General features: G+C 37.7%; 79 protein-coding genes, 1 tRNA gene and 1 pseudogene (1 of these 81 running past the window's edge). 32 read left to right on the top strand and 49 right to left on the bottom strand.

Going from position 1 to position 51440, the window contains the following annotated elements:
- On the bottom strand, window positions 1-733 hold the 5' portion of the coding sequence (locus B0186_RS04295) for a phage protein (protein WP_078218160.1). Its footprint begins 101 nt before the window's first position; only the first 733 of its 834 coding nucleotides appear in the window; it begins with the start codon at window positions 731-733; the stop codon falls past the left edge of the window.
- 76 nt (window positions 734-809) lie between these two features.
- On the opposite strand from B0186_RS04295, the gene B0186_RS04290 reads away from it, so the two are divergent.
- Complete coding sequence (locus B0186_RS04290) at window positions 810-1088, top strand: type II toxin-antitoxin system RelE/ParE family toxin (RefSeq protein ID WP_078218159.1); 279 nt, start codon at window positions 810-812, stop codon at window positions 1086-1088.
- A gap of 9 nt (window positions 1089-1097) precedes the next feature.
- On the top strand, window positions 1098-1403 hold the full coding sequence (locus B0186_RS04285; protein WP_078218158.1) for a HigA family addiction module antitoxin: 306 nt from the start codon (window positions 1098-1100) through the stop codon (window positions 1401-1403).
- Here B0186_RS04285 and B0186_RS04280 read toward each other — a convergent pair.
- Both B0186_RS04280 and B0186_RS12195 read right to left on the bottom strand, forming a co-directional pair.
- Window positions 1400-1723 (bottom strand): phage baseplate plug family protein, encoded by a 324-nt coding sequence (locus tag B0186_RS04280; RefSeq protein WP_235817172.1) that lies wholly within the window; start codon window positions 1721-1723, stop codon window positions 1400-1402. The two genes, B0186_RS04285 and B0186_RS04280, sit on opposite strands and share 4 nt — an antisense overlap.
- Window positions 1724-1770: 47 nt before the next feature.
- Window positions 1771-1983, bottom strand: coding sequence for an NINE protein (locus tag B0186_RS12195; RefSeq protein WP_078218157.1), 213 nt, complete (start codon window positions 1981-1983; stop codon window positions 1771-1773).
- A gap of 99 nt (window positions 1984-2082) precedes the next feature.
- Here B0186_RS12195 and uxuA point away from each other — a divergent pair, with 99 nt between their 5' ends.
- On the top strand, window positions 2083-3267 hold the full coding sequence (gene uxuA, locus B0186_RS04270; protein ID WP_078218156.1) for a mannonate dehydratase: 1185 nt from the start codon (window positions 2083-2085) through the stop codon (window positions 3265-3267).
- Window positions 3268-3306: 39 nt separating this feature from the next.
- Here uxuA and napF read toward each other — a convergent pair whose 3' ends face one another.
- From napF to B0186_RS04235, 7 genes are all read right to left on the bottom strand, one after another.
- Window positions 3307-3864 (bottom strand): ferredoxin-type protein NapF, encoded by a 558-nt coding sequence (gene napF / locus B0186_RS04265; protein ID WP_078218155.1) that lies wholly within the window; start codon window positions 3862-3864, stop codon window positions 3307-3309.
- An 8-nt stretch (window positions 3865-3872) separates the two neighbouring features.
- Complete coding sequence (dmsD, locus tag B0186_RS04260; RefSeq protein WP_078218154.1) at window positions 3873-4478, bottom strand: Tat proofreading chaperone DmsD; 606 nt, start codon at window positions 4476-4478, stop codon at window positions 3873-3875.
- 68 nt (window positions 4479-4546) lie between these two features.
- Window positions 4547-5395 (bottom strand): DmsC/YnfH family molybdoenzyme membrane anchor subunit, encoded by an 849-nt coding sequence (locus B0186_RS04255; RefSeq protein ID WP_078218153.1) that lies wholly within the window; start codon window positions 5393-5395, stop codon window positions 4547-4549.
- A 1-nt stretch (window position 5396) separates the two neighbouring features.
- Window positions 5397-6014 carry a DMSO/selenate family reductase complex B subunit gene (locus B0186_RS04250; protein WP_078218152.1) on the bottom strand — a complete coding sequence of 206 codons (618 nt, stop codon included), beginning with the start codon at window positions 6012-6014 and terminating at the stop codon, window positions 5397-5399.
- Between the two features lie 10 nt (window positions 6015-6024).
- Window positions 6025-8451 (bottom strand): DMSO/selenate family reductase complex A subunit, encoded by a 2427-nt coding sequence (locus B0186_RS04245; RefSeq protein ID WP_078218151.1) that lies wholly within the window; start codon window positions 8449-8451, stop codon window positions 6025-6027.
- A 686-nt stretch (window positions 8452-9137) separates the two neighbouring features.
- Window positions 9138-9437: an addiction module antidote protein gene (locus tag B0186_RS04240; protein WP_012341122.1), complete on the bottom strand. Its 300-nt coding sequence runs from the start codon at window positions 9435-9437 to the stop codon at window positions 9138-9140.
- Window positions 9430-9753 (bottom strand): type II toxin-antitoxin system RelE/ParE family toxin, encoded by a 324-nt coding sequence (locus B0186_RS04235; RefSeq protein WP_078218150.1) that lies wholly within the window; start codon window positions 9751-9753, stop codon window positions 9430-9432. The genes B0186_RS04240 and B0186_RS04235 overlap by 8 nt, the downstream gene beginning before the upstream one ends.
- A 562-nt stretch (window positions 9754-10315) precedes the next feature.
- On the opposite strand from B0186_RS04235, the gene B0186_RS04230 reads away from it, so the two are divergent.
- From B0186_RS04230 to B0186_RS04215, 5 genes are all read left to right on the top strand, one after another.
- The gene (locus B0186_RS04230) at window positions 10316-10498 is read left to right on the top strand and encodes a ribbon-helix-helix protein, CopG family (RefSeq protein ID WP_078218149.1); all 183 of its coding nucleotides are present in this window, start codon (window positions 10316-10318) and stop codon (window positions 10496-10498) included.
- A gap of 296 nt (window positions 10499-10794) precedes the next feature.
- Window positions 10795-10941 carry a hypothetical protein gene (locus B0186_RS11630; protein WP_158077957.1) on the top strand — a complete coding sequence of 49 codons (147 nt, stop codon included), beginning with the start codon at window positions 10795-10797 and terminating at the stop codon, window positions 10939-10941.
- A 3-nt stretch (window positions 10942-10944) separates the two neighbouring features.
- Window positions 10945-11148 carry a nucleoside triphosphate pyrophosphohydrolase family protein gene (locus tag B0186_RS04225; RefSeq protein ID WP_078218148.1) on the top strand — a complete coding sequence of 68 codons (204 nt, stop codon included), beginning with the start codon at window positions 10945-10947 and terminating at the stop codon, window positions 11146-11148.
- A gap of 171 nt (window positions 11149-11319) precedes the next feature.
- Window positions 11320-11598, top strand: coding sequence for a type II toxin-antitoxin system RelE/ParE family toxin (locus B0186_RS04220; protein ID WP_078218147.1), 279 nt, complete (start codon window positions 11320-11322; stop codon window positions 11596-11598).
- Between the two features lie 10 nt (window positions 11599-11608).
- Complete coding sequence (locus tag B0186_RS04215) at window positions 11609-11905, top strand: HigA family addiction module antitoxin (protein ID WP_172459654.1); 297 nt, start codon at window positions 11609-11611, stop codon at window positions 11903-11905.
- Here B0186_RS04215 and B0186_RS04210 read toward each other — a convergent pair.
- From B0186_RS04210 to B0186_RS04200, 3 genes are read right to left on the bottom strand one after another with little or no spacing between them, the layout of a single operon-like run.
- Window positions 11902-12414, bottom strand: coding sequence for a phage neck terminator protein (locus B0186_RS04210; protein ID WP_235817171.1), 513 nt, complete (start codon window positions 12412-12414; stop codon window positions 11902-11904). The genes B0186_RS04215 and B0186_RS04210 overlap by 4 nt on opposite strands.
- Window positions 12338-12673: a hypothetical protein gene (locus B0186_RS04205; protein ID WP_078218146.1), complete on the bottom strand. Its 336-nt coding sequence runs from the start codon at window positions 12671-12673 to the stop codon at window positions 12338-12340. The genes B0186_RS04210 and B0186_RS04205 overlap by 77 nt, the downstream gene beginning before the upstream one ends.
- The gene (locus B0186_RS04200) at window positions 12670-13116 is read right to left on the bottom strand and encodes a hypothetical protein (RefSeq protein WP_078218145.1); all 447 of its coding nucleotides are present in this window, start codon (window positions 13114-13116) and stop codon (window positions 12670-12672) included. Before B0186_RS04200 ends, B0186_RS04205 begins: the two co-directional genes overlap by 4 nt.
- Window positions 13117-13186: 70 nt before the next feature.
- On the opposite strand from B0186_RS04200, the gene B0186_RS04195 reads away from it, so the two are divergent.
- Window positions 13187-13465, top strand: a complete 279-nt coding sequence (locus B0186_RS04195) for a type II toxin-antitoxin system RelE/ParE family toxin (protein WP_078218144.1) — start codon at window positions 13187-13189, stop codon at window positions 13463-13465.
- Window positions 13466-13473: 8 nt separating this feature from the next.
- Window positions 13474-13773, top strand: coding sequence for a HigA family addiction module antitoxin (locus B0186_RS04190; RefSeq protein WP_078218143.1), 300 nt, complete (start codon window positions 13474-13476; stop codon window positions 13771-13773).
- Here the strand turns inward: B0186_RS04190 and B0186_RS04185 are convergent.
- From B0186_RS04185 to B0186_RS04095, 20 genes are all read right to left on the bottom strand, one after another.
- Window positions 13770-14126, bottom strand: coding sequence for a DUF4054 domain-containing protein (locus B0186_RS04185; protein WP_078218142.1), 357 nt, complete (start codon window positions 14124-14126; stop codon window positions 13770-13772). The two genes, B0186_RS04190 and B0186_RS04185, sit on opposite strands and share 4 nt — an antisense overlap.
- Window positions 14127-14136: 10 nt before the next feature.
- Window positions 14137-15042, bottom strand: a complete 906-nt coding sequence (locus B0186_RS04180; protein ID WP_078218141.1) for a major capsid family protein — start codon at window positions 15040-15042, stop codon at window positions 14137-14139.
- Between the two features lie 19 nt (window positions 15043-15061).
- The gene (locus tag B0186_RS04175) at window positions 15062-15514 is read right to left on the bottom strand and encodes a structural cement protein Gp24 (protein ID WP_078218140.1); all 453 of its coding nucleotides are present in this window, start codon (window positions 15512-15514) and stop codon (window positions 15062-15064) included.
- Window positions 15514-16608, bottom strand: a complete 1095-nt coding sequence (locus tag B0186_RS04170; protein WP_078218139.1) for a DUF2213 domain-containing protein — start codon at window positions 16606-16608, stop codon at window positions 15514-15516. The genes B0186_RS04175 and B0186_RS04170 overlap by 1 nt, the downstream gene beginning before the upstream one ends.
- A 181-nt stretch (window positions 16609-16789) precedes the next feature.
- Entirely contained in the window at window positions 16790-17050 is a 261-nt protein-coding gene (locus B0186_RS04165) for a colicin immunity domain-containing protein (RefSeq protein ID WP_158077956.1), read from the bottom strand.
- A gap of 51 nt (window positions 17051-17101) precedes the next feature.
- Window positions 17102-17548, bottom strand: coding sequence for a hypothetical protein (locus B0186_RS11625; protein WP_078218137.1), 447 nt, complete (start codon window positions 17546-17548; stop codon window positions 17102-17104).
- Between the two features lie 22 nt (window positions 17549-17570).
- Window positions 17571-17777 (bottom strand): DUF7675 family protein, encoded by a 207-nt coding sequence (locus B0186_RS04155; protein WP_078218136.1) that lies wholly within the window; start codon window positions 17775-17777, stop codon window positions 17571-17573.
- A 102-nt stretch (window positions 17778-17879) separates the two neighbouring features.
- Complete coding sequence (locus B0186_RS04150) at window positions 17880-18299, bottom strand: HD domain-containing protein (RefSeq protein WP_078218135.1); 420 nt, start codon at window positions 18297-18299, stop codon at window positions 17880-17882.
- A gap of 25 nt (window positions 18300-18324) precedes the next feature.
- Window positions 18325-18528 (bottom strand): DUF7675 family protein, encoded by a 204-nt coding sequence (locus B0186_RS04145; RefSeq protein ID WP_078218134.1) that lies wholly within the window; start codon window positions 18526-18528, stop codon window positions 18325-18327.
- Window positions 18525-20078 (bottom strand): phage head morphogenesis protein, encoded by a 1554-nt coding sequence (locus B0186_RS04140; RefSeq protein ID WP_174893307.1) that lies wholly within the window; start codon window positions 20076-20078, stop codon window positions 18525-18527. Before B0186_RS04140 ends, B0186_RS04145 begins: the two co-directional genes overlap by 4 nt.
- Window positions 19996-21321: an anti-CBASS protein Acb1 family protein gene (locus tag B0186_RS04135; protein WP_078218132.1), complete on the bottom strand. Its 1326-nt coding sequence runs from the start codon at window positions 21319-21321 to the stop codon at window positions 19996-19998. The genes B0186_RS04140 and B0186_RS04135 overlap by 83 nt, the downstream gene beginning before the upstream one ends.
- Before the next feature lie 3 nt (window positions 21322-21324).
- A complete protein-coding gene (gene terL, locus B0186_RS04130; RefSeq protein ID WP_235817170.1) occupies window positions 21325-22779 on the bottom strand; it encodes a phage terminase large subunit in 1455 nt (484 codons plus the stop codon).
- Window positions 22733-23242 (bottom strand): terminase small subunit-like protein, encoded by a 510-nt coding sequence (locus B0186_RS04125; RefSeq protein ID WP_078218131.1) that lies wholly within the window; start codon window positions 23240-23242, stop codon window positions 22733-22735. Before B0186_RS04125 ends, terL begins: the two co-directional genes overlap by 47 nt.
- 15 nt (window positions 23243-23257) lie before the next feature.
- A complete protein-coding gene (locus B0186_RS11775; protein WP_169832917.1) occupies window positions 23258-23413 on the bottom strand; it encodes a hypothetical protein in 156 nt (51 codons plus the stop codon).
- Between the two features lie 78 nt (window positions 23414-23491).
- On the bottom strand, window positions 23492-23695 hold the full coding sequence (gene lysC / locus B0186_RS04120; RefSeq protein ID WP_078218130.1) for an Rz1-like lysis system protein LysC: 204 nt from the start codon (window positions 23693-23695) through the stop codon (window positions 23492-23494).
- Window positions 23679-24038, bottom strand: coding sequence for a DUF2570 family protein (locus B0186_RS04115; protein WP_078218129.1), 360 nt, complete (start codon window positions 24036-24038; stop codon window positions 23679-23681). Before B0186_RS04115 ends, lysC begins: the two co-directional genes overlap by 17 nt.
- 64 nt (window positions 24039-24102) lie before the next feature.
- Window positions 24103-24645, bottom strand: a complete 543-nt coding sequence (locus B0186_RS04110; RefSeq protein WP_078218128.1) for a lysozyme — start codon at window positions 24643-24645, stop codon at window positions 24103-24105.
- On the bottom strand, window positions 24620-24919 hold the full coding sequence (locus B0186_RS04105; protein ID WP_328587425.1) for a hypothetical protein: 300 nt from the start codon (window positions 24917-24919) through the stop codon (window positions 24620-24622). The genes B0186_RS04110 and B0186_RS04105 overlap by 26 nt, the downstream gene beginning before the upstream one ends.
- Window positions 24920-25062: 143 nt before the next feature.
- A complete protein-coding gene (locus B0186_RS04100) occupies window positions 25063-25524 on the bottom strand; it encodes an antiterminator Q family protein (protein WP_078218127.1) in 462 nt (153 codons plus the stop codon).
- On the bottom strand, window positions 25514-26101 hold the full coding sequence (locus B0186_RS04095; protein ID WP_078218126.1) for a recombination protein NinG: 588 nt from the start codon (window positions 26099-26101) through the stop codon (window positions 25514-25516). The genes B0186_RS04100 and B0186_RS04095 overlap by 11 nt, the downstream gene beginning before the upstream one ends.
- Window positions 26102-26255: 154 nt before the next feature.
- Between B0186_RS04095 and B0186_RS04090 the strand changes: the two genes are divergently transcribed.
- Window positions 26256-26438 (top strand): type II toxin-antitoxin system HicA family toxin, encoded by a 183-nt coding sequence (locus tag B0186_RS04090; protein ID WP_078218125.1) that lies wholly within the window; start codon window positions 26256-26258, stop codon window positions 26436-26438.
- Window positions 26439-26466: 28 nt separating this feature from the next.
- Complete coding sequence (locus tag B0186_RS04085; RefSeq protein WP_078218124.1) at window positions 26467-26922, top strand: type II toxin-antitoxin system HicB family antitoxin; 456 nt, start codon at window positions 26467-26469, stop codon at window positions 26920-26922.
- A 72-nt stretch (window positions 26923-26994) separates the two neighbouring features.
- Here the strand turns inward: B0186_RS04085 and B0186_RS04080 are convergent, their stop codons facing one another.
- The 7 genes from B0186_RS04080 to B0186_RS11615 are packed head-to-tail and all read right to left on the bottom strand — an operon-like array spanning window position 26995 to window position 30825.
- Window positions 26995-27420, bottom strand: coding sequence for a recombination protein NinB (locus B0186_RS04080; RefSeq protein WP_078218123.1), 426 nt, complete (start codon window positions 27418-27420; stop codon window positions 26995-26997).
- Window positions 27410-27670, bottom strand: coding sequence for a hypothetical protein (locus B0186_RS04075; protein ID WP_115252446.1), 261 nt, complete (start codon window positions 27668-27670; stop codon window positions 27410-27412). Before B0186_RS04075 ends, B0186_RS04080 begins: the two co-directional genes overlap by 11 nt.
- Window positions 27663-27818: a hypothetical protein gene (locus B0186_RS11620; protein ID WP_158077955.1), complete on the bottom strand. Its 156-nt coding sequence runs from the start codon at window positions 27816-27818 to the stop codon at window positions 27663-27665. Before B0186_RS11620 ends, B0186_RS04075 begins: the two co-directional genes overlap by 8 nt.
- The gene (locus tag B0186_RS04070; protein ID WP_078218121.1) at window positions 27815-28345 is read right to left on the bottom strand and encodes a phage N-6-adenine-methyltransferase; all 531 of its coding nucleotides are present in this window, start codon (window positions 28343-28345) and stop codon (window positions 27815-27817) included. The genes B0186_RS11620 and B0186_RS04070 overlap by 4 nt, the downstream gene beginning before the upstream one ends.
- Complete coding sequence (locus B0186_RS04065) at window positions 28345-29778, bottom strand: replicative DNA helicase (RefSeq protein WP_078218120.1); 1434 nt, start codon at window positions 29776-29778, stop codon at window positions 28345-28347. The genes B0186_RS04070 and B0186_RS04065 overlap by 1 nt, the downstream gene beginning before the upstream one ends.
- Complete coding sequence (locus B0186_RS04060; protein ID WP_078218119.1) at window positions 29778-30683, bottom strand: DNA replication protein; 906 nt, start codon at window positions 30681-30683, stop codon at window positions 29778-29780. The genes B0186_RS04065 and B0186_RS04060 overlap by 1 nt, the downstream gene beginning before the upstream one ends.
- Window positions 30670-30825: a hypothetical protein gene (locus B0186_RS11615; protein WP_158077954.1), complete on the bottom strand. Its 156-nt coding sequence runs from the start codon at window positions 30823-30825 to the stop codon at window positions 30670-30672. The genes B0186_RS04060 and B0186_RS11615 overlap by 14 nt, the downstream gene beginning before the upstream one ends.
- A 90-nt stretch (window positions 30826-30915) precedes the next feature.
- Between B0186_RS11615 and B0186_RS04055 the strand changes: the two genes are divergently transcribed.
- Window positions 30916-31323 carry a hypothetical protein gene (locus B0186_RS04055; protein WP_078218118.1) on the top strand — a complete coding sequence of 136 codons (408 nt, stop codon included), beginning with the start codon at window positions 30916-30918 and terminating at the stop codon, window positions 31321-31323.
- Between the two features lie 34 nt (window positions 31324-31357).
- On the opposite strand, the gene B0186_RS04050 is transcribed toward B0186_RS04055, so the two are convergent.
- Complete coding sequence (locus B0186_RS04050; protein ID WP_078218117.1) at window positions 31358-31810, bottom strand: phage regulatory CII family protein; 453 nt, start codon at window positions 31808-31810, stop codon at window positions 31358-31360.
- Between the two features lie 48 nt (window positions 31811-31858).
- Window positions 31859-32065, bottom strand: a complete 207-nt coding sequence (locus tag B0186_RS04045) for a helix-turn-helix transcriptional regulator (protein WP_078218116.1) — start codon at window positions 32063-32065, stop codon at window positions 31859-31861.
- 130 nt (window positions 32066-32195) lie between these two features.
- On the opposite strand from B0186_RS04045, the gene B0186_RS04040 reads away from it, so the two are divergent.
- The 3 genes from B0186_RS04040 (at window position 32196) to B0186_RS04030 (ending at window position 34569) form a co-directional block, all read left to right on the top strand.
- The gene (locus B0186_RS04040; protein ID WP_078218115.1) at window positions 32196-32855 is read left to right on the top strand and encodes a LexA family protein; all 660 of its coding nucleotides are present in this window, start codon (window positions 32196-32198) and stop codon (window positions 32853-32855) included.
- Between the two features lie 75 nt (window positions 32856-32930).
- Entirely contained in the window at window positions 32931-33449 is a 519-nt protein-coding gene (locus B0186_RS04035) for a DUF4365 domain-containing protein (protein WP_078218114.1), read from the top strand.
- Window positions 33433-34569 carry a hypothetical protein gene (locus tag B0186_RS04030; protein ID WP_078218113.1) on the top strand — a complete coding sequence of 379 codons (1137 nt, stop codon included), beginning with the start codon at window positions 33433-33435 and terminating at the stop codon, window positions 34567-34569. The genes B0186_RS04035 and B0186_RS04030 overlap by 17 nt, the downstream gene beginning before the upstream one ends.
- Window positions 34570-34664: 95 nt before the next feature.
- On the opposite strand, the gene B0186_RS04025 is transcribed toward B0186_RS04030, so the two are convergent.
- Together B0186_RS04025 and B0186_RS04020 are read right to left on the bottom strand one after the other, a co-directional pair.
- Window positions 34665-34955, bottom strand: coding sequence for a HigA family addiction module antitoxin (locus B0186_RS04025; protein WP_078218112.1), 291 nt, complete (start codon window positions 34953-34955; stop codon window positions 34665-34667).
- 9 nt (window positions 34956-34964) lie between these two features.
- The gene (locus B0186_RS04020) at window positions 34965-35240 is read right to left on the bottom strand and encodes a type II toxin-antitoxin system RelE/ParE family toxin (protein ID WP_078218111.1); all 276 of its coding nucleotides are present in this window, start codon (window positions 35238-35240) and stop codon (window positions 34965-34967) included.
- 263 nt (window positions 35241-35503) lie between these two features.
- Between B0186_RS04020 and B0186_RS04015 the strand changes: the two genes are divergently transcribed.
- The 3 genes from B0186_RS04015 (at window position 35504) to B0186_RS04005 (ending at window position 36526) form a co-directional block, all read left to right on the top strand.
- On the top strand, window positions 35504-35752 hold the full coding sequence (locus B0186_RS04015) for a hypothetical protein (RefSeq protein WP_078218110.1): 249 nt from the start codon (window positions 35504-35506) through the stop codon (window positions 35750-35752).
- Window positions 35753-36032: 280 nt separating this feature from the next.
- Window positions 36033-36302, top strand: a complete 270-nt coding sequence (locus B0186_RS04010) for a hypothetical protein (protein ID WP_078218109.1) — start codon at window positions 36033-36035, stop codon at window positions 36300-36302.
- A gap of 32 nt (window positions 36303-36334) precedes the next feature.
- Window positions 36335-36526 carry a hypothetical protein gene (locus tag B0186_RS04005; RefSeq protein ID WP_078218108.1) on the top strand — a complete coding sequence of 64 codons (192 nt, stop codon included), beginning with the start codon at window positions 36335-36337 and terminating at the stop codon, window positions 36524-36526.
- Here the strand turns inward: B0186_RS04005 and B0186_RS04000 are convergent.
- Window positions 36513-36710: a hypothetical protein gene (locus B0186_RS04000; protein ID WP_078218107.1), complete on the bottom strand. Its 198-nt coding sequence runs from the start codon at window positions 36708-36710 to the stop codon at window positions 36513-36515. The genes B0186_RS04005 and B0186_RS04000 overlap by 14 nt on opposite strands.
- A 289-nt stretch (window positions 36711-36999) precedes the next feature.
- Window positions 37000-37917, bottom strand: a complete 918-nt coding sequence (locus B0186_RS03995; RefSeq protein WP_078218106.1) for a hypothetical protein — start codon at window positions 37915-37917, stop codon at window positions 37000-37002.
- 228 nt (window positions 37918-38145) lie between these two features.
- On the opposite strand from B0186_RS03995, the gene B0186_RS03990 reads away from it, so the two are divergent.
- From B0186_RS03990 to B0186_RS03945, 10 genes are all read left to right on the top strand, one after another.
- Window positions 38146-38451 carry a hypothetical protein gene (locus B0186_RS03990; protein WP_078218105.1) on the top strand — a complete coding sequence of 102 codons (306 nt, stop codon included), beginning with the start codon at window positions 38146-38148 and terminating at the stop codon, window positions 38449-38451.
- Window positions 38451-38699, top strand: a complete 249-nt coding sequence (locus B0186_RS03985) for a type II toxin-antitoxin system HicA family toxin (RefSeq protein WP_078218104.1) — start codon at window positions 38451-38453, stop codon at window positions 38697-38699. The genes B0186_RS03990 and B0186_RS03985 overlap by 1 nt, the downstream gene beginning before the upstream one ends.
- Window positions 38700-39053: 354 nt before the next feature.
- Window positions 39054-39683 carry a P22AR C-terminal domain-containing protein gene (locus B0186_RS03980; protein WP_078218103.1) on the top strand — a complete coding sequence of 210 codons (630 nt, stop codon included), beginning with the start codon at window positions 39054-39056 and terminating at the stop codon, window positions 39681-39683.
- A 52-nt stretch (window positions 39684-39735) separates the two neighbouring features.
- The gene (locus B0186_RS03975; protein ID WP_078218102.1) at window positions 39736-40377 is read left to right on the top strand and encodes a hypothetical protein; all 642 of its coding nucleotides are present in this window, start codon (window positions 39736-39738) and stop codon (window positions 40375-40377) included.
- 233 nt (window positions 40378-40610) lie between these two features.
- Window positions 40611-41156, top strand: coding sequence for a hypothetical protein (locus tag B0186_RS03970; RefSeq protein WP_078218101.1), 546 nt, complete (start codon window positions 40611-40613; stop codon window positions 41154-41156).
- The gene (locus tag B0186_RS11975; protein ID WP_235817169.1) at window positions 41143-41427 is read left to right on the top strand and encodes a hypothetical protein; all 285 of its coding nucleotides are present in this window, start codon (window positions 41143-41145) and stop codon (window positions 41425-41427) included. Before B0186_RS03970 ends, B0186_RS11975 begins: the two co-directional genes overlap by 14 nt.
- A gap of 161 nt (window positions 41428-41588) precedes the next feature.
- Window positions 41589-41831, top strand: a complete 243-nt coding sequence (locus B0186_RS03960) for a DUF551 domain-containing protein (RefSeq protein WP_158077953.1) — start codon at window positions 41589-41591, stop codon at window positions 41829-41831.
- Window positions 41832-41880: 49 nt separating this feature from the next.
- Window positions 41881-42192 (top strand): hypothetical protein, encoded by a 312-nt coding sequence (locus B0186_RS03955; protein ID WP_078218099.1) that lies wholly within the window; start codon window positions 41881-41883, stop codon window positions 42190-42192.
- Window positions 42193-42251: 59 nt separating this feature from the next.
- The gene (locus tag B0186_RS03950) at window positions 42252-42584 is read left to right on the top strand and encodes a helix-turn-helix domain-containing protein (protein ID WP_235817168.1); all 333 of its coding nucleotides are present in this window, start codon (window positions 42252-42254) and stop codon (window positions 42582-42584) included.
- Window positions 42485-43564 (top strand): tyrosine-type recombinase/integrase, encoded by a 1080-nt coding sequence (locus B0186_RS03945; RefSeq protein WP_268875276.1) that lies wholly within the window; start codon window positions 42485-42487, stop codon window positions 43562-43564. The genes B0186_RS03950 and B0186_RS03945 overlap by 100 nt, the downstream gene beginning before the upstream one ends.
- A gap of 23 nt (window positions 43565-43587) precedes the next feature.
- On the opposite strand, the gene B0186_RS03940 is transcribed toward B0186_RS03945, so the two are convergent.
- Together B0186_RS03940 and rne are read right to left on the bottom strand one after the other, a co-directional pair.
- A tRNA-Ser gene (locus tag B0186_RS03940) sits at window positions 43588-43677 on the bottom strand.
- A gap of 155 nt (window positions 43678-43832) precedes the next feature.
- A pseudogene (gene rne, locus B0186_RS03935) lies at window positions 43833-46667 on the bottom strand (ribonuclease E).
- A gap of 422 nt (window positions 46668-47089) precedes the next feature.
- Here rne and rluC point away from each other — a divergent pair.
- Window positions 47090-48061 (top strand): 23S rRNA pseudouridine(955/2504/2580) synthase RluC, encoded by a 972-nt coding sequence (gene rluC / locus B0186_RS03930; protein WP_078218097.1) that lies wholly within the window; start codon window positions 47090-47092, stop codon window positions 48059-48061.
- Window positions 48058-48555, top strand: a complete 498-nt coding sequence (locus tag B0186_RS03925; protein ID WP_078218096.1) for a hypothetical protein — start codon at window positions 48058-48060, stop codon at window positions 48553-48555. The genes rluC and B0186_RS03925 overlap by 4 nt, the downstream gene beginning before the upstream one ends.
- Before the next feature lie 34 nt (window positions 48556-48589).
- On the opposite strand, the gene arcA is transcribed toward B0186_RS03925, so the two are convergent.
- Window positions 48590-49303 (bottom strand): two-component system response regulator ArcA, encoded by a 714-nt coding sequence (gene arcA / locus B0186_RS03920; RefSeq protein ID WP_078218095.1) that lies wholly within the window; start codon window positions 49301-49303, stop codon window positions 48590-48592.
- Window positions 49304-49514: 211 nt separating this feature from the next.
- On the opposite strand from arcA, the gene B0186_RS03915 reads away from it, so the two are divergent.
- Window positions 49515-51233: a protein-disulfide reductase DsbD gene (locus B0186_RS03915; RefSeq protein WP_078218094.1), complete on the top strand. Its 1719-nt coding sequence runs from the start codon at window positions 49515-49517 to the stop codon at window positions 51231-51233.
- The last annotated feature ends 207 nt before the right edge of the window (window positions 51234-51440 follow it).

Here is a 51440-nt window from a genome sequence, read left to right as displayed (position 1 = left end):
CGATTTTGTACTGTCCGTTAAAGTAGTCCAAAATTGACCGCACTTCGACTAATCCGCCAATTTGTAAGGCGGGATTAAGCAGACAACTTAATTCTAAGCCGTCATCGGTTTGTTCAGGCGAATTGATCATGCCTGTTTCTTGCGATAATAAAACCACCTCATCACCTAATACTTTATCACGAGGTAAAAAGACTAAATTACCATCTTGGATTGACCAATCAGCGTTATTATTCTTGGCTATTTTGCTGATAATTTCTCTGCTATCGCCATTTAATACTCGCCCTCTCGGTAATTTACGTTTATTAGGCACATCAATAGTTCCAGCCTGAACCGTTGGCATCGTTTGTTGTAAGGATTTAATAATATCCTCATCTGTCGCACCTGATTTAAGCGTGGTTTGTGCCATAGATTGCGTATAGGCTTGATGTCCGTCTGAACACTCTAAGAACAAAATAAAATCAAGATTATCTCGCTTAACTTTGACCTTAGTGATTTCGCCTAGATAAATTTGCCGTAAAGTTTGATAACCCACAGATAAGGCAATTTTTTTAAAGGATTGGCTTAATAGTTGGTTGATATGATTGCGGTTTAAACTCCAGATCTGAAATGTAGCTGGATTAGGTTTGTCATTAATAGTTTTGTCAATTTCAAAAGCCACTCTTAGACTATCAATAATCAAGGTTTCGCTATCGTTACTTATGGCAACTTGCCATTGTCGTCCAAATTGTTTCATAAACTCTTACCTAAAATTAACTTGCTTTTTGTAGTGCATAACACTACAATAAATTATTATTATCTGAGGGCGATTTATGATTATTTCGTTTAAACATAAAGGGCTAGAAAAGTTTTATTTAACGGGCAGTAAAGCAGGCATTCAAGCTAATCATGCCGCGAAACTTAGTAGAATTTTAGCTAGATTAGAAGTAGCAAAAATACCTCAAGATATGAATATTCCAGGCTGGAATCTTCATTCATTAACAGGCAATCTTGCTCAGCATTGGAGCGTAAAAGTCAACGGAAATTGGCGTGTTACTTTCAAACTAGAAAATGGCCACACTGAAATTGTCGATTATCAAGATTATCATTAGGAGAATATCATGACTATGTTTAACCCTCCTCATCCAGCAGAAATTCTCAGAGAAGATATTTTGCCAGAATTGGGATTAACAGTTACAGAAGCAGCTAAACAGCTTGGGGTTAACCGTGTTACCTTATCTCGCCTATTAAGCGGAAAATCTGCAATTAGTGCTGATATGGCATTGAGATTGCACGCATGGTTAGGCGAAAATAGTCCAACACCTGAAAGCTGGTTGCATCAGCAAGCTAATTATGATTTATGGATTGCTTCTCAAAAACAGCAATTTAAGATCACGCCTACGCAATCATTGAATTATTCTTGCTAAATTTTCTCACCAATATACAAAAAACATCTTGATCCTAAATCGTTCAAACTCATAGGATCAAGATTTGCTCCGCTTTCATCACTTAGCCATAAAAAATAAGGCTGCGTAGTGCGTTCAAGCAATTTAACACCACAAACCAAGGCTAACCCTTGGCAAATTTGTTTTTGGTTGATTGGCTCAAAAACGTCCATGGTCCAACAATTTCCAATGCTATTAAATCGCAAGGTAATTCTGATCTTGCGGTTTAAAAATTCAATAGTTTGTTCCTGAAAAGGCGCATTTGTGATAGGGATTTGATGTAGTTCCATATTTTTACCCATAAAAAACCCCACGAATATCGTAGGGTCTTAGATACTAAGTTCGATGTTTATTTTATTTTCTGTAAGAGTTCACTGCTAGATATTTTAGAGTAATTATTTTCCTGTACTTTTTTGTAAACAAAATACATATCAGCCAACCACCATATAATACTGATAGGTAAAATTGGAAGGCATAGCAATTTAATCAATCCCTTTCTCCTATCTTTGATTAAAAATCTATCTATACCTAACCAGCCAAAAAAGAGAGAAATATATATCATCCCCACAGCATGTTTAAGCCCTAAGTTGGATACCTGTTCAATATGAATCCTATTGTTGCAGGTATCTAAAGATACTTATCAACAATTAGGAGAATAATTATGCAACAAACATGGCGTTGGTATGGACCAAAAGATCCAGTGTCCCTATCTGATATTCGTCAGGCAGGTGCAACTGGGATCGTAACAGCACTTCATCATATTCCAAATGGTCAAATTTGGTCAGAAGAAGAAATTGAAAAACGTAAAACAGAAATTGAACAGGCTGGATTAGTTTGGTCAGTGGTTGAAAGCGTCCCTGTTCATGAAGAAATAAAAACTCAAACAGGACAATTCCAGCAATGGATTGATAACTATAAGCAAACACTACGTAATTTAGCAAAGTACGGTATAAAAACTGTATGTTATAACTTCATGCCTGTATTAGATTGGACTCGTACAGATTTGGCATACCAAATGCCAGACGGAGCTAAAGCATTACATTTCGATCATATTGCGTTTGCCGCTTTTGAATTACATATTCTCAAACGTCCAAATGCAAAAGAACTCTATTCTCAAGAAGAACTTGCACAGGCTAAATCTTATTTTGAACAAATGACAGAAGCTGATATTCAACAGCTAACTCGTAATATTATTGCTGGTTTACCTGGTACAGAGGAAGGTTATACTTTAGATGAATTCCAACATCAGTTAGATAGATATAAAGATATTACAAGCGAAAAATTCCGTACACACTTAGCCTATTTCCTTAATCAAATCATTCCTGTTGCTCAAGAAGTTGGTATTAAGATGGCGATTCACCCTGATGATCCACCTCGCCCAATTTTAGGTTTACCACGCATCGTATCTACGATTGAAGATATGCAATGGATGACCGAAGTAGAACCTTTGCCTGCCAATGGATTTACCATGTGTACTGGCTCTTATGGTGTTCGCCCTGATAATGATCTAGTTAAAATGACGGAAACATTTGCTGAACGAATTTACTTTATTCATTTACGTTCAACTCAACGTGAACAGAATCCATTAAGCTTCCATGAAGCTGCACATTTGGAAGGAAATGTGAATATGTTCAATGTTGTGAAAGCATTATTAACAGAAGAAGCCCGCCGTAAGCAACTAGGGGACGATGAGCAAATTCCAATGCGTCCAGATCATGGCCATCAAATGCTAGACAATTTGCATAAAAAAACTAATCCAGGATATTCTGCTATTGGACGATTAAAAGGTCTTGCGGAATTAAGAGGGTTAGAGTTTGCTCTAAAGAAAATTTATTTTACTAATTAAGCAAAATAAAGCTTTATTTCTTTAAAATGAAAAGAGTTACTAAGTATTCCTACTAGTAACTCTTTTTATATACAAATTAATCGCACCAATAAAGCAACTAACTTTACACTCACCGCATCCATTGCAAGTATCCAAGATTATGGGAGAATAATACTCAAATGAAATGGCATTTTGCGGACATTTATCTTGACAAACAGAGCAATGCTGCCCTTTTCTCATTACGCATTGTTGATTAAAAGAAGGGCGTAATTCTGTATCCGCAGAGAACGCTTTATGGAGTGCGTGGGTGGGGCAGTTTTCAGCACATTTTCCACAGAAATCGCAAGAAGAAAAATCAATATCCAATACAGGCTTATTTTCTTTTAGTTGAATCAATCCGTAAGGGCATATGGCCACACAAGCACCACAACCATTACATATGTCTAAAAAAAGAGATTCTTTAACTGAAAAAGGAGGGCGAGCCTCACATCTATGTACCAACGTTTCTGGTTTTACGCTACGAAATAAACTAAGGAATAATCCTCGTCTTGAGATAGTATTATGAGATAAATAAGCCTTGTAATAACGCTCATTTTTATTGGAATATTGTTTAGCCATATACTTAACTAGCGATAAAAATGCACCTTAGGAACATCTAAATGAAACCTGCTCTTCCAGTCTTCTAATGTTATTCTGGTTAATAAACCAATCCCTTTATAAAAATCCGACTCACTCCCAGCAATTAGAAGATCTAAATACCGAGAGGACCAAATCAGAAAATGTTGCTGTAAAAACTCTGGCAATAATGTAGGATTATTTTCAGCAAGATAGGCGCTTAGCATTAACATTATACCAATATGGTCTTCTGGCTCATCTTGTTTAGAAATAAACTCAATTCTATTTTTATCTAGGAACTCTCTTAGTTTAAGTAGAGAGTCACCAAAAATCACAGCCTCAGGATCCAAATATACTGATCCCCAAGGCGGGGCAATCAAACTATTTGGTCCGATAAAAAGGGTTTGATATTCTACATCTAAATTACTGCTACGCATCCCCTCTTTAATATTTTGTAATAAATTCTTAGGAAGCACTACTTGCCACTCTTGCTCCCATTCTGATTGTTGGAAAAAAGGAAAAATATTACTCAATTCAGGGGAGAAAGGTTCAAAATAAAACAATGCGCCGAGTAACCTGCCTGAAGTAGAGACCCAATTTAAATGTTTTTGATTCATAGAGTCCTCCAATAACTAACCGCTCTTTTTTTGGCTAAGAGCGGTTAGTTTTTATAAAACATAGAAACTTAACTCCCGACAGCCATTCCTGATGTCATATGTAAAGCATAGAACAATACTCTACCAATCATTTCTGCAATAATAATAAAACATCCGACCATTACTTTGACAAACAATGATCTTGGATAATAAACAAGGTAAAACATCAAACTCACTGCAATTCCAAGTAATAGCATCCTGACGGCAGTTAAAATTGCGAAATCAGGCACTAGAGCCCTTGCTTGTTGCACTGAAGTTTTAATACTACTTAGTTCAAAACCTTGATAGACAGAAACAACCGCAGCAAATAAAAGTGAAACAGCCACAATGACTGGAATCCGGCGAATTATATTTACATCAGAACGCTCAACAAGGAGTAGCACATAACCTAAACTGAGTCCTCCTAAAATCACTGTGAGGTAAAAATTCCACGTAGTAAAGATATTATTCCAAGTTGGAACAGTAGAAATATGATAAACATTATTCATCATATACATAAATATTATTCCCACTATGGAAGTGGAGACTAACCAAATATCGCTTAGCATTTTCTGTAGTTTTCCAGAAATAGCTAATAGCCAATAACTCCCCGCAAGAGCAAAGAATAATGCCCCAGAAGCAATTTCATTACTAAGCATGGAACTTCCAATACGATTAAGAGAATTAAGTGCCCTAAATGGGGAACCCAAATGCATAATTGATGAGAAAAAACCAACACCTAATAATACCAATAAACCAAATATGATTTTATGAATGTAAACTCGATAGTATTTATCTTGAGTAATAAACAAAACTACACTGCATAACAAGAAAGCCCCCACAACAGATTGTGCCAATACAGTAAATATAACTAAAGGTAATTCATGTAACCCATTCATTTTAGACCTCCCTTGGATTGGCTAAAAAGCCTGTAGTATCGCCGCTGGGGCGTGCATTCTTATTGATTTTGACTACTAAATTAGGCGAGGTTAATTCGGCTGAAGGTAAAGGTGCAATAGAAGCTTGATTGCCATATTTTGAGCGCAATACATCAATTGGCGCGAAATCTAACGCTCGTAAAGGGCAAGCATCTACACAAATAGGTTTCACTCCTCCTTTCACACGAGAATAGCACCCATCACACTTGGTCATATGTCCTTTGACTACATCATATTGTGGAGCTTCATATGGACATGCCATATGACAATAACGGCAACCTATACAAACTTCTTCATTTACAATAACAAATCCATCTTCATTTTTATGCATAGCCCCTGTCGGACATACTTTTACACAAGCAGGATCATCACAATGATTACAAGAAATAGACATATAATAAGTAAAAACATCTTGATTCCAGCAACCTTTTGCATCTTGTTGCCAGCTTCCTCCTGCATATTCATAGATACGACGGAAATTTACATCTGTACCTAAATCTTTGTAATCCTTACAGGCCAATTCACAAGTTTTGCAGCCTGTACAACGATCTGAATCAAAATAAAAACCAAATTGTTCCATAATTCCCCCCTTAGATTTTCTCAACCTGAACTAAATTAGAATGTTGCGGATTACCTTTTGCTAACGGTGAGGGACGATGTGTTGTTAATACATTCACACAACCTGAATGATCAATCCCTTTATTGTCTGGTGCATACCAAGCACCTTCACTTAATGCTACAACTCCTGGAATAATACGTGGCGTAACTTTAGCATTAATATGAACTTCACCACGATCATTAAACACACGAATCATATCTCCATTTTTAATTCCACGTATTTGAGCATCAATTGGATTTATCCATACTTCTTGTGGGTTTGCTGATTTAATGACATCTACATTTCCGTAAGTGGAGTGGGTTCGTGCTTTATAATGGAAACCTGTCATTTGTAACGGATATTTTTCCATTAATTTATCACCATAATGTTCAAAGCTATCCACATGAATTGGAAGAGGATGAATTACCTCATCTTTTTGTAAAATCCAAGTCTTCGCAATCTCAGCTAAGCGAGATGAATAAATTTCAATTTTACCTGAAGGAGTCTTTAATGGATTAGCTTCAGGATTTTCTCTAAATGATTTGTATGCTACATAAAAACTATTTGGATCCACTTTTTTGAAAATGCCTTGTTGCCTAAATTCTTCAAACGTTGGTAATTCTGGAAGTTTCTCCCTCGATAATTGATAAATATAGCGTAGCCATTCCTCTTGGGTTCGCCCTTCTGTAAATTGCTCTTTTACTCCCATCTTTTCCGAAAGAGCTGTTAACATATCGTAGATATTGCGACACTCAAATGATGGTTTCACAACTTGGTCAGCAAAAATGACATAGTTCATACTCGCAGTAAAAGCATCCATACAAAAATCCATTTGTTCAGATGCTGTACAATCAGGTAAAAGAATATCACTATACTTCGCAGTAGAAGTCATATGATTATCAATTGTGATTATTAACTCGCATTGTTGCTCATTTTGCAGAATTTCATGCGTTCGATTAATATCTGAGTGTTGGTTAATCAAGCAGTTACTTGCATAGTTCCAAATAACTTTGATAGGTGCTGTCAGCTTATCAACTCCTCGTATGCCATCCGTCAAGGATGTCATCTCATGCGCACGAAAAATAGCATCAGTCCATAAAAACATTGGAATACTTGCTTTAACAGGATTAGTCAACGTTGGCATACGGACAAATGGCACTGCATATGTACTTTCCCTTGCGCCTGTATTACCGCCATTAATACCGACATTACCTGTCAAAATAGGCAACATTGCGATTGCACGGGAGATCATTTCCCCATTACTGCGACGTTGTGGGCCCCACCCTTGAGAAATAAATGCTGGCTTCGTTCCTGCAATTTCACGAGCAATTCTAATAATTTTATTTTCTGGAATGCCTGTGATTTTGGCGGCCCATTCTGGGGTTTTAGCAATACCATCATCCCCCTGACCTAAAATATAGGCCTTGTAATGACCATTTTTCGGAGCTCCTTCTGGCAAAGTCTTTTCATCATAACCAACACAATACTTATCCAAGAACGCTTGATCTACTAAATCCTCGGTAATCATCACATATGCCATTGCTGAAACTAGAGCCGCATCCGTTCCTGGACGAATTGGAATCCATTCATCTTCACGACCAGCTGCGGTATCTGTATAACGGGGATCTATAATAATCATTTTTGCATTGGATTTTTGTCGAGCTTGCTCAATACAATAAGTTAACCCGCCACCACTCATGCGGGTTTCTGCTGGATTATTACCAAACAGTACAACTAATTTACTATTTTCAATATCTGACATCCCATTTCCTGATGCCCAACCACCACCGTAGGTATAGTCTAGACCTACAGCAATTTGCGCAGTACTATAATCACCATAGTGATTTAAGTAACCGCCAAGGCAATTCATAAAGCGTGCAAGCATTGTTGAACCTGGTGGCCAAGACTTTGTCATTGTTCCGCCCAATGTTCCCGTTCCATAATTTAGATAAATAGACTCATTACCATACTGTTTAATATTTTTACTTAGCGATGTGGCAATTTCGTTTAATGCCTCCTCCCAAGTAATACGTTTAAATTTCCCTTCACCACGTTTACCTACTCGTTTCATTGGATATTTTAAACGATCTGGGTTATATACTCGGCGACGCATTGAGCGCCCACGCAAACAAGCACGAACTTGATGATCAAGATTATATGTTTCTGTCCCTGTATTATCGGTTTCTACATAAATAATTTTATTATCTTTAACATGCATTCTAAGAGAACAGCGGCTACCGCAGTTAACAGTACAAGCACTCCACACTACTTTTTCTGTTGATGTATTTACGGAAGATAGTTCCGTTGCTTTTAGCTTAAATGGTAGGGATATATTCGTTGCAGTAGCAACTGCTCCTAGAGCAGTTGTTTTTAATAAAGAGCGTCTGGTGATAAAAGAATTAACAATACTTTGTTCCATCTCATCCTCCGAAATAAGTTACCCATAAATCGCAATCTATTATACCTTAAATAAAGTCAAAACGTAATGAGATAGAGCAAATTAAGGGCGCATATATAAAGGAAAAATAAACAGTATCAAGCAATTGTAATTATTATTATTTTAAAAATGGAAAAATTTCATAACATAATAAGAAAGCCTTCAAGGCTATAACATAAAAGCCAGTTAATTAACTTAACTGGCTTATAAATTTCACCGCACTTTTATGCTGACAAAACTAAATTTCCGCCAACTCCAACTGCTTCGTTTCTTGTAAACGCCATAGTGCTAAACAAGAAATAAGTGAGATGGTGGCGAGAGGGTTCATCTGCTTCTAGGGTTCAAGCCTTATACAATAAGGGTTCTTGTTTTTAAAACTGTCTTTTAGGGATCATTTGGTATTCTGCTTTTTGTTATGGGTAAATATTTGATCAGATAAGCAGAATAAAAAAGTGAAAAATTTTCATAGAAAACGGCAATAATACAAATTTTATTTATAAAAATATTTATACATGAAATTAAATTAGGAAAAATAGGAATTTTTTTAATGAATATGTTAAAAATCAATAACTTAATAAAATTGAGCGTTCCTATTTTTTCCTATTTTTTAGGAATTTTGTTCCTATTTTTATCCTAAAAAATAGGAATGGCACAGAAAAAAACGGCATTTAAGCCGTTTTTACCGTAGGAATGAGATCAATATTTAAAGCATTTAAGATTTTACGCACAGTTTCAAATCTCGGCTTATTGCTTGAAAGAGTTTGATACAGGCTTTCACGAGCAATCCCAGCTTTTTTCGCAATATCATTCATGCCTTTTGCTCTAGCCACAGTATTAAGCGCTTGAATAAATTCTTCATCATTGCCATTCTTTAATGTCTCCGCAAGATATAAAGCGATCAACTCATCGTTTTCTAAAAATTCTGCAGCATCAAAATCAGTCACTTCTATATTGTTTTGTTCACTCATTTTCATCATCTCCTAATTGTTTAAATTTTTCTAATATCACTTGGACGTCACTTATATCCTGTTGCTGAGTTTTTTTATCTCCACCGTTTGTTAGCAAATAGATAATATCCCCAATTTTTGCGTAATAAATTCTATACCCCTTGCCAGTATCTATCCGCATTTCATAAATTCCGCCAGTATTTGCCAATAGCTTATGATCGCCAAAGTTCCCATTTTTTGCTCTTTCAATCCGCTTAATCACCATAATCCTAGCAATAGAATCTTTTATATTCTTCAACCATTGATTAAAAATTGATGTCTGTTTTATTGAGTACATTAATGTCTCCTTATGAACATGTTTATTGTAATGTTTTCATTACAAAAGGCAAGCAGACTTATCTCATGATTTATAAAAATATTTATACATGAAATTAAATTAGGAAAAATAGGAAAAATAGGAATTTTTTTAATGAATATGTTAAAAATCAATAACTTAAAAAAGTTGAGTATTCCTATTTTTTCCTATTTTGTTCCTATTTTTTAGGAATTTTGTTCCTATTTTTATCCTAAAAATAGGAATGGCACAGGAAAAAACACAAAAAAAACCGCACCCAAAAAGTGCGGTATTTTTTCAGAAAATACTTGCATTAACATTAGCTAACTAATATAATAAGGACATCTAGCAAGGGGCTAGAAACAAGAAACCCCAGCTTGGAGAAACTGGGGCAACTTAGGAAATAGAAGATGAATCCATGGTCAATCATCATTCTAATCATCCTATTAGTAATAAGCCAATCGGCTTATTAGGATGACGTAAGTCCTAGCGGGTGCGACCGCTAGGCAGTTCCTAAACTATACAACTTCAACTTTTAAAAATCAAGCAAAGACAGGAGAAAAACATGGCAACCACAAACGCCGAACGAGTTGCAAAATCTGATGCAAAGCGAGGGATTAAACTTAAAGCCTTTAAACTCCCGCTAGAAGTGATACAAGAGATAGAACAAATAAGCCAACAAATGGGCATACCACAAAACCAACTTATTATCCAAGCGCTAGAATGTTTTAAACAAGCTAACAAATAGAAAAACCGCACCCAAAAAGTGCGGTATTTTTTTCAGAAAATACTTGCTTTTATTATATAAAGATATGTAATAAAAACATCTAGCAAGGGCTAGAAACAAGAACGCCCCGACTTGTTCAGTTACGGGGCATTAAATGGAGCTAGGATATGCTAATCAAAATCATCATCCTAGTTGTCTTAATAAGCATAAACCGCCAAGCCCCCGTATTGCGCAACATCAAATTAATTTCATAAAAGCCCTATTATATCTCCACTACAACATCAAAACCCTACAACAAGCCCGCAACGCCCTACGCAATGGCAAGCGCAAGAGAATACTACGGAACAGCAGGGCGAGAATGGATCGCCTTTCTGGCAAAAAATGCAGAGCTCGCAAAAGAAAGCTATAAAATCATCCGCAAAAAATGGGCAGATCTTGCCGACAACATGAGCGGCCAAGTGTAACGAGTGGCTACTGATCGTTTTGGGGATTGTTTTGTGGTGATGGTTATTTTGAGTAATCAACTTGATGTTGGTGACTATGTTGATTTTGATGTAGATGACATAATCCAAGAATATTTAGATGGTAAATATTCTCATACCAATGTGACAGAGCAATTACTGGAAAGTGTTCATTCTTTAGGTGGGCAGCCGATTTTGGTACGGTATTAAGTTGCACATTGACAACATTGGAAATGGATAATGCCATTTGCTTGTCTCCTGTTTGGATAATAAAAAACCGCACTTGATCGCTCAAAGTGCGGTGGGTTTTGGTGTGTAAAATAATAGTTTACATTTAGTGATTTCGCTGTATAGTATTACTATACAAAAGGGTAAGCCATTATGATCATTTCATTTAAGCACAAAGGTTTAGAACAGTTCTTTAAAACTGGATCAACAGCAGGTATTCAAGCCAAACACGCAGATAGACTTAACATTATTCTGACTGCCCTCAATGCGGCGACTGCGGCTCAAGATTTAAATCGTTCGGGTTGGAACTTACATCGTCTCAAAGGAGAACTTGTCGAACATTGGAGTGTAAAAGTTAATGGAAATTGGCGAATTACCTTTCGATTTGAAAACGGCAACGCTGAAATCGTCAATTATCAGGATTATCACTAGGAGAAACTCAATGAAAATGTACAATCCAGCTCACCCTGGCAAAGTATTAAAAGAATTTATCGCTGACTTTACTATCACTGAAATCGCACAACGTCTTGGTATAACTCGTGTAATGCTTTCTCGCATCATCAACGGAAAAGCTCCAATTACGCCTGATATGGCAATTCGTTTAAGTCAATTACTCGAAACAAGTTCTGCGTTTTGGCTAAACCTACAAGCTCAATACGACATTTGGCAACTTGAACAACAACCACGTTTTGAAGTTAAGCCCTTGTTCACGTCAAAGCCTGTCGCCGATATTCGCTAATCCGTTTTGTCAATTTCCGCCAAAATTGAACCGCTCACTTTCACTTTATCCATGCGATTAAGCGGTGTTTCGATAATATGATGATGGGAGATGATGCAATCAAATTGCCCTCGCTCTTGGTAATCCGCACCCACTGTTGCGGTAAGATTGCGAACATCAGAAAATCTGACAATATGGGCTTGCATTGCTTTTAATGCGTCAATCATTGCAGAGCTTTGCAATAGATTTTTGAGCTTAGTTGCCACTCTCACACCATTATTCCCGTAGCAAGAAATGCTCACTGTACTCAGTAAACTACTGATGATGGTTTCTGTTTCTTTTTTGCCCTCAAATTTACGTTGCGATTGTCCAATTTCTTGTTGGCTCATCATATCTACCGTAATAAAAGCAGAGAGTTTATTTTCAGGCAACCAACCGCCAATCACAGCTTCATCAGGTAATTGTAAAGCCTTGGCTATCGCTCTTCGCAGTTGGGAGATGTCGAACTCCAATTTGGTGGCTGTATCCATAATCGCTCCAGTTAGCTAAGATTTTAATACAGTAGTCTATGCCTTTGTATTGCACTAAATCACCACGCTCAAGGGGTTCATTGGTGAATAATTTTAGCGAAGGTAAATAACGCTCACTTTCCGGCAAAAGCAACACATCACTAGGGTTTGTGGGAATCACAATGGCTGTCATTGAAAGGATTTGACTTTGTCGTCTCACTTCAATTTGTTGTTTAAAACGACTATTACGTAGTCGTCCAGATTGGTTGATTAGGTTCATTTGATAACTCCTGTAATAGATTGACGTAACCGCCCTGTGTCAATGAGTGGTTTGCTCGATCCTTTTCGTTTAATCGTGCTTGGTGCATTAGCCACCCAGTCGCCTTTCACTATATTTTCTTGCACATCGCCTTGTGCCACCAAGGCAATCTTTTGCATTAATTGCACATAATCTTCGCCATTATTAATCCCTTCAGCAAAAAGAGCGGTGTATTTTTGTTGATTTTCTGCAAGGGTCTGACGTAAGAATGGACGGCTTGGGATATGTTGATTGCCGAACTCTAAAACCGCAGCTAAACTCGCTAGATTAAACTGCTCAGCACCTTCAACGTTGCGATTTTCTGACGCAGGAATACCTACATACACATCTTTGGCATTTAAGCCTTCAAGTTGTTTGATTAACTTCTCAAGATGATTGAAATTGCTAATAAACTCCACACTCATTTTAATTTTACTTGCTCTTATTAACGCAAAGCGTTATTATAAACATAACGCAAGCCGTTATGGGTTAAAGATGATCACCAAATTCAAATGTCAAGACACACAAAAACTTTTTCAAGGACAACGTGTTGCACGATTTATACAAATTGAGCGTGTTGCCTTGCGAAAACTACAACAACTCAATGCAGCAACGGATTTAGCCTTTTTACGCATTCCACCCGGTAACCGTTTAGAAATGCTGAAAGGTGACCGAGAAGGTCAATATAGCATTCGCATTAATGACCAATGGCGCATTTGTTTTGTTTGGCAAAACGGACACGCTCATAGCGTTGAAATTGTTGATTACCACTAGGAGAATATATGGAAAAACGAGAAGTCCCACTTTCACACCCTGGGGAAATTTTACTAGAAGAATGGCTTAAGCCACTTAATATCAGTCAATATGCTTTAGCAAAAGCAATTGATGTTCCACCTCGTCGCATTAATGAAATTGTCAAAGGTAAACGTTCAATTACGCCAGATACGGCTTTGCGCCTTGCTACTTTCTTTGGTACGGATGCACAGAGCTGGATTAACTTGCAAAGTCATTACGATTTGAGACTGACAAGTGAGCAAATTTCGCCACAACTTAATGCAATTTCTCCTTTTGTGTTTGCCTAAGCCACCATTACCCCAACCCCAACTAACCGCTTAAGGCGGAGATATTCCTGTCCGTAAGCGGTGGTTTGGTAATCTAAATTGGCATCTGGCATAGGGGCGACATAACTTACCGATAATTCACCCGCACTTTCAGAGGCAAGTGGGCGAGTTGCGTTGCCACCTGTTGCATTGCTTTCTTCTCGTAGCTTGAGTAAATGTGCAGTTAATGCCATTACGCCACGCTGATAGAATTTTCCCCAGCGTTTCTCGCTAATTTCAGTTTGTGCGTCCAATAAAAAAAGCTCGATAATTTCTTCATCGAGCTTTTCAAATTCGGGATAACGTACCAGAAAATCCAGCCTTAACTGCGACATATTTTACTCCTTAATAATCTACGTAGAGTGCGGCTTGTGGCTCTTTGAAGTTGACGCCACCAAATACCATGGTTAAACCTGATTGATAAGTTACCAAGTCTTTTTTGCCTGCACCAATCACTGTTGGCGATTTTGGTACATTCATTTCAACGTAGTTTTTATCATTACTGTAAATCAAGGCTCGGGTTTTGCTTGCTTTGGCAATTTTTGCGAAGTTAGATGGCAAGGCTTGGATTTTAATATCTTTGCCAGCAGCACCTTTGAGTTTTTCTTCTAGCCATTCAAGGGCGGATTTATCCGAATTTGGACGTTCTAACAACGCCAAGTGGGCTTTATCTGCACTGTCAATCGCAAAGGTATCAGGCACCGCAATGCGGTAGGTTTTTTCTACTGAGCGTAAGAAGATTTCTTCAAAGAATTTAACGGCTTCCGCATAATCCATTGCACTAATAGCTTTTTTGACTTTAGGCTCAAATACTTCAATGCCATCCGCATTTAACAAACCTTTTAAGCGAGTATCTAAGGCGTGACCTAAGAATGCTACTTTTTGCAAGGTTTGATGGGCGTTTTGGTTAAGGGCGTAAAGTTTTTCAGTATTAACTTGAACACCTAATACCGCCGCTTTTTTCAGTTCAAAATCGTGCCATTCAACCAATTTCATCCAAGTGACTAATGGCACTTTTTTGTGGTTGAAAGTTACACCAACCTGATCGAACACGCTAGTATTCATTGAGATTAAGCCGCTGTCTAAGTCCCCCGTAATATCTGCACTGAAACTTAAAATTTCATCGGCAAGTTCGCTCCCTTGTGAATTGATATGCACAAACTGCGGGAACACAATATCAGGGTATTTTGTGTGGTCGATGCCTGATTGCACCTCGGTCAATGCCGAACGTAAAATATTAATATGTGGCATATTATTTTATTCCTTTTGGTTATAAACGAGTGATTTCTGCAATGTTGCCCGCTACGGTAATCACAATGTAGTCGGTTTCAATGCAGTTGGTTGCGTCTTTGGCTTTTTGGATAGTACCCACTTCTTTAGAAGCGTTTGCTACAGCGACCACGTGAACTTTATCGCCACGTTTGAGGTCATCTACACCTTTAGCAATATCTACCCAAATGCTATCAGCAGTGCCAATGTGCATCACATCACAAAGCTGACCTTGTGGTGTTTCGTCTTTGATGATGTTACGCACCACCACACCAGCAAGGGTATCGGTTTTAGCTGATAAGGCTTTTACGCCTTTTTCAGATAACGCTACAAAGCGTCCTGCCACTAATGCAGTTTTGCCTTCGTTCATATAAGCGATGGCTTTCGAGTTAGCTAATCCGCCTTTGCCAATGTTGCCAGCGGTTGCTACTGCGGTATTAATTGCAAATGCCATTATTTTGCTCCTTGGTTGTAAGAGTTGAAATCAAAGCGTGGTGCAGGTTTTGCATCACCAATTAACACACGCCCTAGGTTTTGGTCTGCGAGTTTTTTCGCTGTGGCTTTCGCTGCCACATAAGCGCCTGCCATTTCCGCATCAGAAAGAGCTTTTGCTTCGTCTTCGCTAAAAATGCCTGTCGAAACTACCGCACTTTGCTGAATTTCACGTACCGTTGCTTTATCGGCAAAAGTAACATCAGCAAAATGTACCTTGGCATCTGCCAATAATGCGGTGCGTTTGTTTTCTTCTTCTGTGGATTTTTGAGCATCTTGCAACTGTTTAATTTGTGCTTTCAGTTGCTCGTTTTCTTGCACTAATGCAGCATCATTCACTTTGGTTTTCTCCTTTGTTTTTTTCTCTTCGTCCTCGTCTTTTTCAACGGGTTTTTCAGGTTTGGTTTCAGGTTTAGAGGGCTGTTTTTCGCCTTCTTCTTTCTTTTCTTCCTCTTCTACCTTTTGCTTTTGCTCATCTGATAACTTAATACCAAATACACTAAGCAAGGCATCAAGGAATTTCACGCTTTTACTCATAATGGATTTATCCTCATCGGCGAATTTAACAGTTGGCCCACATCGCCCTTTCGCCACAATAGCGACATGGTTGCCTATCATAGGCGACATTTCAAAATCAGCATCTTGAACTGTTGTGGTAACAATATCGCAATCATAACCACAGGAAAGCTCCTCAATGCCTTCATCTTGAATTAACTTAATGGCGTTGTCGTCATATACCCAAGCCTCAGCGGCTAAGGTATCTCCCACCCGTTTTACATTTCGCACCACGCCTACGGATAAATCTTTCCAGTTTTTTGCATTTACCCCTTGTTCTGGGTGTCCAATGGTTAAAGGCACACCCTCAAAACTGGCTAAAGTGCGGTCTGAAAAGAGAGAGTTTTCCGTACGAGCAACTTTTTTTACTGTGCTGTCTTGCAAGCCTAATTCGCTTGCGTGGTAGTCAAATACGCCCACTTTAGAAATGGTTGCTGGCACCACCAAATAGCCGTCTTTTGTTACCGCTCTTTGACTTGAGCCTTTGTCTGTGAATTGCATATTTTCTCCAATAAAAAACCTAGCTAAGAGCTAGGTTTGTAAAAATTGCTTTAGATTAAGAAATAATCTATACTATAAGCATAGCCATAAGTCGATAGGGCATAGGGACGTTTCGGACGTATGCGGATGCAAATTTTTAAGATTGGGAATTACGCACTATGTGAGATTTATGGCTTTGAATTTAATCAACTAGTTTTAATTCTCTTAGATGCTCAGCAATCTCTTTTCTTAACTGGACTTCATCAATTTCACCATTATGCAGATAAATTCCGTTAGGGTTGTAACACTCAGTGGCATAATAAATACTAATTTCTTTATTCTGCTCATCTTGCGTCGCCCCCTTGGTTCCACCATTCCATTTATCTAAATACAGTTCTTGGAATTCATTTACAGATATTTTCTTATTATGGAAATCTATGGCTAATTTTAATAGCTCAGTCATTATCCTAATCTCCCATTTTTGAGGTAATTTTTCCATTGGGGGTTGTGAACATTAATCCATTTGCATCATTTGCTCATAAGCATTACGCTTGCTCTCTCGCAAGGATTGTATTTCTGACTTCGTCAGGTGTTTTACGTGAGTTGAGGATAAATCGTGCTTCCAATAGTCATCTAAATATAATTTAGCTTTTTTTATAATCTCTTGTTGTTCATTTTCATTTATCTCATCATCAATAAACTCAAAAAGATAATTCAGCTCATCAAGAAAATTTAATACCTGAGCATCGTCTTGATACTTGCTGATTAATTTATATATCCAATCAATAAATAGCGATGTCAAAATGTAAAAAGAATGCTGCTCAGGATAAATAAACATTTCTTTTTCATAAAATGCTCTCTTTTCCTGAATATTATGCGGTAAATATTGAAATACACTCAATAAATCTTGTTCAGTTTTTATCTGAGTGAATATTTCTATAGCTTTAACAAATTCTTTCATTTTTAAGGTAACTCTTCCATTCTTATCCCTTTAATTCAGCTAAAGCCCCTCTCTCAATATCAAAAATTGCCTTTTGTTCAGGTGTTAGTTTATGTGGGTAATCTGTCCAAAAGTTAAATTTAGTTTTTTTATCGAAGGAGAAAACAAGAGGTCCAATTTCATCATCTCCATATTTCCACCAGATTTGCTCCCCTTCTTCTCTATGCCAATATACTTGATTATTTTGCATATCCTGTAGATCCTTTTTTCTGCTTATTTGTTGCGGTGTTTATATAACCTAAAATAGCTCTCATATCAGCTTTTACAGATTTGAAGCTACCCACTTGGTTGGCTAGGTTTGTAAAAATTGTTTGGCTTGTTGATATTTTATTTGTCGAGCTAAATCTTTTTCTGTCATTTTTGGCAAGCGACTTAAGTCCATATTATGCGTTAAATCTGCAATTTTAACTTTTCTCGCAATATCATTAGATTTTACTCTTAATAAATAATCTTGATAAACCTCGTTTTTTCGCTTAGTTATTGCATCAACAGCAGTTGCAATGATTTCCCCAAATAAAAATGAAATATCATCTAATGAAGTCTCGGTATCTTCTACACTATCATGTAACCAAGCTGTTGCAATTACTTCATCACTTTGGTCAGCAACTAAATTCGCAACAAATTGCAAGTGGTTAATATAAGGTTGCCCAGCTTTATCAAACTGGTTTGCGTGAGCTTTATAAGCAAATTGCTTAGCTTTAATAGATAACATCAATACACCTTAATGAAACTGACATTCATCGATTTTCTAACCCCTGTGCAAAATAGGAATTTTCTTTATCAAAAATCATTTTTTGTTCTGCTGTGAGCTTATGTGGATAGTCTGTCCAAAGATTAAATTCCTCTTTCTTATCAAAAGAGAAAATCATTTCCCCAATAACATCAGTATCTCGCTTCCACCAAACTTTGTCGGTTTCTTCGTGCTTTTCCCAAAAAATCATTTTGCACCACCTAAATTACCTTTTTTCTGCTTATTTGTTGCAGTGTTTAAATAACCTAAAATAGCTCTCATATCCGTTTTTATAGACTTAAAGCTATCTACTTCTGCAAGTTCCACTCTGGATTTGAAACCATATTTATCAGGTCTTATACTACATCCAAATCGTTTTTGCAAACCCTTAACAACAGTTCCATATTCTTTTGCGAAGGATTTCCAACCATTACCTTTTGTTAATTGCATCTCAAGATATTCTAGCCCATTTTCAGTCTTACGAACAATAGCAGCGTGCTTACCAGCACCTAAGATATATTCTTTCCCTAAAACAAGTTCTTTTTCAAGGAGAGTTGCGACATCTTTTGCCTCTCTAACAACCTCAAAAACCGCAGATTTGACCCCTTGAGTAGTAACAAGTTTTCTAAAATTCAATGCATTAGAAAAGAATGAACGACTTTCACCATCTCTATAATCGGTAACATCTAACCCTAATCTATTACCAATATAAGCTAACGCAAGAGAAGCACAAGAACCTTTTGTTTCATCTCCACCTGCTAGTTTTTGAATAATTTCCGAGCCTGATAGCTGTTTTTTTAGCAGTTGAACAGGTTTTACTTCCACTTTTCGCTCTTTTAATCCCGCCATCAACCCTTTTGTGCTATCAGCAATAGATGGAGATTTTTCTAATACTTGTTGTTCCATTGAGGATAGCATATCCCACTTACCAACCTGTTTATTCTCTCGCTCTGCCTTTTCATCCAACACCGGTATCTGCACACACCGACAGTTAATTTCATGCCCTGGATGTCCTGTTTCAGGCGGATCGTCATAACTAAAAATCTTGCCGTCATTTTCTGCGTGACTGGTTCTCACTCGCTCATCGCCTGATGTACTCCAACGGTATTTCTTAATACCAACATCTTGATAGCGAACTTGGGTGAGGGTAGCGTTGAGTTTTGATGACTGATCACGAGCAATTAATCTTGCTCTGCTTTCCGTTACATTGCCAATTTGTCTAATTTCTTTAGCTAAATCCGCATTGAGCTTACCCGTCATAACTGATTGGGTTACTGCGGTTTGCACTTTGTCTAAATACTGATTGCTAATGGATTTAATTAGCTGTGTGTTAGCTGTGGTGAGCAAATTTACCTTTTCCAGTAGGGCAGGGCTATTGCCTAGAAAACCTTGCAAATCTACGCCTGTTTGACGCTGTAAATTCGCAGTAACTTCTCGTGTGTTTTGTTGATTACCACGTTTTACAAACTCTTGAGCAAGATTTTCAGCCGTTAAAGAGCGGTCATTTTCCGCTAATTTTTTGACAACGGCTAAAAATCGTTGAGTGTCAAAAACCTTGAAACCATTGTCGCTATCCATTAAAAAAGGGGATTGCGGTTGTTGCAATGCCCCTTCTACTTGCTTTCTTAATGCCCCGACTAAACCGAGCAACTGGCGACTATACCAAAATTCCGTCTGTTTACTCGTTTTGTTCGGTTTGAACTTGCGTATCTTCGGTTTGTTCTTCTGGTTCTTCCAAATCTCGGGTAAGTTCATCAACATTCGCTTGTTCCTCTAACTTGGCAATATCTTCCGCAGAAATTGAGGCAAATAAACCGCTCTCTTTCAGCTCATTTGCCACTTGAATTTCCGTTAATACGCCACCTTGCACTAATGCCATTGATGCGGTAGCAAAAGTGCCTAGCATCGTAATTTGTTGCTCTTGTTTTAACTCTTGTAATGGTAAAAACTCAAACCACCAATCTTGTGGCATTCCACCAAATGCCATTTGGCAGAGTAACGGGTCTAAGCGTTCTAATGCAGGGCGTAAGCGTGCTTCTTGTAGGCGATGAATGCTTTCGTGGTAGTTTTGGATATCTTCTTCGCCACTAGCAAAACCTGCCGCACTTTGCCCGAATAAAATCGTTACTGGCATATCTGCCGCACCTGCTACCGCATTGCGAAACTCAATCAACAAATCACGCAAGCCACCAAAGGCAAGTTCTTTTTGTTCATATTCGTTTTCGATATCCAACAATAAGCTATTAGTTGCGGATTTAATCGACTGCACCGAAGAAATCACTTTTGCCACATCATCTTCAAAGCCTGCGGCGATTTTGTCGGAAAGTCCTGCAATTTTGAACACATCGACTTTGCTCTCGAAAATCAAGTCGCCAATATTGGTACTTGCACCATCAAAGCGTTTAAGTGCGGTTAAAACTGGCTCTAAATCAGAAAGCCCCCATATCGTATCTTCCGACAAGGGGGCTTCTTTGGCATTGATGATAATCAGTCGGCTGTGATGAATATTAACCGAGTCTTGATTGCCACTAATTTGATACTCGGTATATTTGCCGAAATTATCCGATAAGATGTTTTCATCTCGCTGACCACTCAAGCCGATTTTCGATTTTGGCAAAATCACTAACCGCTTGAGTTGTTCGGTTGGTTGCAAGGGTGCAGAGAGATTGAATTTATCTGTCACAATCAACACGCCAACCGAGCCATACAAACTCGCCCAAGATAAGGCTTTGGTAAGTGTTTCTTTGAGCTTGAGTGAACGTTCTAATTTCTCAAAGGCTTCTAATTGCTCTGCGTCTAAATCATTGGAATAAACCACACGCCAACGTCTTGTCATATCTTGAGGGCGTTTAATGCAGATTTTTTCTGCTACCCAGTTATCCGTCCAGAGTGTATCAAGCTGTTGAGTATCTCGGGTGATCATTTCACCACGCTGATAGCTCGTTGCTTGCTGTTTAAACCCTAATTTAAGAGCAAAGGAACGTAAATCATCTAAAATTTTCATACATTAACAGTCCAGTAGGGATTTTGACTTACCAAGTAAATCAGAAATAGCCATAACTAAAGCATCTACTTGATCATCATGCTTATGACTATCTGTTGCGGTAAATGCCTCACATTCAGCGATAAAATCAGCTACCCATGGAGCATTTTCAGGCAAGCAAACATAGCCACTTTCGATATAACCTTGCACACCAAGCACTCTAGTATATTTATCGCTATCAACCTGAACAGGGCTGATAGGAATGCGACTATTTCGTCTGATGTTCTGAATTAAACTTGTGCCACTCGATTTATCTTCTATGTTTGCCTTTGTTAGCACACCAGTTTCACGAATAGCAGAGTGTTTAGCCCACACATCTTTTAGCGTGCGTTCTAAATCAGGTGCTTCCCATTTACCACGAATTAAATCGAGAATATAAACCTTGCCATCATTACCTTTACCAGCAACTAAGAAAACAGAGTAGTCGTTATGCTCTTTGGTTTTTTGTGCAGTATCCGCATAAATTGCCTTAATTCGAATAATTGGAGGGATTTTATAGCGTGCAAACCAATCGCCTTTAATTAAACCACCACCTTTTAAGGTAGGGCGTTGTTGATAAAGTGCGGTCCATGTGTGCGAACCTACCGCATTTTTGATTTTCATGAGTCGTTCTAAATCAAAACGCTCAGGGTGCAATGGCTCACCTTCTTTTCGATATTCCTCATCTTGCTCTGCGATTGCTGGAAATGAAATAACACGCCATTGATCACCGCCATTTTCCATTTCTTGCAACAATCGCCCAGCTAAATCATCTTCGTGCCATCGGGTCATACCTAATAACACACCGCTTTTAGGTGATAAGCGAGTATAAAGGGTAGTGGTGTACCAATCCCACACGCTATCTCTTACCGTTTGAGAATTAGCTTCTTTGGCATCTTTAACGGGGTCGTCAATGATGGCAATATCTGCCCCCATCCCTGTAATACCACCACCCACACCAGCAGAACGATAAGCACCTTTGTGTCCTGTAATCTCAAAAATCTCACTGTTTCTAAGTGCTTGACCTGAAATTTTTGCAATTCGTTTATTATTTAACGAGGATTGAGGAAAAATATCGAGGTAACTTTCATCATCCATAATCCGTTGCACATCTCGGTTCATTCTGCTAGCTAAATCAGCAGAATAAGAACAAGCAATCATCTGTAAATCAGGATTTTTGCCAAATGCCCATGCTGGAAAGCGACGACTAAATAATTCACTTTTACCACTTCGAGGAGGGGCAAAAATCATTAAGCGAGGCTGTTTGCCGTCAACAACATCTTGATAGAATTGTTGTAGCTCACGAGCAATAATTTTGTTAAACCAGCCTGTAATGAAATCGGGGTTGGTTTGTGTAGTGAAATCAATCAAATTTCTACGAGCTAACTCATTACTAAGGTTGCTTTCGCTTAAGCTCTCTAAGAAGTCTAAGTTCATCATCTGAATACACCGAAAGATCGATTTCTTTTTTCATTTCAATTTTTACCGCACTTCCATCTACACCTGAAATTTCTTGAGTGACTTTATCGCCATATTTTTTAGGAGCAACTTTAGTAATGTACCACTTGCGGCTATCCACTCTTAATTTAGCAATTTGTACGTCTTCAGGCGTAGCACAATCGGCAATATCTAAAATTTCATCAAGCAAAAAATCTGCTTGGCTCTCGCGTGCGCGCACGTACTGCTCCGAAAATTGATCATTTTCTTGCAACCATAGATAAATTGTAGATTGAGCAGGCATACCTGGTCGCTCACAAATCTTGCGTAAACTCTCTCCTTGGGAAAGCAACATACAAATATCATCTGCAACTTCTTGCATATAAGATGATGGTCGCCCTGTTTTCTTTTTATTGTTCTCACCACGCCCCTTAGACGTGGATTTAACCTCGTCTTTCTTTGGCATTGTGGTTAATCCTTTTTACTTTAAAGCATTTAATAAATTTGCAATCGCATTTACAAGTTTAGGGGAAACGAAAGCCAAAATAGGCAACGTTACCGCAAGGCTTATTTGCCATAAACCATATTCCATAAGTATCTCCTTGATGGTTACGGTTAAAAATGTAATAATTTCCACATCTCGTTCCTTCTTGTATAGGAAGTTGGAATGAAAAACCCTAAACACCGCAAATGTTTAAGGTTTATTTTTTACCTCTCAATGCTGTGCATTCTCAATCCGCCATTCTCGAATTTTATCAATCTGACTTGCACATAAATCTCTTTCAGCCATGACCTTAATTAAATGCTCAATAGCATCACCATAGGTCCTACCACTAAAATCTGACCGCTCACAAGGGATTGTGTAGGCTTGTGGTGGGAATAAATACTGCGTTTTAACCTGGCTACTGCAACTGCTCAATGACACCGCTAGGCAAGTCAGTGTTAGCACATTGATTGTCTTTAAAGATAACTCTAACTTTCTCACGCTTGCTCTCCGCTTGGCTTTTGAATTGATTTGCCAGTTCTCGCTGTTGTTCAATAGCTTTTTGCTCTGCGATAAGCTGATTGTTCAATTGTTCATTCGTTTTGTTCAATTGCTCAATAGTTTGGGCTTGAGCTTGGTTCGTAGCCTGTAAGCTACTTATCATCTGAGACTGTCGCCACGACCATACCCCCAAGCCCAAAATCACCGTTAGCAATACAATAATTATTCTATGCGACACGGATAAACCAACAGTCCTAAAAATAGAAACCATCCCCATGGTCCACCTCCTTTTATTGCCATATAACCTGCAAATGCGAATAAACAGACACTCGGTAAATAATTCATCTTATCCCCTTAAGGCATAATGACCGCTCTTTCTCACGTCTGATTTCAAGACCTCGTAATTTACGACCGCTTGAATAAACCCATTTAGATAATTCATTACAAGCTCCAACATAATCACCTTTGCGGATTTTGCGAAACATAGTGGATTTACTCGTAGCACCACAACCCACATTAAAAGTTAGTGATGTAGCTGCATCAAATACACCTTGCGGAATGTAATAGCCCTTTGCATATTGATTAACGCAACGCTCCGCAATCTTAATATCGTTCTTCCAACGTTCTGCAATTTCTAAATCTGAATAACGTTTATTAGGATTAATGAGTTCTCCGCTATATTCGGTCGACCCAATACCAACGGTTAAAACATCAGCAGGGCAAATATAAGGATCACGTCTGCAACCTTCGGCATTGCCAATAATTTCTAACCCTTTTTCACTTGTACGAAATTCATTACCAAACTGGTGCTGCATCAAGCCAATAATGGCAACAACAGAACATACACCAATGCCATATTTACCCGCTGTTTTTAATCGGCTCATCTCGCAACCCTCTTTGTAATTGTTGTTTTTTCAACTCACCCAACTCTCTAAGCTGTTGCATTTCAAGTCGGTGTTTTTCCTCTTCCCTTTCTTCTTGGCGGAGTTTGATTTTTCTTTCTTTGAATTTTGAATACATATTCACAAGAGCGGTTAAAATCCCCAATGCCAAACTAATCAACATTAGATTTTGCTGATCACCAAGCCATGCAAGCCAACCAGTTAAACCATTCCATAAATAACTTTGTGTAGCCGAATCTCTCATAATATTACTCATACATCACCTCGCTTTTTTGAGGTAATAAAAAGCCCCAAGCATTTCTGCTCAGGGCTGTGAAAATTCATTCGGTGAACATCACTTATACGATGTCCAGCATTACGGATATATTATATGAATTCACCACCAAATTCAATACCTTTTTACAAGTTAAAAGCATATTTTTGCAATTTAGCGACATCTTTGTGATTTTTAATAGCAAGATCGAGAAACTTAGCAACAACCCATTCTGAGTCTTTTATACTTTCTGTAACTCGCTTATACCAACCATTTCGAGAAATTGATTTATCCTTTTGCCACTGATACTTCGCAATCGCATACACCGACAACCCATACACATATTTAGCTTCGAGATACTTAAAATCCTGCGGGCAAGGATTTTTAATACAATAACCAATCACCGAGCTAATCACCAAGCCCAAATCATCATCGCACATCTCACGCACAGGCACAGTAATACGATTTGGATCGGCTTTCATCATCAGCTTAGCTAACATATTCATACGACTATCAAAATCCAACCCACTAAACGCCCAAGCACCCCAAAGGTTCAGCAAGTTCTCAATCCATTCCTGTTTTGGCTCTTCTAACAATCTATCTGCCATCCTGCAACTCCCTCACCTTCGCCTTATAAACCTTAATTAACGCCTTGATCTCATCAACTGAGAGCTTTAATGGCGGATGATCTTTTCTATCCAAGCGTTCAACTTCTGCCTCGCCAATTTTTCTGATCAAATTGAGACGATATTCCGTCAAATTACCGCTTTTATAATTGTTACAAACAGAACATTGCTTATGGACGTTCATCTCATCAAACCTCAATTCAGGGCAAGCACCAACACTACGATAATGCCCAGCGTGCCATTGCCCTTGGTGATAGCGACCGCATGAAATACAAGGTAAATCCTTATCTCGCAAGCGGATAAACTGATTAAAAACCTTCTGCAAATCCGCTAACCATTCAGCACGACTTTTTAACCGCTCTTTAACCGCCTTAATTCGTGCCTTATCCTCTTTCTCACGTTTTAACCTTGCTTTCTCCCTTTCCTTATCCACTTTTATTTTCGCCAAAGCAACACCACACTCTGCTGAACACCATTGCACATTGCTAAAATTCGTCTTGAATTTATTTCCACAAATCTTGCATTTCCGATTAAACGGCTTATTTCGCCCAAAACTCATCTCACCCCCAATGTAAAAACATATCAACTGCAATTCAAAACAAACTTTAATAAATTTTATGTTGTGTATTTTTCTCTTTTTGAATAAATAACTCTTGCATTGTGTGTATTTTGTGTGTATAATCATTCCCAGATTAAGACAACAGGAGAAATAAATGACCTCAAGTGACTTAATCAAGGAGCTCAAAGCTAATGGTTGTTATCTCAAGCGAATGGGTAAAGGTGATCACCAAATCTGGTACTCACCGAAAACAGGGAAAACTTTCCCAGTTCCTCACCCGAAAAAAGAGTTAGCAATCGGAACTTTGAAATCCATCAAAAAATCGGCGGGGCTTTAAGCGCCGCCGAGCTTAAAAGGAGCTATTTATGTTATTTACTATCGGCGTTGATATGCCTACCGATGAAAACACAGCGATTGGTTTATATGTGCCAGCCCTTTCTAACGACTTGTATAATTGCATCAGTGCAGCCGATGAGGTCAAAGATATTTTGCCTATGGTGACGGATGCTATTCATTTAGTTTTAGAAGATATGGCAGAAACAGGTTTTGATTTTTCCCAAATCAAAGATCTTGGTTTTGCTGAATATCAAAAACAAGAAGACTATGCACATTGCCAATCGTGGTTATTAGTTGATATTGATGTATCGAATTTCTTTGGTAAGAAACAGCGGATCAATATCAGCATTCCGCAATACTTGTTAAATAACATTGACAATCGTGTTGCCAATAATTCGCTCTATCGTGACCGCAGTCACTTCCTTGCTGTAGCTGCACAAAAAGAACTTTTTGCTAGCACCTACGCAGGAATGGAAAGAGTCTAACTCCCCCTACGCCTAACAGCTCCCCTGTTAGCGTAAGAATTTCCCCAAAACAGACCGCACTTAGTGCGGTTTTTAACGTCCCCAAACTCCATACTTATCATTAAAATGGACGCCGTTCTCAACGCCCCAAGCGGTTATATATTCAATTAGGCTTGCCATACGCTTTACGCCCATTTGAGCCGTACTCTCACGCAAGTTAATTACTTCACCTTCAAGCCCAATCGCCATTTCTGCTTGTCCACCCTTTGCAATTTTATGAGCTGATACAAAAATCGTTTTCCATGTATCAATATCTCGTTTTTTGCCCTGAAATTCGCACTGGTTGGCAATATCAGACAACATTGCGTGCAACTTGGCATTTTGTTCAAGTGAACGAGTAAGTGGCTGTATTTTGACGACAAGCGGTTTTTCGTTATTTGTCGGTAATTGAGCAATCACATTCTGGCAATTCGCCTTGATTTGCTCAGAGCGAAGGAAGAATTGATGTTTATTCGTCATCTTCCCGATACTCCACGCCAAAATCCTCTAACCCAAAATAACCACAAGATTTCGTGCAGTTGTACCACGCAATACGATTTCCTTTCCCGTCCGTAAACACATCGTCTTTTGCTTCAATTAAATGCCCTTCACAACGAAAACGGTCATCGCTCCATTCGCCCACAAACGCACTCACAGGCTCACCGTCCCAACAATCTGATAATTCACCACCGCACTTAGGGCATTTAGTCGGGATTTGATAATTACTCATCATCTTGCGGTATATCCTCACATTTCACCCAATAGCCTTCAAAATCATACAGCCACACCGTGCCATCGTTGCATAATGCGGTTAATTCCCCTCTTGCCGTGGTAATTTGAATGATTTTTCGCTTATTCTGTTCTTGAAATTGGTTCATTCCCCACACTCTCTCACAAAATCCAAGCTCACCTGACGAGTCACAAACCCTCGCATAAACGGATCGAACACCGCCACCATTGAGCCTTTGTTATTACCTTTCACCTCTTCGCCTGTTACTGGGTGAATGAAGTTGATACGCCCACCGATAATGTCGATCACTTCCGTGGCATTATCTTGGATTACCTTGTACCACTTGGTTGATTTATCCGCTGGTAACAACATCACAACTAAATGACCTGCTTTCATCAGCTCCGCTGCACGCTGCACAAATGGCAAAGGGTTGCTGTAAGGTGGATTGACGAAAATACGTAATAGGTCCGCTTGATCAACCACTTCATCAATCAAGCGTTCAAGTAAATCATCTGCCAGAAAATCTTCTGCAATGTGACTACCTTTGCCAATCCAACGATGGCACATGGCATCATGTTCATTCGCACAGCCGTCTAAATGGAACCAGTAAAACAAGCGTTCTAGCCATTTAAAAACATAACTTGGCGTGCGGTAAGCGTCTTTGTCAAAATTCATCAAAAATCCCCCTTCGGATAACTTTTCTGCTTAGGTGCTGGCTTACCTATCATGGCTCTACGTTCAGCATCTTGTTGGTCACAATTAAACATTGCACCAAAACGTTGATCGGCATAAACCACACCTGTTCCACCATGACGATTTAACCGTACAATCACTTCGGTAAGTTGCTTGTCTGCATCGGAGTTATAAACACTTTCTTTGTATAACCCGAACCAATAATCACAATCTTGCTCTATTTGACCTGTATCACGACTATCACTTGGCTGTGGGCGTTTATCCGCACGATTTTCAAGATTTCGATTAAGCTGAGTAAGCAACAAGACTACGCAATCCATTTCACGAGCAAGTGCTTTTAATTCCTTAGTGATTTTCCCGTAAGCTAAATCGTTACGCTCTGCATCTTCCGCTTTCATCAAGGTCAAATAATCCACCCCAATTAAACCAATCTCGCCACGCTCACGTTTAATACGACGACATTCATTGCGAATATGTGCCATTGACACGTTAGGCGTATCATCGATATACAACAAATCATCTTGCACTAATTGACCCATAGCGCTTGTGACCTTGCCGAATAACTGCTGTGTCGTCATGTTATATTGCGCAAGTTCTTTGTCGCTGAGATAAAACACATCAGTGTTGACATTAGTGGTCTGCCCTAACATACGCTCAAAAATTTGTGTTGCAGACATCTCAAGGCTAAACAGCAAGGCTGTTTTTTTCTCACGCATAACGCAATTGCCCGCAATCAACGAATAAAACGCGGTTTTCCCTGCCTTTGGTCTTGCGCCTACCACAGCTAAAGACTGTTTAACCAATAATTTTTTACCCAACAAATCATCAAGTGCGGTCAATCCTGTGGATAATCCACGCACTAATTCAGGCTCATTGCGACGTAACTCAAATTCATTCAGCCACTCATTGCCCACCTCACGAGATGAACGTAACCCAGCAGATTTTCCAGTGCGTCCATAGTCAGCAATTTCCGCCATTAAACGACTGATAGCATCGATGCGTTCTGTGGCAGATAAGTTACTTTGCGCAAACATCAACGCCTCACAATCCTGTAATTTTTTAATCGCAAAACGCTTAATCGCGGCATCTCGCACCAGGGCTGCATAGGCTAAAATATTGGCTGCGCTTGGTGTATTGTTGGCAAGCTCTGCAAGGTAAGCAAAACCGCCTAATTGCTCTGCATTGCCTGTTGCTGTCAAGCGACTATCCATGGTCATCAAATCAATAGGCTGATTATTTTTTGCCAGAAACAACATCTCAGAAAAAATCTTGCCATGCTCGAAGGTATAAAAACTTTCAGGTTTCAACATCGAAAAAACTTTTGCAGCACGCTCACTTGTACTATCCAACATCAAGCCACCCAGTACCGCTTGTTCCGCATCAACATTGTTCGGGATAATTTTTGCTAACGTCATCACAATGCTTCCTCACGTACTTTCACGACGGTTTCACCACGAATAGCCCAATCAAAATTAGCTCTCCAACCGCGTTCACCTTCGCCAACATGAAACGGGCGCAAAAGCTCAAATAACCGCTCAAAATAATTCACTGCACATTCCAGCGTTGGCTTGCTCAAGTGCTCAGTGAGTAATTTTTTCATGGCTCGCTTTCGTTTTTCCGTCAAGGATTGAGCATAAGGCAACCGACCACCCGTCTCGCTATTCGCTTGGTTGTAAGCATCCATCACAGCTTGATAATCGATTTTGATTGGGGATTTTTTGCCATGAGATTTTTTATCCAAGACCAAGACTGAATTTTCAGGAGATTGATTTTGTGTCTGAACTTGAATTTCTTCAGAAACGTCAAAATTCTCGACTTGTTCCTCAGGCAAAACATCGGCTTTTGCCGATTTTTTTATTAATTCATCGCTAGATGAATTAATATTTTTTATGTTATGTAATCTAGTGTTGTAATCTAGTGTATTAACGAATGTACTTTTCGGGCTGTCTCCAATGTCCCTTTCGGGCATTGGGGAATGTTCATCTTGTTCATTCGCCAATGTAGCTAAAAGTTCATCAAGTTTTTCCATATCAATCTTGAAATAAATGCGATGTTCAAGACGTTTATGCGTTTCAATTAATACGCCACGTTCACGCAGCTTTCTACGTGCTGTCTCCTGTTCTTTACGAGTTAGCCCAGTTTCTTCTTCAAGCTCTGCTTGCGTTTTATAAACGCCTAGCGCTTCGTTTTCCGCTTTATCTTGCCAATAAAAAATCTGCTCAAAGAAAATTTCTGCGGTTACACCGCCAAATAATTTAGCTAGCTTTGGTCTATATGCGATAGATCGACCTGTTTGTTTTAAAAGTTCACTTGCCTTCATCAAAAATCTCCTTATCGAGCTTTGCTAACCTTGCGTATAAAACACGTTCTATATAATCTTGGATTAATACATCAATTCGTACAGGTCGATTAAATCGCCCATTCTGCGATTGACTTTGTTTTTCATTAAGATTAATATTCATAGCGATTTTTCCTTAAATCATTGCCACTGCGCCAACAGTGGCTTTTTATATAAATTGCTTACCATAAACTGACTATTGATGAGGTTTTTTATGGATATTGCGACCATTTTCTCCTCCGCTAAAACTACTCTTGATATCCTCTCTGGAATGGAAACTAACAGCGTCTTGGCTGAGCGTGTTGCTCTCCTCAAGGATCAGATTGAAATACTCCGATATACCTACGAATCGACTCAAAAAGAACTGACCGAGACTAAAGCAAAATGCACCGCACTGGAGAATGAAATAGCGAGTTATCGCACAGCGGAACAATTTATCTTTGAACATGGTGCGGCATTTAAAAAAACCTCCACTGGCTACATCAAAGCGGTGTATTGCCCCAACTGTTTCAAAGTTGCTAGTGCGAGTTTTGTTCGTTTCCCTTTCCAATGTGGAAGCTGTAAATGGTCCAGCATGTTTAAAATGGGTGAATTTGAACGTATTTTTAATTCGTTGCCCTAACCGCATTTAATTTCTCCGTTTGTTCAGTGGCTTTTTATTGCCCTAAATCCCATTTCAAACACTGCACGCTATCTTGCAAGCGGTTCAAAATGTCTAATAATGTTCGTTTTTCTGATATGGATAACTGCTCGCCTAAATCTGATTCTGCAGAAATGGAACGACTATATTCGCCACACAATTTCCCCGCTTGAGCGGAAAGGCTTAACACTTCTTTAAGCTTATCCATTCCTGAACGCTGACATTCAGGGATGGGTACAAGTAAATAACCTTGCTCCGCTGCAATCGCTGCTAAAGTGGCACGACTACGCACCATTGCCATCAATTCCAAGCCTTCAATAAAGCTCAACTGATTTTGCTCACAATCAATATTTAACTTATTACTTAAGATATTCGGGGACTTATCCAACGCATAAGCAAGGGACGTAATTCCACCCGAACTATTCTTACAATCTCGGTGTAATAACCGCTGGATCTCTTTGCTATTCATTAAAATTTGTTCCTTTTCTTGAAGATTTATTCAAAGAGTGGGAGTAGATTAGTTTTCAGCGGGGAAAACATAATCAAGAGAAACGTTTGAACCTAAATCATTAAGTGCTTTTACAATACGTCTTGCATCATTTAATGATGGTTTTCTAAGGTTTAACTCATAATTAGCAATTCGGCTTTGACTAAATCCAACCTCTTGACCAAGTTTGGCTTGAGTTATTCCAATAGCCTCCCTCGCTCTAGCAAGATTATTCATTCAAATCTCCTTTTGTGATTAAAACAAAGAATATTAAATCACATTAAGTGATAACAATCAATCACATTGTGAATTTTTTATTTCATAACGTAACGTGATATTATTAGCGAGAATATAAGAGAGGTAATTTATGACTACATTGGGTCAACGTATTAAAGAATTAAGAATAAAAATGGGCGTTAATCAGAAAGAGTTTGCAGAAATGTGTGGACGCTTGGATAAAAGAGATCGTGCGTGGGGTCAATCTCGCATAGGAAATTATGAAACAGATGCAAGAGAGCCTAGCTTAGAAGATATTGAGGTGCTAGCAAAAGCTCTTGGCATTACAGCCGCAGAATTAGCATTTAGTAATGCAATTCCAGTAGAAATAATTAGATCTTTTCACTACCCACTGCTTAGCCCTGTACAAGCAGGTTACTTTACAGAAGTCAATTTACTGACAAATACCGATGAAGAAAGCCTATATGAGATGATCTCCTCCCAAGTCAAAGCAAGTAGCAACGCATTTTATTTAAAAATTGTCGGAAACTCTATGGCTCCACGCTTTCAAGAAGGGGATATGGTATTAATCGATCCTGATATATACCCAAATCCAGGGGATTTTGTTGCCGCACTTAACGAAGATGGCGAAGCCACATTTAAAAAATACAAAGAAACGGGCGAAGTGGACGAACACGGGAATAAACATTTTAACCTCGTTCCCCTAAATGATAGCTTTGGCACATTAAGCAGTAAAAGCAATAAGATTAGTATTATCGGCAAAGCCGTTGAGCATAGGAGTTGTTTGTAAAGTAAGGTTGGGGTTTATTGGTTAGTGGAAATGTGGCTTGAACTATTCCTATAATATGAAATTAAGGTTCTAAGAATGATGCATCACACAGCAAGAATGGAACAATTTAATGTCGCTGTTATAAGAGCAATAGCATCTGCTTGTGGTTTTAATACTGCAACATTGGAAGTAGATGATGATAGCGTTGATATAGAAATTTGTGCGAAATATCCCTTTGAGTTAGGGAAAGCGTCACGCTCAAGGGTTTCCATCCAATTAAAAGCCACATCAGCACTACAAAAGCAAGGTGAATATATCTCCTTTACATTGGATCGTAAAAACTATGACGACTTACGTATCTGCGATAGTGATCCAAGATACCTGTTTGTACTAGAGCTTCCCAAGAAATGCTCTCAATGGATAAGGCAAAAAAAGAAATTTTGTGCTTTTAAATATCGTTGCTATTGGCTATCATTACAAAATTTTAAAGATTTACCAGTTGGGCAAGGAACAAAAACAGTAAAAATTCCTACTAACCAAATTGTTGATATCCATTCTTTGCCTAAATTATTAGACTCTGCTCGTTCGGGAGAAGCTTATGTTCATCAACAGTAAGATAAAAGCAAAATTAGAGAATATCTCTATTGCTCTATTCTCTCAATATCTAACAAATAAAAACTGGAGCAATCCAAGCAATTTAGAAAAAGCAAGCCTATGGTACACAGCTGATAAATCTGATGGATTATCATTACCACTAAATGAAAACTTAGAAGATAAAACCACATATCTTCGACATATATGGAATGCATTAAAAGATTTATCTGATATTGAACAACGCAGTATTGATCAAATCATTAATGATATATTGATAAGCTATGAGGATAAAATCTATATCCGAGTCCAAGATGAAAGTGTCAAAGATGGAACTATTCCTTTATCCGATGGCGTTATCTTATTTGAAAATGCGAAAAACCTTATCCACTCTATCGCACAATCAGCTAAAAACCCAAAAGTGAATTACAGAGTTAATGAAGGTGGTCAATCAGTTAAAGATTTTATGAACAATGTTAGACTAGGGCAAACTAGCATTGGAAGTTATATCATAGAATTATCCTACCCAGTTGAAAATGTTCAAAGTAATCAGATAGAAAACTCAGAATTTAGTACTTCCTTCTCATTTGCTCGCGGGGTAACGCATAATTTACTAAAAAGTATAAGTAAATTAAAAGAAGCTATTTCAGAGTTTGATAGAGATCCAACTATCTTTGCTCCGTTAATTACCGACGGAGTAAGTTACAATCTATGTAATGCTCTTGCAAAGTTAAGTGGTTCGCACATGCAGAGAAAAGTGGAAATTTCTCTTAAAGCAGGTGATATTATCGACCCAAATATCAACTCGGATTTCAGTGTTAATTTCAGTAAAGATGAAATAGAAATTGTAGATATTGCTGCGAAATATTATCGAGAAGAGTTCACATTGCCAAATGTAGATATTATAGGGACAATTATAAGCAATACCTCAGCTCATTTAGAACAAGGTGGTTTTATCTTAATCAGCACGTCGATCCAAAACAAAAATAAAACTATTCGGATAGATTTAAACGCGGAACAATACCAAGCGGCAATAAAAGCCCACTCTGAAGGTAAGAAAGCACGATGCATCGGGAAAGATTTACATATAAATAAAAAGAACGGTCGATTGCAAAACTTAACATCATTTAGCGTTTTAAGCTAAGAACATACAACCGCCCTTGTGGCGGTTTTTATTTCCCTAAAATCTACTATTAACTACTCCTTACTACTATAAACCTAGCAAAATCCCACCGCACTTTAAGCATAGTTTGATACCAAAAGATAAGGTGTAACAAGGCTTGTTCTATGCTGTTTAATTTCCCACAAATCATACTTTGTTTGTAGATTTAACCATAACTTAGCACTGCCAATACCTGCCTCCTCTAAACTCAATGCCAGGTTTGTTGTTATTGGTGTTTTTCCATTTAAGACTCTTGATAACGTTTCTCGTGAAAAGCCTAAATGTTCTGCCAAATCTTTAATTTTTATATTGTTAGGCTCAATAAATCCATCAAGTAATATTTGACCTGGATGTGCTGGTTTACGCATAATTTCCCCCTAATGATAATCTTCATAATTTAAAATATAGGCATCACCATTAATAAATTCAAAAGTAATCCGCCAGTTACCATTGACGACCATGGAATAAACACCTTTTCGATCACCTTTTAATTCATGGCACTGATAAAATGGCATAAACTCTTCCACAGTTTCAGCACAATCAATTAAATCAAGGATACCATCTAATTTACGTTGGTGTTTTTGCTGAATGCCTTTTGTAATACCTTTTTCGAAATAAAGTTTTAAGCTCTTATGCTTGAAACTTTTAATCATAATGATAAACCCACCTATTAAACGTGATGTAAATATATCACAAATAAAAGAATAAGGCAAAATCCCTACCGCACTTTCTTTTTTTCTGTGATCTTGCTCACATTTTCAGCAATTAATCAAAAAATTTTAAAAATAAATTTCCTTGTAAATCAATAAAATAATCACAAATCGAAATAAATAAATAAAAATAATCACATATTGTTGTTGACATATAAATCACAAACAGTGATAATAACCGCATCAAAACAAACGGAGAAGACAAGATGAACAAAGTAACAGAAACAGAATTAAATAGTGCAATGGCTGAATTTAAAGATTTTGAGAAAACTATGAGCATTGGTTGCAAGAAAGACAATTTAAAAATGATTGAAATTATAAAAAACATGCTTGTGTTACTTAATGCCACTCCAGCAGACAAAATTGCAGAATTGATTATCAGTAGTGTAGAAATTAAATCTTATTTTGAAAGACGATTAAATGGATTTGAATGGTTAGCTCAACATTCTCACTAAGAATTTTTATCAAAGCCCTTAACTCAAGGGCTTGAGTAAAGGTTCTAAACCTAAAATAACAACCGCACTTATTTTAACAAAAAGGCGGAAGTTAAAATTGCTCTTTAACAGATTGAATAAGTAGGTCAGCGTTATGGTTAGCCCCTACCTACGGCGGAAAGCACCGCAGAAAACCACCGATTTGCTATTACACAGTGCATTTACGGACACCAAAGAGAAAGCTAGCTCTCGATGAGAACGTTAGACAAATGTGCTGTGTAATAGCTAATAGGAGATGAAGATGAATATGAGCAACAGAAAATTAAAAACCTTGCGTGGCGTGGATTACAACAAATCCACCAAAGCACGCAGAGCAAATCAGAAAGCAGAAGTCAGCCCCAAAGCACCAAGACGAGTTGAAAGTGCTTGCAATCAAGCGACTATTTGCGGATTTATCAAATCTCGCAAACGAGTTGATATTACCAATTACAACTGCAACAAGAAAACAAATAAAGCGCCAACAGTGCGAGCAAAAGAAAAACGCAGATTAGGCTTTAAAGAGCCGAGATAAAGATTTAATGGCATAAAAAGAGGAAACTAACTATGAAAAATAATGAACAATCAGGAAATCCTGAAAATTTGGAATTAGTGGTAGTAAAAAACAGCCTATCTGAATGTGATAAAGAACAAATCAAAGAGGCTGTATTGAAAAATGCTATCAATTTAACTTGTTTATATTCAAGTGAACTTGCTAAAGACTTGATTGAAGCAATCAAGCTAATTAATCAAGCTTAGGTATATTGTTAAATTCAGAAAGGTTGCTTTCAAAATTTTTAGCCAATGCAGAAATGAAATTGCTTAGCTGTTTAGCCTTATCTTCAAGATTGAAGCTGCTATCGTTAAAAATAGTTGTTGGGCTATTTTCAATAATTTTGTTAGCAAATTGGATAGCTAGCTTTTCTGACATTAATTTATTCATAATTTAATCCTTATTTTGTGTTGTGAGAGATTAAATTATATTCCTTAGTGTTGTGAGAGACAATAAGGCGAGTTTTGCGGTTCTCGTAAAAAAACCGCACCGAATTGACATAGTAAAACTCCGTTTGCCCACCTAAGACGTGGGCTTTTTTATAAGGAAAGAAAAATGAACATCCTTTCAAGTGAAGGGGCTATTTTTATTAGCTCAGTATTAGGTTTTTTATTTGGCTGTTCGCTTATGATTCTATTATTTGCAATATTTTGTTTTTTAAAAAAGAAATAAGACTTATCTATTTTTTTAAAATATCTAACATTTTACTTAAATAGTCTATTGAATATTTTTCTTGCTCTTTTTCTCTATATTCCGGTTTGTTTTTTTCAAAAGAGATTAGATTATTAATACAATTTTCTATTGATGTATCTTTTCCCTTAGAAAAAAGAGCAATCTCAATTGCAATAAATCGATGCTCTATACTAGTGGCTTCATTATGAAAATATTTAACATCTTCAAGCCCTTTTTTATATAATCTCAGAAAAAAGAAAGAGAAAAACTCAATAATCAATACAATGGAAAACTTAGGTAATCCTTCACTAGCAAATTCCAATAAACTAATATATGTCTTAGTAGGAAATAAAGTGAGATAAAAAGCTAATATTCCAATGCCTATAATTCCAGATGAGATACCTAACAACAAATTAACTAATGACTTTCTATTATGCAATTCAATAGCATCATAAACTCGACTTAAAGTTTTTAATTTATTTTCTCTAAAATTCTCAAGAGATACATCGTTCACAAACTGTTTTTTTAAATCATCATTTATGAGCTCTTGAGCTTTACTTAAAACAAGATTTTTTATATCACCATTTTCTATGGCATTAATTCTTTCTTGGGTATGCGAAATTTCTTTTGAAATCTCAGATAAAGAGATAAATATATTCTCTTTGCTTTTTGAATCAAGATTTAGAAATGCATATACTTTATTAACAATAAAGTTTAATGTTATGAACAAGACAAGAATAAAGCATACTCCTAATATAGGAGATGTAAGCTCTCGGCGAACAGAAAAAAGAAATAAATCTAAACTATTCACCCCCTTATAAAACATTGTGAAATCTAATAATATAATCAGGAGTGAAAATGAAAATAGTGAAAAGCATAAAAATGGTACAAAATTATCAATGAGATGCTTTTTAGAAAAAGACATTATGATCTCCTTGTTGTAAAGAATGATGAATGAACACCATAATTCTAACACTTGGAGATCATATTTACTATTTGACACCCACCGCCCTTTGATTTAGGATATACCCACTTTCAACAGAAAGTCCGATTAGTGACAGTAATCATTTTGTTCTTTGCAACAATTTAGATTAAAGAAATAGCTTGCCAAGTAAACTTGAGCAGGCTTTTTTAGTCTAAAAAGGTGACGATGATGAAAAAATATAGAAAATTAATCCGCTGCATGGCTTACAAAAAAGGCAATCTCTATATTGCCATATGTCTCGATCTCTCTTTGGCAGCACAGGGCGATACAATGGATGAAGCAATTGAGAAACTAGACGGACAAATCAAGGATTTTATTGCAGAAGTTAATGCTGAACCTCAACATGCTAGCCAGTTACTTAATCGTCCTGCTCCACTCTCCTTATGGGTAAAATATTATTGGTTTAAATTTTTATCTGCTAAAAACGGTAATAAAAAAGGCGTATCATTTTTTGAAGAGGATTGTTACGCTTAATGTTTACCCGAATTACGCCACTGACCTATAAAGAAGTAACCAGTGCATTGAAGCGGTTAGGTTTTGAAATCAAATCCAAAACAGCTACCGCACACGAGCAATGGATTAGAGTGGACGATAGAGGGAAATTTTTAGTAACGGTAGATAAGCATATATCGCCCTTTGATAAAGTCCTCATTCAAGCCATGGCAAGACAAGCTGGATTATCTACCAAAGCGTTTTTTAAAGAATGTAAGAGTAAGAAATAAGCCTGCACCACGCAGGCTTTTTTATTTGACACCGCCCCCTATTCAGATTAGACTATTACCACTTTCAACAGAAAGTCGGGATTTGCAGTCCTGAATTAGTACTAGGCGGTTAGAATGATAGGTCGCCTTAATGGTGGCTTTTTTTATAGCCGAAAATCAGTAAGTCAAACCTTTCAAAAGGTATGGGCAATTTGCCCCACCCTTTCAAAAGTAGTCAATGATGAACTGATTAAGGGGATCGAAAGATCCACCGTTTACCTAGTACAACGGCACTGCAAACCTTGATTAGTTCATCACCAGTTATTGCAGTGGCTAGTGATGAGTTTTTTAAAACTTGTACTAGGAGCAGTCAAAATGACTACATTAACTTTTCAAACTACTACTCTTTCGGTTATCAATCAAAACAACCAAACTTATTTCACAGCTAACGAAATTGGGCAAGCATTAGGTTATCGCAATCCAACAAGTGATGTTAAACGCATCTATGAACGTAACATTGACGAATTTACCCCAAATATGACCGCACTTGTGGATATGCAAACCGCAGGGGGAATGCAAAAAGTCAGAATTTTCAGCTTGCGTGGTTGTCACCTAATCGGAATGCTTAGCCACACCAAAGTCGCCAAAGAGTTTCGCAAATGGGTGCTGGATATTTTAGATCGTGAAACCGCACAGCCAAAACAGCTCGCCTTACCCGAGCCCGAAAAACGTTACACCTTTGAATTTACCGAGTACGAACTGGAACAACTCGTCTGGCTACATTGCAGCCACGAGCAAATGAACCTACTGCTTGGCGATATGATCGAACCACTTAACGCCATCGGCTCAAAATTCAGCGGCATTGTTTATAGTCACCACCACGAATATAAACGCCACCACAAAGCCACCGTTCAAACCATCAAACGATTAATTGAACCATTCAAACAATCGAACCGAACAAACTGGATAAGAGCCATTAACCTCTTAAACCGCATAGACTTCTAAACCCACAAAACACAAGCCACTTCATAGTGGCTTTTTTATTGGAGAAACAAATATGACAAACTTAATCGAATTTAAGTTGGATGTGCTCTATTTAAAAGCTGCAGTATTAGCCGCAGCTAAAAAAGATGTAAGAGAACAACTCAATGGCGTTTATTTTAACCTGATAAACGGTTGTTTACAGTCAACAAACGGACATATAGCTTTTATAACACAGCCGAATATTTTTAAAGCATACAGCGACAGCGATTGTAAAGGTTTCCTTATGCCAATCGACTTTGCGCAACAAGTTAGTGCAATAAAAACAGGTAAAAAGGAAGAAGATCGCCAACTTTATATTTCATTTAGCACGCAATCACGAACCTTGACCGCAAGGTTAAATAGCAACATTGTATCAGCAAATATTCAAGATTTGCCTTTCCCAAATTTGAACTTTGTTTATCAAAATGAAACGAAAAAATCTTGGGAGCCTATTTTTACTCAAACTTATAGTGCTCAAAACCTTGCAATTGCCTCGAAAATTGCTACCGCACTTAAACCTTTGATACAAAGCAAAGATGATACGCCGTCTATTGAATTCAAGCTAAGAGACAATACAGCGATTTTAAATATCAATGAAAACATGGTGCATCTTGTTTTAGCAGGCATGAACCCTGATACTGAATTTCAATATTTTGATTTAAAGGCGCAAAAATGAAACTCAAAAACCCCTTTGCCCTTATCCGCAAACTCAGACAATACAAGGCTATCTGTAAACGGCAATGCCAACAGCTCACGGCATACAATGATCAGATAACTGAGTTTATGACAGAAAATAATCAACAGCAAAGCAAATCCGTTTTTTGCAGAGCCAGCTAAAAATTGCAAACGAGCAACTACAGCTTGCAACAATAAGTGTAAATTTATTTCAGCAGAAGTGAGGAAATTAAGATGATATTAAATAATAAATGGGTTCCAGAAGTCCCACGCCCAGAATTAACAGACGAAGCATTTGAAAAATTTATTAAAGTATGGATTGAAAAAGAATATCCCGACGACTGCGAAGGTATACCCGCCGAAGAAACAGGCTTATATGAAGCTCTATTAAGCGATTGGAAGGGAAGCGATGAGCTTATGGCAGAAGATTTAATAAAATGCTATGGCTGGAGTTATGCAGAAGCAAAAGAATTTGAAGAAAAAAGCCTTTCTTTTGCTATCAACAAAAAAGAAAGAGAAATGTTCCAACAATGGGTCGCCGAAAACGGATATACATTACCTTTCCCAACAGGCTCAAGAGTAAAAATAGACACATGGCGCGGCGCAGTTTATGGCGTAATCGCACAAAATCAAGGCGAATATTTTAGCACAAAAGGACAAGCAGTAGTCAATCTTGATATAGAGAATGCAATTGTAACATATAGCGGAACAGTATTAGATCAAAGAGCTTTCCCATGGGAAATGTTGGAGTTAGTGGAGGAGCAAAATGAAACCCTTTGACCTAGAAAAAGCCCTAGCTGGTGAGCCTGTTAGATTAAGAAACGGGTGTAAAGCCTTTGTAAAATATCAAATTCCTGATGAATTTCATACAGAAAGCCCTTTAAGCGGTTATTTCTTAAAATCTTTTCTTGGTCGCATAAGAGCGAACCGCCAAAGCTGGAGATTAAACGGAAAAGTAAATCAATCGCTTGAGCATGATGAAGACATAGTAAGTATGTGGCAAGAACCAAATCCAAGAGTACAGTTGGATTTGCCTTGTCCACTAAAATAACAGCAAGAGGGGATGTGGTATATATGTGTTTTTACTCCTATAAAATTAAATTACTGCGAGAAACATAAAAACGTCTCCCAGCTCACATTGGGTAGTGGTGGTTATTTCGCCACTCGCGAAGACGCAGAAGAATGGCTAGATGCAATAAGAGGAGCAAGACGATGACTAAACAAAACAACGGCTGGATTAGTGTTGATGAGCGGCTTCCAGAAGTATTTACAAATTTTGAACTAATTACTCGTTCTAAAGTAGTCTTAGTTTTTGGTAGAGAAAGCAAAAAGGATAACAATCCTTTTATATTTGCGGCTTATTTAGGAGCTGATAAAAATTTTCATAGCCCAGAGGGTAAATGCTATGCCATTACTCATTGGCAACCACTCCCACAACCACCTGAAACTGAATAAAACCACACAACGCCCTCAATTTTGAGGGCTTTTTATTGGAGAAAGAATAATGACAACTTTAATCACTAAAGGTGAGCAAGTACCAGAATTGATTGTATGTGCTGCGGTGAGATTTTTTAACATTTGCGATCCTAGCATTGAAATTGATATCCCATCGGTTCGGCATATGGACACTTTTACTCACTCTATTTTAGAGCAGTTTTCGTATGATGAATGGCGGCAAAAGGAACAAGGATTTTTGACAAATAAAATGCGTTTTGTAAGCAGAAAAGAGGCATTAGAAATCGCTAAAGCCAATAATCAAATCCGTCGTGATATTGGTTACGAATCAAAAGAACTTTATTCGGAAATGTTGTATTAGTAGAAGTAGATTATTTAAACCAACCCTAGCAACCGCTAGGGTTTATTTTTGGAGGAAATATGGAAGAAGCACTAACAATAAAACAAGCTGCCAAGAGATTAAACCTCAGCTATAGCACAGTTTATCAACAGCGGTTGAATTGGGGATTTTTTCGTATGAGCGGATCTAGTGTATGGCGGATTTATCCATCAGAGCTTGATCGAAACCGACAAGAAATGCAAAATACAAGCCGATTAGGTGTTTTGGTCGGCGATAAGGAGAAAAAATGTCGATCAGAAAAAACAAAAATGGCATCTGGCAAATTGATTTCACCACACCGAACGGCGAGCGAGTTCGATGCAGTAGTAAAACGACTGACAAAAAACTCGCACAACAAATGCACGACAAGCTAAAACATGAGGCTTGGCAAATAGATCAATTAAATAAAAGACCAGAACGCACAGTAGAACAAGCCCTAATTAGATTTCTCGAAAAATCGGAACATCAAAAAGATCTTGATACCAAAATCCGACACGCAAAATATTGGCGAGAAACCATAGGACATAAGCTACTAAGCTCTTTAACAAGTGATGATATATATAACAATTTGCCAACTCACGTATTAAAAACAGGCAAAAAGTTATCTCCATCTACTCAAAATCGATATCGCACCTCAATCATGAGAGCATTAAATTTAGCTCGTCAGGCTGGTTGGGTTGATACAATTCCTTTTTTGGCAAAAAACGAGGAGCCTAAAAAGCGAGTTAGATGGATCACAAAAGATGAGGCTAATCTTTTGCTAAAAAATATGACTCTCGAATGGATGAGGGATATTTGCTTCTTTGCATTAATGACTGGTGCAAGGATGACAGAAATCCTCACTATGACATGGAGCAAAATTGATTTTAGCCAAAGTATTGCGATTGTAACAAGCGATATCGCCAAGTCAGGAAGAGCTAGGGCGTTACCACTGAACCGTGCAGCTATTAACTTTTTACGCCAAAAAGAAACCAAGCGAATATCAGATTATGTATTTCATAGAGGCAAAGGGAAAATGATCACAGATATAGATAGAGATCATTTACATAAAGCCTTAGAGCTATCAAATATATCTGATTTTAGATTTCATGATTTCAGGCATACTTGGGCGAGCTGGCATGTTCAGGCAGGCACTCCCCTGTTAACCTTAAAAGAGTTAGGCGGATGGGAAACAACAGAAATGGTACAAAAGTACGCACATCTAAATGCAGACCATCTTTTGACCTACGCAAACCATGTCAAATTTACGTCAAACGGACTAATTGACACAACAAAACTAGAGGCAAAAAATGACGACTTAGAAAATATTGAAGAAAATAAAAAAAGCCGTAAGTTACTGATTTCAAAGGCATAACTTACGACTTAGTACAAACTTTATGGCGGAGGAAGTGAGATTCGAACTCACGGAGGGCGTAAACCCTCGCCGGTTTTCAAGACCGGTGCCTTCAACCACTCGACCATTCCTCCGTGATTTAAGCGAGGTGCATATTAAGTGCTTTTAGTAATGAAGTCAAGCAATTAATCCATAGATTTCTATCATTTGCTCTTTTTTACGTCATTCTAAAAAAAGAAAAAATCCATGCTCTGATTATAAGCATGGATTTTACTATTAATAATGTACCTTACTCAGCTTGGGCTCTAGTTGGTTCTGAATAAACATGACTGATTGCACAATGATGTCCAGCAGCACCTTTACCATAGAAGTAATAGCGAGAGTCTTGCCATTCAACAATTGGGAAAGGCTGTGTTGGTTCATCACTTGATTTAGCCAATGTCATTTCAGCTTTTGTATGCACTACTGCTGAAATTGTGCCTAAACGTCCGTTAAACTCATATTCACGCACAAATTCTGTGACAGGTTTAACCACTGGCTCTTCTTCAACAGCTTCAAAAGATTGAGCAGTAGAAACTTCTTCCGCTACATCTTGTGTTAAACGTTGTAAGGACTCTTGAACTTTCTTCTCAACTGCTTCATTTGCAGGTTAGCTCACAAAGTTACTTAAAGGCTTAACGTCATCAGATTTACTGTCCATCAAGATTTCGCTAGCTGGAATAACAACTTCAACTTCTTCTTGCTGCGATTGTTGCTGTAACAATTCATCTACCGATAAGAAGTTATTATTTCTTGGAGTGATTGCATTAGGATCAATCCAAACTTTACCGCTTGCCAACTCTGGAGATGCTACCGCAGCAAATAGAGGCATTGCTGATTTCGTTTCTGTATTACGGCGACGTCTTTGGTTACTCACTCTTAAATGACGTGGTAAACGGCGTTGACGATAATTGTCTTGACGTTCAGGAGATTTTTCATTCTCTACGTCTGAAACAGAAACTTCACTTGTCACAAATTCTGATGTTTTTTCTACAACAGCTTGTTCTTCTATTGATACAGAAATTGGCGCATCAGCTAAATTTTCCTCAATTCGAACCTTTTTGCGAAGGTCACGACGTTGGCGACGAGCTTGAGTTACTTCAATCACTTCTTCAACTTTAGCTTGAGTATCTAGCTCGCTAGTCTTCACTGTGTTAATTTGTGACTCATCAACAGATTTTTTCGTGCGTTTCGCATTACGTTCTGAGCGAGAGCGTTGAGCATCTTCATTACGAATATCCTCACCCTTAACACTATCACTCTCATAACGGCTCCGGCGATTAGGACGTCGTTCTTGATTACGGAGATTGTTATGCGAGTTTTTATTATGGCGTGCGCCTTTAGCTTTTTTATCTTTATCTGAACTATCGCTAAAGAGCTTTTTAATGCCCGCAATAATATGCGTTAACAATGATACCTTCTCTTGTTTTCTCTCAACAGGCATTGGTGCTGGCGTTTCAATAGCTAACGAAACTGCAGCATTTTCTACCGCACTTTCAGCTGTCAATACAGGACTTTCAATATTGCGAGAAACTAAAGACTCTTCTGCTACACAAGAATCATCATGCACTTCATGTAATTTAGCCAAGTTGTAGCTTAACTCATGAATTTCTTCGCCTTCACGAACGCGGAAAACACTAAAGTGCGGTGTTTCCATTACCTCATTTGGTGCCACCACAATATCAACATTATGACGTTTTTCAATATTATGGATTGCTTTACGTTTTTCATTCAACAGATAAGATGCAATTTGAACAGGCACAATTGTATGTACTTGTTTTGTATTTTCTTTAAGTGCCTCTTCTTCTAATAAACGTAAAATTGATAAAGATAAAGACTCATTATCACGAATTTTTCCAGTACCTTGACATCGAGGGCAAACATGATGCGAAGACTCACCTAAAGATGGGCTTAAACGTTGGCGAGACATTTCTAATAAGCCAAAACGGGAAATTCGACTAATTTGAATTCTTGCACGATCTTGACGAACTGCATCACGCATGCGATTTTCAACTTCTCGTTGATGACGAACAGGAGTCATATCAATGAAGTCAATGACAATTAAACCGCCTAAATCTCGTAAACGTAATTGGCGAGCAATTTCATCTGCTGCCTCTAAATTAGTATTTAACGCTGTTTCCACAATATCACCTCCACGTGTAGAACGCGCAGAGTTAATATCAATAGCGGTTAAGGCTTCAGTTACATCAATGACAATCGATCCACCTGAAGGTAAACGAACTTCACGTTGGAAAGCCGATTCAATTTGAGATTCAATTTGATAATGACTGAATAGAGGAACTTCGCCTTGATACAGTTTTACACGATTAATAAAATCTGGGCGTACTAATTTAATATGTGCTTTCGCTTTCTCATAAACTTTAGGACTATCAATCAATATTTCGCCAATATCACGACGTAAATAATCACGAATAGCGCGAACAATTACATCACTTTCTTGGTGAATTAAAAATGGTGCTGGACGACTTTGAGATGCTTGTTTAATTGCCTCCCAATGATGTAATAACACTTTGAGATCCCATTGTAATTCTTCTGGCGATTTACCAACCCCAGCAGTACGCACGATTAAACCAACGCCTTCAGGAACATCAAGAGAGCTTAAGGCATCTTTTAACTCTAAGCGTTCATCTCCTTCAATACGACGAGAAATACCACCCGCTCTTGGGTTATTTGGCATAATCACCAAATAGCTTCCAGCTAAAGAAACAAAGGTCGTTAAAGCTGCGCCTTTGTTACCTCGCTCTTCTTTGTTTACCTGAACAATCACTTCTTGACCTTCAGTCAAAATATCACGAATATTTGGACGTCCTTGGTACACATAATCTTCTGGGAAATATTCACGAGCAATTTCTTTTAATGGTAAGAAACCATGTCTTTCTACACCATAATCAACAAAGGCTGCCTCTAAACTCGGTTCAACACGAGTAATACGGCCTTTGTAAATATTTGCTTTTTTCTGTTCATGACCTGGACTTTCGATATCCAAATCAAATAGGCGTTGCCCATCAACTAAGGCAACACGCAACTCCTCTTTTTGAGTTGCATTGATCAACATTCTTTTCATCGCTTAATTTTTCTCTAAATTTTATTATTAATAACTAGAATTAAAACAACCGCACTTTGCTTCGCAATCGACCTCGTGTCTGTCGCAAAATGTCAGTCTCTCGACTGTCAGTTGCTGGGTGCATTGATTGCGTTATTAAGATATGTGTTGAAATAGTTTTCTTAATACAAACAAAATTATTTTAAATGGGTAATTTTGCAAGCCACAGATTGCTTAAATCTACATAAAATCATTGATATATTAATGTCTTACGCCACTCGCAGCATTAACAACTCGCCAATGATAACTTATTTATTTTTAAGCATTTTATCTGCTCAAAAATAGGCTCTATTATCCACTGATAAACAAATTTTAGCAAGGTAATTCCTATTTTTTATGCTATGATACGCAACAATTTTATCGGGTAAAAAAGTTGAAAAATGATGCAAAAGAATCATGAAAAAATAATCAATCAAAGCGTAAAAATGCTAACAATTAGTGAAGATGAAAGTGGACAACGAGTTGATAACTTTTTATTAGCCAAACTGAAAGGCGTACCTAAAAGTTTAATCTATCGTATTTTGCGCAAAGGCGAAGTCAGAGTAAATAAAGGACGAGTTAAACCAGAGTATAAATTACAAACTGGAGATATGATTAGAATTCCACCCATTCGAGTATCTGAAAAAGAACAGGCTCCAATTTCCAAAAAATTAAACAAAGTTGCACAATTAGAGCAACAAATTATCTTTGAAGATGAGCATCTACTAGTCTTAAATAAACCATCAGGTATTGCTGTACATGGTGGAAGTGGGCTGAATTTTGGCGTGATAGAAGCATTACGCACATTACGCCCTGAAGCCCGCTTTTTAGAGTTAGTACATCGTTTAGATAGAGATACATCAGGTATTTTGCTCGTGGCGAAAAAACGCTCAGCTTTGCGTAGCCTACATGAGCAATTAAGGGAAAAAACAATCCAAAAAGATTATCTAGCCCTTGTTCGTGGTCATTGGCAATCTCATTGCAAAACAATACAAGCACCGTTATTGAAAAACGAACTGGCTAGCGGAGAACGGATTGTAAAAGTAAGTGAACAGGGCAAGCCTTCAGAAACAAAATTTAGTGTCGAAGAGCGGTATCAAAATGCCACCTTAGTGAAGGCATCTCCAATTACTGGCAGAACGCATCAAATTCGTGTACATACTCAATATGCTGGTCATCCAATTGCGCTTGATGATAAATATGGTGATAAAAATTTTGACCAACAAATGACCGCACTTGGCTTAAATCGCCTTTTCTTACACGCTTTTGCTATCCGTTTCGAACACCCCAAAACAGGCGAAACTCTACGCTTAGTAGCACAATTAGATGATACGATGAAAAATATTTTAAAATTATTAAGAGAAAATAAAGCATGAGATCTTTAATCATTTGTTTAGTATCTGCTATATCAATTTCTTCAATGGCTCAACCAACAATATCTACAAGAGATATTGTTGGTAAATGGAGATGTGTTATTCATTATCCACTTTTTAACCTAACGACTGTAGATCATACCGAATATTTAGAAAATGGCAGTTCTGTCGGTATTGGCTATATGGATTTTTCTCGAGAATTCAAATATGAAACAAAGCACACTGGACTATGGGTGATAAGCGATAATTCTCTTATTGAAACTAGTAATGATTATAAAATAATCAAAATTCATTCAGATAAAACTATGCGAAGATTAGAAACTGATACTAGTTATGCTGCAAGAGAAAATTTAATTTACCTATGGCTAAAAAGTGGATACAACTTACCTACTATAACTCAATTTGACATTAAAACTTTTACTGAAAATAAATTTGAATTTCTTCATGTATTAGAAAATAAACATTTTAAAGGCGTTTGTGAAAAACAAGATAAATAAAAAGTGAGAACTTATCTCACCTTCGTCAATTCATTTATGCTTCTATATCCCCGCAGAAACGATAACCTTCTCCATGAATAGTCATGATAATTTCTGGCGTATCCGCATGATCTTCAAAATGCTTACGAATACGGCGAATAGTCACATCCACAGTACGATCTTGTGGTTTTAATTCTCTCCCAGTCATTTTTCTCAGTAATTCCTCACGAGTTTGAATTTTTCCTGGGTTTTCACAAAAATGTAGCATGGCTCTAAACTCACTACGCGGCAACTTATATTCTTCGCCTTCAGGATTGATTAAAGAACGAGAGTTTAAATCCAAGGTCCAACCATTAAATCGATATTGATCTACTTGGCTAGTGTTGGTTTTCTGGATCTCTTGCATTGTGCGTTGTAAGAGATTTCTTGCGCGAATTGTTAATTCTCTTGGATTAAAAGGTTTAGTAATATAATCATCAGCACCGATCTCCAACCCTAAAATCTTATCAACTTCATTATCTCGCCCAGTCAAAAACATTAATGCCGTATTTGTATTTTCGCGCAACTCACGAGCCAACATTAAACCATTTTTTCCAGGTAAATTAATATCCATAATGACTAAGTCAATTTTATGTGTCGCAAGTACCCGATGCATTTGATTACCATCTGATGCTTCTAGCACATCATAACCTTCCGCCTCAAAGATACTTTTTAGCGTATTTCGGGTAATAACTTCATCTTCAATAATTAAAATTTGTGGTGTACTCATACTTTATCCCTAGAATATAATCCAATTTAGTTACTGGGCTTATTGTATAATTGCAACATTATTGTAACAAGTGAAAAAAGACAATTTTTCTGCATAGCACTAAATTTCATGATACAGATCATAAAACACTTGTTTTAATCTACCTCTGCAAATATTATGTTACCCTTTTGTAAATTCGCAATTAATCTATTTAGTAGCCAGGAACGTTTGAATGAAAAAAATTTTAAGCATTTTCTCTATTTTTCTTACCGCACTTTGCATCACAATCCAAGCTCAAGGCAGTATTTTTAACAAAAAAACACAATTTTTAAAAAGTGAAGACGCCTTTCAATTTAGTAGTCAGCAAGAAGGACAAAAACTCACTTTACATTGGAATATTGCAGAAAACTATTATCTCTATAAAAAAGAAATCAGTATTGAATTGGTGAATGCTGATAACAAAACAGAAACTCTTTCTATTGATAGCTTAAATTTACCTCATGCGGAACTACATCAAGATGAATTTTTTGGCGAAACTGAGATTTACCGCAGTGAATTAAATATATCTCTTAATCTTCCTCAAAATACATTTATTCATAAAGCATTAATTACTTATCAAGGCTGTACCACAGGTTTTTGCTACCCACCAGAAACTCAAGAAGTTTCTATTGACAATACATTAATAAATACCCCAGAAATAATTGCTAGCCAACAACCAGAACAGAATAAACTTGCCTCAAACTTATTAAATAATAAATACGCCCCATTAGGCTTTTTCTTATTAGGTCTAGGTTTGGCATTTACGCCTTGCGTATTACCAATGCTGCCATTGTTATCGGCAATTGTTATCGGTGCAAATCAACGACCAAATAGTTTACGTGCCTTAGGCTTGAGCTTTGTTTATGTGCAAGGCATGGCGCTAACCTATACTTTACTCGGACTCATTGTTGCCGCAATTGGATTACCATTTCAAATAGCGTTACAAAGCCCTTATGTGCTTATTACCTTGTCTGTTATTTTCATTTTCCTAGCATTATCTATGTTTGGGGTGTTTACTCTGCAACTTCCAAGCTCATTACAGACCAAACTTACCCAATTAAGTCAACAACAAAAGAGCGGTGCTTTTGGTGGGGTTTTTGTGATGGGAATGATTGCTGGCCTTGTTGCTTCGCCTTGTACCTCTGCACCTTTATCTGGCGCATTACTTTACGTTGCGCAAACTGGTGATCTTAAAACGGGTGCATTAACGCTTTACTTATTAGCCTTAGGAATGGGCGTGCCTTTGATTTTAATTACCTTATTTGGTAACAAAATTTTGCCTAAATCAGGTGCTTGGATGGAAAAAGTTAAAAATGCCTTTGGCTTTGTCATGCTGTTGCTACCTATCTTTCTACTTTCTCGTGTATTCCCAAATTATACCGATTATTTATGGGCAAGCTGGCTATTTATCTTGATTATCTGGATCTTTACACAATGGAGAAAAAGCTGGTTAGGCTGGGTTATTGCCACTATTTTGACCGCTCTTTTCCTATTTAATCCAAGTTGGCATAAAAATGGACAAGAAACAACACAACAATTATCTCATGTTCAATTTCAGCCTGTTCAAAATTATATCGAATTACAACAAATGCTAAGCAACAATCCAAAATCAGTAGCAATGTTGGATCTTTATGCAGATTGGTGTGTTGCTTGTAAAGAATTTGAAAAATACACCTTTAGTGCAGAAAATGTTCAACCGCTATTTGAACATGTTTTACTACTACAAGTCGATATGACAAAAAATAGCCCAGCTAACACAGAGCTAATGAAACAACTACAAGTTCTAGGTTTGCCTACTATTATTTTCTTCGACAAATCAGGAAAAGAAATTGAGCAGGCTCGTATAACAGGCTTTATGGATAAGCAAGAATTTGAACAATGGCTCAGAAATCATGTGTTACCAACCCCATAAATCAGAAAAAAAATAACCGCACTTTAAAGAGCGGTTTATCTCAGACCATTGACAAACCTCTAGACATCTTTCTAGAGGTTTGATCTAATAGGCTTATCGAAAAAGGAAATGCCTATGCTCAAAAATACCACCTCTCCCCAATATGAGCTCGAGATGATAAGTCTCGAACAACTCGTGCCTAAAGACCATCTTGTCCGTAAGGTGGCG

The sequence above is a fragment of the Canicola haemoglobinophilus genome (genome assembly GCF_002015075.1).
GTDB classification, from domain to species: Bacteria; Pseudomonadota; Gammaproteobacteria; order Enterobacterales; family Pasteurellaceae; genus Canicola; species Canicola haemoglobinophilus.
The sequence above is the reverse complement of the archived record's forward strand: the minus strand, read 5'-3'. Positions and strand labels throughout refer to the sequence as shown.

What these genes read in the sequence shown, in the direction of transcription:
- B0186_RS04100 (WP_078218127.1), bottom strand. Translation starts at nt 25,524, where the DNA reads ATGGCAGATAGATTGTTAGAAGAGCCAAAACAGGAATGGATTGAGAAC.
- terL (WP_235817170.1), bottom strand. Translation starts at nt 22,779, where the DNA reads ATGATGAACTTAGACTTCTTAGAGAGCTTAAGCGAAAGCAACCTTAGT.
- B0186_RS04135 (WP_078218132.1), bottom strand. Translation starts at nt 21,321, where the DNA reads ATGAAAATTTTAGATGATTTACGTTCCTTTGCTCTTAAATTAGGGTTT.
- B0186_RS12195 (WP_078218157.1), bottom strand. Translation starts at nt 1,983, where the DNA reads ATGATATATATTTCTCTCTTTTTTGGCTGGTTAGGTATAGATAGATTT.
- B0186_RS04050 (WP_078218117.1), bottom strand. Translation starts at nt 31,810, where the DNA reads ATGAATAGCAAAGAGATCCAGCGGTTATTACACCGAGATTGTAAGAAT.
- B0186_RS04075 (WP_115252446.1), bottom strand. Translation starts at nt 27,670, where the DNA reads ATGAGTAATTATCAAATCCCGACTAAATGCCCTAAGTGCGGTGGTGAA.
- B0186_RS04155 (WP_078218136.1), bottom strand. Translation starts at nt 17,777, where the DNA reads ATGCAAAATAATCAAGTATATTGGCATAGAGAAGAAGGGGAGCAAATC.
- B0186_RS03915 (WP_078218094.1), top strand. Translation starts at nt 49,515, where the DNA reads ATGAAAAAAATTTTAAGCATTTTCTCTATTTTTCTTACCGCACTTTGC.
- B0186_RS04210 (WP_235817171.1), bottom strand. Translation starts at nt 12,414, where the DNA reads ATGGATACAGCCACCAAATTGGAGTTCGACATCTCCCAACTGCGAAGA.
- B0186_RS04010 (WP_078218109.1), top strand. Translation starts at nt 36,033, where the DNA reads ATGAATATGAGCAACAGAAAATTAAAAACCTTGCGTGGCGTGGATTAC.
- B0186_RS04230 (WP_078218149.1), top strand. Translation starts at nt 10,316, where the DNA reads ATGGCAACCACAAACGCCGAACGAGTTGCAAAATCTGATGCAAAGCGA.
- B0186_RS03980 (WP_078218103.1), top strand. Translation starts at nt 39,054, where the DNA reads ATGACTACATTAACTTTTCAAACTACTACTCTTTCGGTTATCAATCAA.
- B0186_RS04045 (WP_078218116.1), bottom strand. Translation starts at nt 32,065, where the DNA reads ATGAATAATCTTGCTAGAGCGAGGGAGGCTATTGGAATAACTCAAGCC.
- B0186_RS04235 (WP_078218150.1), bottom strand. Translation starts at nt 9,753, where the DNA reads ATGTACTCAATAAAACAGACATCAATTTTTAATCAATGGTTGAAGAAT.
- B0186_RS04290 (WP_078218159.1), top strand. Translation starts at nt 810, where the DNA reads ATGATTATTTCGTTTAAACATAAAGGGCTAGAAAAGTTTTATTTAACG.
- B0186_RS04180 (WP_078218141.1), bottom strand. Translation starts at nt 15,042, where the DNA reads ATGCCACATATTAATATTTTACGTTCGGCATTGACCGAGGTGCAATCA.
- B0186_RS04095 (WP_078218126.1), bottom strand. Translation starts at nt 26,101, where the DNA reads ATGAGTTTTGGGCGAAATAAGCCGTTTAATCGGAAATGCAAGATTTGT.
- B0186_RS04190 (WP_078218143.1), top strand. Translation starts at nt 13,474, where the DNA reads ATGGAAAAACGAGAAGTCCCACTTTCACACCCTGGGGAAATTTTACTA.
- B0186_RS04250 (WP_078218152.1), bottom strand. Translation starts at nt 6,014, where the DNA reads ATGGAACAATTTGGTTTTTATTTTGATTCAGATCGTTGTACAGGCTGC.
- dmsD (WP_078218154.1), bottom strand. Translation starts at nt 4,478, where the DNA reads ATGAATCAAAAACATTTAAATTGGGTCTCTACTTCAGGCAGGTTACTC.
- B0186_RS03985 (WP_078218104.1), top strand. Translation starts at nt 38,451, where the DNA reads ATGTTTACCCGAATTACGCCACTGACCTATAAAGAAGTAACCAGTGCA.
- B0186_RS04105 (WP_328587425.1), bottom strand. Translation starts at nt 24,919, where the DNA reads ATGAGTAATATTATGAGAGATTCGGCTACACAAAGTTATTTATGGAAT.
- B0186_RS03995 (WP_078218106.1), bottom strand. Translation starts at nt 37,917, where the DNA reads ATGTCTTTTTCTAAAAAGCATCTCATTGATAATTTTGTACCATTTTTA.
- B0186_RS04025 (WP_078218112.1), bottom strand. Translation starts at nt 34,955, where the DNA reads ATGCGTAAACCAGCACATCCAGGTCAAATATTACTTGATGGATTTATT.
- B0186_RS03960 (WP_158077953.1), top strand. Translation starts at nt 41,589, where the DNA reads ATGACTAAACAAAACAACGGCTGGATTAGTGTTGATGAGCGGCTTCCA.
- B0186_RS04185 (WP_078218142.1), bottom strand. Translation starts at nt 14,126, where the DNA reads ATGTCGCAGTTAAGGCTGGATTTTCTGGTACGTTATCCCGAATTTGAA.
- arcA (WP_078218095.1), bottom strand. Translation starts at nt 49,303, where the DNA reads ATGAGTACACCACAAATTTTAATTATTGAAGATGAAGTTATTACCCGA.
- B0186_RS03975 (WP_078218102.1), top strand. Translation starts at nt 39,736, where the DNA reads ATGACAAACTTAATCGAATTTAAGTTGGATGTGCTCTATTTAAAAGCT.
- B0186_RS04150 (WP_078218135.1), bottom strand. Translation starts at nt 18,299, where the DNA reads ATGTTATCTATTAAAGCTAAGCAATTTGCTTATAAAGCTCACGCAAAC.
- B0186_RS03990 (WP_078218105.1), top strand. Translation starts at nt 38,146, where the DNA reads ATGAAAAAATATAGAAAATTAATCCGCTGCATGGCTTACAAAAAAGGC.
- uxuA (WP_078218156.1), top strand. Translation starts at nt 2,083, where the DNA reads ATGCAACAAACATGGCGTTGGTATGGACCAAAAGATCCAGTGTCCCTA.
- B0186_RS04165 (WP_158077956.1), bottom strand. Translation starts at nt 17,050, where the DNA reads ATGACTGAGCTATTAAAATTAGCCATAGATTTCCATAATAAGAAAATA.
- B0186_RS11630 (WP_158077957.1), top strand. Translation starts at nt 10,795, where the DNA reads ATGGCAAGCGCAAGAGAATACTACGGAACAGCAGGGCGAGAATGGATC.
- rluC (WP_078218097.1), top strand. Translation starts at nt 47,090, where the DNA reads ATGCAAAAGAATCATGAAAAAATAATCAATCAAAGCGTAAAAATGCTA.
- B0186_RS04060 (WP_078218119.1), bottom strand. Translation starts at nt 30,683, where the DNA reads ATGAAGGCAAGTGAACTTTTAAAACAAACAGGTCGATCTATCGCATAT.
- B0186_RS04255 (WP_078218153.1), bottom strand. Translation starts at nt 5,395, where the DNA reads ATGAATGGGTTACATGAATTACCTTTAGTTATATTTACTGTATTGGCA.
- B0186_RS04215 (WP_172459654.1), top strand. Translation starts at nt 11,609, where the DNA reads ATGAAAATGTACAATCCAGCTCACCCTGGCAAAGTATTAAAAGAATTT.
- B0186_RS11625 (WP_078218137.1), bottom strand. Translation starts at nt 17,548, where the DNA reads ATGAAAGAATTTGTTAAAGCTATAGAAATATTCACTCAGATAAAAACT.
- B0186_RS04085 (WP_078218124.1), top strand. Translation starts at nt 26,467, where the DNA reads ATGTTATTTACTATCGGCGTTGATATGCCTACCGATGAAAACACAGCG.
- B0186_RS04170 (WP_078218139.1), bottom strand. Translation starts at nt 16,608, where the DNA reads ATGCAATTCACAGACAAAGGCTCAAGTCAAAGAGCGGTAACAAAAGAC.
- B0186_RS04140 (WP_174893307.1), bottom strand. Translation starts at nt 20,078, where the DNA reads ATGTTGATGAACTTACCCGAGATTTGGAAGAACCAGAAGAACAAACCG.
- B0186_RS04055 (WP_078218118.1), top strand. Translation starts at nt 30,916, where the DNA reads ATGGATATTGCGACCATTTTCTCCTCCGCTAAAACTACTCTTGATATC.
- B0186_RS11615 (WP_158077954.1), bottom strand. Translation starts at nt 30,825, where the DNA reads ATGAATATTAATCTTAATGAAAAACAAAGTCAATCGCAGAATGGGCGA.
- B0186_RS04175 (WP_078218140.1), bottom strand. Translation starts at nt 15,514, where the DNA reads ATGGCATTTGCAATTAATACCGCAGTAGCAACCGCTGGCAACATTGGC.
- B0186_RS11975 (WP_235817169.1), top strand. Translation starts at nt 41,143, where the DNA reads ATGAAACCCTTTGACCTAGAAAAAGCCCTAGCTGGTGAGCCTGTTAGA.
- B0186_RS03925 (WP_078218096.1), top strand. Translation starts at nt 48,058, where the DNA reads ATGAGATCTTTAATCATTTGTTTAGTATCTGCTATATCAATTTCTTCA.
- B0186_RS04070 (WP_078218121.1), bottom strand. Translation starts at nt 28,345, where the DNA reads ATGAATTTTGACAAAGACGCTTACCGCACGCCAAGTTATGTTTTTAAA.
- B0186_RS04020 (WP_078218111.1), bottom strand. Translation starts at nt 35,240, where the DNA reads ATGATTAAAAGTTTCAAGCATAAGAGCTTAAAACTTTATTTCGAAAAA.
- B0186_RS04115 (WP_078218129.1), bottom strand. Translation starts at nt 24,038, where the DNA reads ATGGGGATGGTTTCTATTTTTAGGACTGTTGGTTTATCCGTGTCGCAT.
- B0186_RS04080 (WP_078218123.1), bottom strand. Translation starts at nt 27,420, where the DNA reads ATGACGAATAAACATCAATTCTTCCTTCGCTCTGAGCAAATCAAGGCG.
- B0186_RS03970 (WP_078218101.1), top strand. Translation starts at nt 40,611, where the DNA reads ATGATATTAAATAATAAATGGGTTCCAGAAGTCCCACGCCCAGAATTA.
- B0186_RS04000 (WP_078218107.1), bottom strand. Translation starts at nt 36,710, where the DNA reads ATGAATAAATTAATGTCAGAAAAGCTAGCTATCCAATTTGCTAACAAA.
- B0186_RS04005 (WP_078218108.1), top strand. Translation starts at nt 36,335, where the DNA reads ATGAAAAATAATGAACAATCAGGAAATCCTGAAAATTTGGAATTAGTG.
- B0186_RS04110 (WP_078218128.1), bottom strand. Translation starts at nt 24,645, where the DNA reads ATGAGCCGATTAAAAACAGCGGGTAAATATGGCATTGGTGTATGTTCT.
- B0186_RS04220 (WP_078218147.1), top strand. Translation starts at nt 11,320, where the DNA reads ATGATCATTTCATTTAAGCACAAAGGTTTAGAACAGTTCTTTAAAACT.
- B0186_RS04030 (WP_078218113.1), top strand. Translation starts at nt 33,433, where the DNA reads ATGTTCATCAACAGTAAGATAAAAGCAAAATTAGAGAATATCTCTATT.
- B0186_RS03950 (WP_235817168.1), top strand. Translation starts at nt 42,252, where the DNA reads ATGGAAGAAGCACTAACAATAAAACAAGCTGCCAAGAGATTAAACCTC.
- B0186_RS04065 (WP_078218120.1), bottom strand. Translation starts at nt 29,778, where the DNA reads ATGACGTTAGCAAAAATTATCCCGAACAATGTTGATGCGGAACAAGCG.
- B0186_RS04245 (WP_078218151.1), bottom strand. Translation starts at nt 8,451, where the DNA reads ATGGAACAAAGTATTGTTAATTCTTTTATCACCAGACGCTCTTTATTA.
- B0186_RS04280 (WP_235817172.1), bottom strand. Translation starts at nt 1,723, where the DNA reads ATGGGTAAAAATATGGAACTACATCAAATCCCTATCACAAATGCGCCT.
- B0186_RS04040 (WP_078218115.1), top strand. Translation starts at nt 32,196, where the DNA reads ATGACTACATTGGGTCAACGTATTAAAGAATTAAGAATAAAAATGGGC.
- B0186_RS04015 (WP_078218110.1), top strand. Translation starts at nt 35,504, where the DNA reads ATGAACAAAGTAACAGAAACAGAATTAAATAGTGCAATGGCTGAATTT.
- B0186_RS11620 (WP_158077955.1), bottom strand. Translation starts at nt 27,818, where the DNA reads ATGAACCAATTTCAAGAACAGAATAAGCGAAAAATCATTCAAATTACC.
- B0186_RS04145 (WP_078218134.1), bottom strand. Translation starts at nt 18,528, where the DNA reads ATGATTTTTTGGGAAAAGCACGAAGAAACCGACAAAGTTTGGTGGAAG.
- B0186_RS04200 (WP_078218145.1), bottom strand. Translation starts at nt 13,116, where the DNA reads ATGAGTGTGGAGTTTATTAGCAATTTCAATCATCTTGAGAAGTTAATC.
- B0186_RS04035 (WP_078218114.1), top strand. Translation starts at nt 32,931, where the DNA reads ATGATGCATCACACAGCAAGAATGGAACAATTTAATGTCGCTGTTATA.
- B0186_RS03955 (WP_078218099.1), top strand. Translation starts at nt 41,881, where the DNA reads ATGACAACTTTAATCACTAAAGGTGAGCAAGTACCAGAATTGATTGTA.
- B0186_RS04195 (WP_078218144.1), top strand. Translation starts at nt 13,187, where the DNA reads ATGATCACCAAATTCAAATGTCAAGACACACAAAAACTTTTTCAAGGA.
- B0186_RS04205 (WP_078218146.1), bottom strand. Translation starts at nt 12,673, where the DNA reads ATGAACCTAATCAACCAATCTGGACGACTACGTAATAGTCGTTTTAAA.
- napF (WP_078218155.1), bottom strand. Translation starts at nt 3,864, where the DNA reads ATGGCTAAACAATATTCCAATAAAAATGAGCGTTATTACAAGGCTTAT.
- B0186_RS04125 (WP_078218131.1), bottom strand. Translation starts at nt 23,242, where the DNA reads ATGCCAAAGAAAGACGAGGTTAAATCCACGTCTAAGGGGCGTGGTGAG.
- B0186_RS04240 (WP_012341122.1), bottom strand. Translation starts at nt 9,437, where the DNA reads ATGAGTGAACAAAACAATATAGAAGTGACTGATTTTGATGCTGCAGAA.
- B0186_RS04285 (WP_078218158.1), top strand. Translation starts at nt 1,098, where the DNA reads ATGACTATGTTTAACCCTCCTCATCCAGCAGAAATTCTCAGAGAAGAT.
- B0186_RS04090 (WP_078218125.1), top strand. Translation starts at nt 26,256, where the DNA reads ATGACCTCAAGTGACTTAATCAAGGAGCTCAAAGCTAATGGTTGTTAT.